Genomic DNA, 57671 nt, shown 5'->3' with positions numbered 1-57671 from the left:
GAGAAGATGATGCTATGAGAGCGATCGCTTGTGCTGTGGCAATGCAGCTAGCAATGGAACCAGTAAATCAGAAAATCCAACAAATGGGATTACCAAAGCTAGAAATGGGTATTGGGATTAATACAGCAGAAGTCGTAGTTGGTAATATTGGTTCGGAAAAACGGACTAAATATGGAATTATTGGTAATCAAGTTAATTTAACCTATCGGATTGAATCTTATACAGTTGGCGGTCAAATTTTTATTTCGGAATCAACTATTAAAGAGGCTGGTTCCATTATTAAACTTATTGGACATAAAGAAGTACAAGCAAAAGGAGTGAAGGAACCGATAAAAATTTATGAAGTGGGTGGGATTGCTGGGGAATACAATTTATATCTGGCTAAAGATGAAGAAGAAGTTTTCTTGGAACTTTTAGAAGCAATTCCCCTAAAATATGCAGTTTTGGATGGAAAAGATGTTAATAGTACTGTAATTGAGGGAAAGCTAGTGAAGCTGTCAGCTAAGGAGGCGCAAGTATGTTATGACTCAAAAGTAAATTCTCTGGTTTTACAGCCCTTTACTAATCTGAAACTGAACTTATTTATGCAGGGTAATGCCAAAATTAGTGAAGATATCTATGCTAAGGTCTTAGACAAAACAGCAGAACCAAATAATTTTTATATTCGCTTTACCAACCTTCCATTAGAAGTGGTAGGACAATTTAATGCTATACGCCTCCACCAAAAAACTATTGTACCTCTAACTCCAGATGAGTGATTCCAAGTTGCTGCTTACAGGTAATCAATCCCTAATCTTAGACAATCCCCAAACAGTTTGGCAAATTGAATCCGGTGCGATCGCTGTGTTTGCTATTCCCATCCAGCAAGGTATTGAAGGCGTTCGCCGTTATCTATTTGGTGTCAATCCGGGAGAAGTATTGTTTGGGGTATCAGCTGATAACCATAAAATTTTGGCGATATCGATAGAAGATACTGTGCTGTTGCAAATATCTGCACAAGAATACGAGGAATGGATAAAACAGGAGAAAGACGAGGCAGAAAGTTTGCTTAAGTTAGTACAGATTTGGGAGAAAAATATTCAAAGTTGTGTGGGCGATCGCTCTTCTATTCCAACAGTTTTTTCCCACCCTGAAAACCTTACCAACTGGAACGCCATCCAAGTTACTCTGAGCGAACTGCACGATAATTTGTGCGAAATTCTGACTCAAATAGAACAGGAAGAGTCGGCAACAAAATGGACTCAATTCCAAGCACGGGAACAACTTAACTCTCAGGCAAAAGTCAATGCTTTAGGAGAATTAGCATCAGTCCTCAAACCCAAGCAAGCTGAACTGATGCAGACAGGTACACCACTGCTGATTGCCGCAGGTGCAGTGGGAAGGGCATTAGGAATTAAGATTTTGCCACCTGTACGTTCCGAAGACATGAATCGGATTAAAGAACCATTAGAAGCGATCGCGCGTGCATCCCGGATTCGCATCCGCCGAGTATTACTCAATGACCGATGGTGGCAAAAAGATAGCGGCCCTTTATTGGCATACACTAATCAAGATAATTTTCCTGTTGCACTGCTACCAGCAGGGGTAGGAAAGTACGAAATCTTTGACCCCCAGAAGCACGTTCGCATCCCTGTCAACAAAAATACTGCCCAGCAATTAGCTCCTTTTGCCCATGTATTTTATCGTCCCGTACCCGAAAATAATGTAACTGCGTTCGACTTACTTCTATTTGCCTTCAAGGGGAAAATTCGAGAACTGGTTGTTATCTTCCTTACTGGTGTTGTTGGTGCATTGCTAGGAATGTTAACCCCCTTAGCAACCGCCATCCTCATCGATTCCGTCATTCCCGATGCAGACAGAGGGTTGTTAGTGCAAATTGGATTGGGTCTGATAGCCGCCACCTTTGGTACGATAATTTTTCAAATCGCCCAAGGTTTTGCCGGTCTGAGATTAGAAAGTAAAGCTAGTTTAGACTCCCAAGCAGCCTTATGGGATAGATTGTTTAATCTGCGGGTATCTTTCTTTCGTGAATATTCAATTGGGGATTTGCAATCTCGTGTTTCTGCGATCACTCAAATCCGTCAGAAACTCAATGACACAGTGCTACGCACTGTTTTTACTAGCTTCTTCTCTCTACTTAATCTGGGATTGTTATTTATCTACAGTTCCAGCCTAGCTTTAGTTGTAGTAGCAGTAGCGCTAGTTGCAATCATCTTCACTACGATCTCAAGTGTACTTAGTCGCCAAAAATTGCGTGCTTTAGAAGAAATAGAGGGGGAAATTTTTGGTTTTACTGTACAGATGGTTGCTGGTGTTTCCAAACTCAGAGTCAGCAATGCAGAAGACCGGGCTTTTGCCTACTGGGCAAAAAAGTATAGTCAGCAGCTAAAACTCAAGTTGAGTACAGAGGTGATTGAAGATGTCTTAGCGATATTTAACACCGCCATGCCAACTGTCAGTTCGATAATTATATTTTGGCTGGCAGTTACGTTAATTACACAAGCCCCATCTCAAAGCGAAACAGGATTATCTACAGGTACATTTCTGGCATTTAATTCCGCCTTTGCCATATTTATTGCTGGGGCAACTCAGCTGAGTAACACCATAGTCAGCATATTAGATATCAGCATTTTCTGGGAACGTGCAAAGCCCATCTTTCAGGCTCAACCAGAAATCGACCTAAGCAAAAGCGATCCGGGGCGGTTAACAGGTAAAGTAAAAGTCGATCGCGTGACGTTCCGTTACCGCGAAGATGGGCCCCTCAATTTAGATGATTTGACGATTGAAGCAGACCCAGGAGAATTGATTGCTTTGGTAGGGCCTTCTGGTAGTGGCAAATCAACGATTATTAGGCTGTTATTGGGATTTGAAACGCCAAAAGATGGCACTATTTACTATGATGGTCAGGACTTATCCGGCTTAGATACATCAGCAGTGCGTCGGCAGATTGGTGTAGTACTGCAAAATGGTCGCATCAATAGCGCCTCGATTTTTGAAAACATTTCTAGTGGCGCATTAGTGACAATGGAAGAAGCTTGGGAAGCAGTACGGATGGCTGGATTTGCCGATGATATTAAGTCAATGCCAATGGAGATGCACACAGTCATTTCGGAGGGGGGTACAAATCTCTCTGGTGGGCAACGTCAAAGGCTACTAATTGCTCGTGCTTTAGTATTAAAACCGAGAATTATAATTTTTGATGAAGCTACCAGCGCTTTAGATAATCGTACTCAAGCCATAGTTAGTACCAGCTTAGACCAGTTAGGAGTAACGCGCATAATTATCGCCCATCGCCTCAGTACCATCCGCAACGCCGACCGAATTTATGTGATTGAAGCCGGTCGAGTTGTCCAGCAAGGTAGGTTTGAAGAATTAGTGAATCAAAAGGGGTTATTTGCTAATCTGATGGCGCGACAAATGGCGTAAGCGTTCAGGGTCGAATAGGACTAAAAACTGCTATAAGCTATGTAGGATAATTGCTACAGCTTTTAAGCTATTGATCGGTAGAGGGATGGGGCAGGCGATTGTCCTTGATGTAGTGCAGCACGCTGTGCCTTCCAGAGATTGTGGAATTAGCCCGGATTTCTCACACAGACTGAGAAAAAAGGGGTCAAAAACTGCTAAAAGCTATAGAAGCTTTACGGAAATATATCGATCTAAATCTAAATAAATCAGTAATTTTCATGAAGCTTCAAAGATAAACTTTAGCTAGAATTGCCTGTAAATACGCTCAAGCTTTTATTAGATTAAGCAACTTTTTAGTTACCGATCAATTGTTTATAATCAATTATTGGTTAACATCACTTTATCTACTGATGAACAAATTGAATAACCAAATACTAAATATTCATCGGTTGCGTCTGGTTCCATATATGGCAATTGGTAGCCTAATTTTTTATTTCAATTCCAACCTAGATTTTAACTACATAATCAAAGGATATTTAGTCTTAATGGAATCTCAGCTATGTATAATCATTATTTATTTTATAACAGCAAAAATCATTAGTAAACCACAGAAATAATTAGAGAAGAAAACAATTGATTGGATTGTACGCCAATAGATATTTATTAGAGTTAATTAAGGAAGGAAATGTCATGAAGACTAAATCTACAGCTATTCTGCTTTGCTTTCTTGGCGGGTGGCTGGGAGTTCACAAATTTTATCTAGGACAAAATCTTGAAGGTGTTTTGTACTTATTGTTTTTCTGGACTTGTATCCCGTCTTTAATAGCCTTTGTTGAGTTCTTTGTACTAGTTCTCATGTCAGATACCGAATTCAATATAAAGTATAATCAAAGTATCGCAAGCGCAAGTGGGCCAATATCTGCTAAAGATGCAACTAGTGCGCTAGCTGATTTGAAAAATCTTTTTGATTCTGGTGTAATTACCGCAGAAGAGTATGAAGAAAAGCGGCAAAATCTTCTGAAATCTTTGTAAATCTAAATCATTGGTTGATTTCCTGTGTCACAATCTAAATCTTGGTTTCAACAAACTCCTGTTTGGGTGTGGTTATCATTAATTCCGACATTTGGGGGATTTGCTATTGCCTATGCAGGTTATAAATCCAAGACTAATACTTGGATTGTATTAGGGATTAGTACCTCTATTTTAGCTTTAGCTTTATCTGCAAATAGTCTAGCCGTTGTGATTTGGATGGCTCAGATTGGCATTGCTTTGTACCTCAAAAAAGCTTTCTTAGTCAAAATTTATCCGAAGAATTTACCAATTCCTGAAGAACAAGGGTTAGCAAACTTAGTTGCCAGTACTCGTGATAAAATAGATATTAATGAATGCTCTAAAAATGAATTAGTTAACTATTTAGGGCTGCCCATAGTTTATGCAAATAACATTGAATCACTGATGAATGAGGGATATGTTTTCACTCATGTTGAAGAATTAATAGAAGTAGCTGGAATTCCAGAAAAGCAGGTAGCTAGGATTACACCGCTAATTACTTTTAGCTATAACTATAAAAAAGAAGCTGAGTATTCTTGGAAACGATTAAACACATATTCAACTCCAGAATTAATTACTTGTGGACTGGATGGAGCGATCGCAGAACAAATCGTTGCAGAAAGGCAACAACGAGGTGAGTATAAATCCTTAATTGATGTCAAACAGCGCACTGGATTACCGTTTGCTACTTATCGTCACATAGCTTAGATATCGTCAGGGCAATAAATTAATAATTAATTATCACTTCCTCCTCTCTAACCTTTTTCCACGGGAGTTTGACTGTAAATCGACTACCTTTGCCTAACTGACTTTCGGCGTGGACAGTCCCACCGTGCAACTCGACAATTTTTTGCACCATCACTAATCCTAAACCAGTGCCTGCGGAACGACGGGTAGAAGCATTTTCAACTTGCACGAAAGGTTGAAATAACTGAAAAAGGTCATCGGAAAGCATACCAATACCTGTATCTACCACGCTAAAAAAGATATACTCATTTGTAGAAGTTGGCTGAACTTCAATCCAAACTTTTCCTCCGTCGTGAGTAAATTTGACAGCATTACTCAACAGGTTGATAAATACTTGACGAATGCGACGCTCATCAACTTCGATAGGTTCGAGTTCTTCAGGGATTTGTACGCTCAGTTGGATATTTTTTTGTAGCGCTAAATTTTTAACAAAACTAAGACTAGAGTCACATAATCCTGGAATCGAAGTAGCAGCTAGTTGTAGTTGTATCTTGCTAGATTCAATGTCGGTAAGCTCAAGGATTTGGTTAATCAATTCTAGTAAATTCTTACCGCTAGATTCGAGGGTATTTATAAACTGGCGTTGTTCTTCGGTGAGAGTCCCGTACACTTCATTTTGGAGTGCTTCTGCAATCTCAAGAATAGAGCTTAAAGGAGTTCTCAATTCATGACTCATATTTCCTAAAAAGGTTTTTTTAGCACGATTTGCGACTTCGGCAGCTTCTTTAGCCTCACGCAGGGCGGATTCTGCACTTTTGCGATCGCACACTTCTAATGTCAACGCGACAAATTCCGCGATTGAGCTAACAAAGTTTTGCTCGCTCAGTTCCCATATCCGAGGAATATCAATCTGTTCGTACAATACCGTTCCCACCACTTCGCCCCCAACCCAAATGGAGGTATTAATTAGGGATACAATATTCTTCGGTTCTAGCTGTTCATCCCATAATTCTTGTATCCGTAAATCGGTGCGAGTATCGGTGACAGCGATGATTCGGGCAGATGTCAGAGATTTAAAATAGATGGGATAATCTGCACGGTTGCGTTCTAAACCTACCGAATGTTTCTGATTGCTACGTTCGTAAAGACTTATACATTGTAGTTTAGTGCGATCGCTATTGAATAACCATACACTTACTTGCTCTACTTCTAAAGCATTCGCGGCTTTCTCGGTGATTATTTTAAATGCCGTTTCCAGCTTTCCTTTTGAAATCGCACTGTGATTTGCCAGTTCCGCCAACGCTTGATTATGCTGAACTAGCTTTTGCTCACTGTTAATATTTTTTTGAATCTCTTGCTGCAATTCTTGAGTTCGCTGCTTAACTTGCAATTCTAACTCTTCATTTTTAGTAATCTGTGCAGTAAAGATTTTACGTAACTGCTGCATCATCTCGTTAAAAGATTCACCTAGCACCTCTACTTCTTTAATGCCTTGGATCGCCATTGAGTCTTCGCTGTTGGTGAAATTGGCTAAATCTTTTGTCGCCATGCTGAAGTAAATAATTGGCTGAGTTATCCAACGGGCGGCGATAATTCCTAGTAAAGTGGCTAATCCTAATGCTCCCAGACAGAGAAAAATTGTAGTTTGAGTGTTGCGATCGATTTGTCCCATAAAGTCTGCTTCTGGGACAGCTACTACAATCAACCAGTTGATATTTGGTTCGCTTTGTAACGGTCTAATTTCTAAAAATTGTCGTTTGCCGTCAAAAGAGAAATCTAGTTGCTGTAAACTCTGAATTTGGTCAAAGTTACTAAATTTAGTTTCTAAATATTTAGCGCTGGCTTGAGTAAAAGCATTCCCGCTTTGGGAAGCTGCCAACCGAATCGGTTTACCATTTTGTAAGCGGAATGGTTCTTCCGTTGTGGAACTTGCGACTAATAGCCCCGATCGCTCGATAATAAAAACTTGCCCAGACTTGCCAACTTTAATATTTTGGAGCAAATCCCCAATTTGTGATACATGAGTTAGAGTGCTGTTGACTCCGAGTAACTCACCTTGAGAGTCATATATAGGTTGAGATGCACTAATTAGCAGCGTTGGTTCGGTGATGGAAGTAAAAATCGGACTAAAGCTGAATTTTTTGGCAGTAACTGCTGCTTGATAACTAGGACGCGATCGCGCATCATAGTTTTTGATTACCTCTGGTAGTTGGGTACGTTGACCAAGAGAGTCAATTTTGTAGGTGTAAAGGTCGGAACCAGTTGACTTATCGGCTTTTCTGAGTAAATATTGGCGATCGTTGAGCTTTTCTACCCCTAAGTGTTCTTGCTGTTCGTTACTTGCCGTTAAAACAACAGCATCAGGAAAAATCTCTAACTGCTTGATTAAATATGACTCCCAAGTTGCCAGATTTTCCATCTTCAGCAACCCGATATCAATGATATTTTGATTACCGCGCAGTACTTGACGCGGGGTTGAGAGATAAGCCTGTAAATTTTGCTCTACTCGATTAGCGACTTCATAACGTAATTCGCTAGCTACCTCATTGACAGCCATTTGCCCATTGCGGATTGATAAGTATGCAGTCAATCCCACAGCTAGGAAGATTTGCAGCACAAACAACGCTACGAGAATGCGACGTAGAGGTACGCCTTTAAACAGAGGAAAAACACCACTTTGCCCAGTATTTTTGTTCATAAGCCCACTCTTCCTTCCTATCCTGTAGTAGTGAGTACAACACCTCGACTTCTCTGGCCTACGGGCTTATGCATAGTTTGTACTCGGTCAGATCAAGTGCCAATATACCACTTCTGGTAAAAGAACAAAACTTTAACCTGTGATTTTCACTGCAATGTGAATTTCATCGAATGAACATTTTCCAGCCTAACCGAGAGGTTGTCTGAAAAGTGTTTCGCTGTGATTTTAGGCATTCATGGATTTCTCCTAATCCCCTTTAAAAGGACTGGCCATTACCCAGATTTTTATAGAGAAACTTGAACTTTTGTTCAAGACAGGGAAAGGTTTTTTTACAGAGAGGCTGCTGCTGCATTGATTTTTTCGCAGATATCTACCCAAGCTTTATCTCGTTTTCCTGCCCCAATGGTGTTTAATGGGCGATCGGGAACGTGTGTTGCTTGATATCGTTCAATTGCTGTTACTTTGTAGTTGCTAGCACGCAAAGGTATCCAGAGAATTTTGACTCCCTCGGCTTTCGCTGCTTCTAACAGAGGTGGTAACTCATTTTGACTAATAAAGCTTGAGGCTAGGAAGTCTGGACTTACCAGCAACACTGCTACTTTTGCAGCTGCCAAAGCCACTTGGATTTCATTTCGCCAGATAGCACCAGGCTTGATTTGGGTATCATCCCACAGTTTGAGATTTTGTTCTCTAATTAATGGTTCTAGATGAATTTTGAGGTCATCAAACCACTTTTTATCTTTGTGACTATAGCTAATGAAAACTAGATTTCTCGTTACGGGTTCAGACATGGGTATTTCCAAATTTGGTGAAGTAGGTAAAACATCGTCAATCAGTCTGCGGACATCTACCATACGAAAAGTTTTCTGACACTGGATTTGGTCATTACGCGCATCCAGGGAGTTATACAATATGTATCGCTCGTAAAAATGAGGAGTTTGACTATCCTTACACTTTTCACAGTTGCAGGGAACAAGTGTTTTATATTTCAGGCGTTCGTAAGACTTATGAATTTTGTCCAGTTCATGAATGATACGTATTAGCAGGTCTTTCTTGCGGTTTCCTGCTACGCGGACTTTAATTTCTCGTTGATTGTAGTTTTCAATCACTTCCGCGCGGGTTTGGTCTTCACTGAGAACAACGCCTGTTTTCCAAACGAGGATTTGTTGTTCAATTAATGAATGCATTTCGACAATAAAACGAGTAAGAATACCTTTCGGCATGAAATCATAGGTGTAGCGCAGAATCAGATTGTTAGATTCATCCCAATTGAAATCAGGCTGATTGGTAGAGAGTAATTGAGGTGCAATATAAGTACCCGGACGACTAGGAATTTCGTAACAAAGTTTAAATTTTATCATTAGCTGCAACAGTTCTGGTCGCATATCTGCATATTTATCTTCAAGCCAAATGTTTTTTAAATCATTACGGTCAAATTTACCGGATTTTTCAATGATTTGTGGATTGTCTAACACTTTGTAAACGGCATCTGTCCCCCAAGTTGGCTTGAGAATGACAGTTTTTCTTAGCAAGTCATCGTCTTGAAAGTGTAGGCATACACCTAAATCATGCAGATAGCCACTAAGTTGAAGTTTATCCTCCTGTTTAGTAAAACCATGTTGCTGACAGATGTTAAAATATTCTTCCAAACTAATACATTCATGCAGGTTATGTTCTAAAGCTTCCCGCACTTTAACCCAGGTTTTAGGGAGTTCTATACCTACATGAGGTAGGCTACTAATAAAGTGCTGAACTTTATCTAATATTTCTGGTATACCGCGATTAGTGGCAAAGTTTGTAGAAAGTGTTTCTTTAAAATTGATGAATTCCTTTCGTAAATCCTTCTCATTTATTTCCCGTTTGCGCTCATGCTTTTCATTTTTGATAATGAGTAAAGGACTATCATCGCTCAACAATTTAACCACATTTAGCCAGTAGTAAAAATCTGTGTCTTCTTTGCGAGTATCAGCAACCACGGCATAAAGAGAGCGTTTGGTGAGAAAAAATTGGTGGGTAGCATGATAAATCTCTTGACCACCAAAGTCCCAAATGTTGACCTGAAATTCTTTGTGATTGTCAAGCAAGAATTTCCATTGAATAACATCAATGCCTTGGGTGGAAATTTCATCGTGCTGTAAAGTATATTTCTGGTCTTGAATTTTTTTGGCTAGTGTAGTTTTGCCTGCACCACCTTCTCCCACAATGAGTAATTTGGCTTCGTAGAGGCGATCGGTTTCTTGTTCTAGCTGTTGCCTGTAGAAGTTCAGAATTTCTGCGACCCTTTTCGTTCGGATTTCTGGTGGAAGTGTTTCTAGGGTATTGCTGGATAATTCAAACACGCTGAGGTTGGTGAGTTGACCAATTTCTGCTGGCAATGTTGTCAGTTGATTATTGCTGAGGTTAAGTTTGTAAAGATTGGTGAGTTGACCAATTTCTGCTGGCAACGTTGTCAGTTGATTCAAGTTTAGGTAAAGCTGATACAGATTAGTGAGTTGACCAATTTCTGCTGGCAGCATGGTCAGTTGATTATTGCTGAGGTTAAGTTTGCAAAGATTGGTGAGTTGACCAATCTCTGCTGGCAATGTTGTCAGTTGATTCGAGTTTAGGTAAAGCTGATACAGATTAGTGAGTTGACCAATTTCTGCTGGCAGCATGGTCAGTTGATTGGAATTGAGGTCAAGCTGATAAAGATTGGTGAGTTGACCAATTCCTTTAGGCAACGTTATCAATTGATTCGAGTTTAGGTAAAGCTCCCTAAGATTAGAGAGTTGACCAATCCCTGTAGGCAAAGTTATCAGTTGATTTGAGTTTAGGTAAAGCTCCCTAAGGTTCGAGAGTTGATCTAACTCTGCTGGCAAAGTTATCAGTTGATTGAACTGAAGGTTAAGCTGGCTGAGATTAGAGAGTTGACCTATCTCTGCTGGCAGCGTTATCAGTTGATTGAATTGGAGGTAAAGCTCCCTAAGGTTGGAGAGTTGACCTATCTCTGCTGGCAGCATTGTCAGTTGATTCGAGTTTAGGTAAAGTTCCCTAAGGTTGGAAAGTTGACCTATCTCTGTTGGTAGCGTTGTCAGTTGATTTGAATTGAGATCGAGCTTCCTAAGATTGCAAAATTGACTAATCTCTACTGGCAGCATTATTCGTGGATTGGAATTGAGGTCAAGCTCCGTAAGGTTGGAGAGTTGACCTATCTCTGCTGGTAGAGTCTTCAGTAGTCGATTCAATCCGAGGTTAAGCACATTAAGGTTTGAGAGTTGACCTATCTGTTGTGGTAGGGTTTCTAGTTGATTGGAGTTGAGGTAAAGCTCCCTAAGATTTGAGAGTTGACCTATCTGTTGTGGTAGGGTCTTCAGTTGATTGGAGTTGAGGTAAAGCTCCCTAAGATTTGAGAGTTGACCTATCTGTTGTGGTAGGGTCTTCAGTTGATTGGAACTGAGGTAAAGCTCTCTAAGATTTGAGAGTTGACCTATCTGTTGTGGTACGATCTTCAGTTGATTGGAACTGAGATCAAGCACAGTGAGGTTGGAAAGTTGACCAATTTCTACTGGCAGCATTGTCAGTTGATTCGACTGAAGGTAAAGCTGACTAAGGTTGGAGAGTTGACCTATCTCTGCTGGCAGCTTTATTAAACCTTTGTCAGAAAGGTCTAATATTGTCGCTTTGTCTCTGGCAGCTTCTTCAAGAATTTGCAGAAGTTCTTCGTTGGTCATAGGTAGAGTTTTCACCAAGGCTATCTATGTCTCTTGACTTGCCATTGTGCGTTTTGGCAGCAGAGAGATTGAGCTGATTAATTACTAATTTAGCGTGTATCAAGACTTGCATTGACGCACTTTGCGCCTCTACGCTCGACCTCAAAACCCCACCATTCCACCTTTGAACACCAATTGTCGAGCAAAAAGAGCGATCGCTCCACCTTTGAACACCAATTGTCGAGCAAAAAGGGCGATCGCTCCACCTCTGAACACCAATTGTCGAGTAAAAAGTGCGATCGCTCCACCTCTGAACACCAACTGTCGAGTAAAAAGTGCGATCGCTCCACCTCTGAACACCAACTGTCGAGCAAAAAGGGCGATCGCTCCACCTCTGAACATGAATTGTCGAGTAAAAAGGGCGTAGGCATAGCCCGTCGTAGACATCGCTCCACCTTTGAACATGAATTGTATAGCCGCGATTTCTAACCACCAGGTATATTTGCTTCAAGATAACAGGTGCGATCGCAGCAAAATATCTAACTTTTTGTATTTGATTTTAATATTGTTGTGCGATCCTATGTAACTTGATGGCTATAGCTTTCCATATTGCCCAGCTTCTATGCCAGATTCCTGTGTATAAATATGCCAGAAACTAAATCAACACCTCATACACATACAAATACATCAACCAAAGCTGATACCTTACCCGCATCTGCGATCGCCTCTTCTAATCCTCAAGAAATCTACGATGTTGTAGTGGTTGGCGCTGGGCCTGTTGGGTTAGCAACTGCCATTGGCTTACGTAAACGTGGAATTGAAAATATCCTTGTCATCGATCAAACTCGCGCCTTTCGTCAAATTGGGCAAACAGTGGATCTTCTCCCCAATGGATTACAAGCTCTTAAATATTTAGATCCTAACGCTTACGAAGAAGTCAAAAAAACTGGACTTGGTTTATTGAATCCCAAGCAGTCTAATGACCAGAAAACTGTCGAACCTACCGAAGATAATCAACCTCCAAAAACTTCACCAAAATGGATTTACAAAAACTTAAAAGGACAAATAATTAGCTCAACTTCGCTTAGTTTCGATGACTGGCTTCAAGATTATGGCGAGGGTCGAGTATCAATTTCTTGGTACAATTTGCAGACAACCCTCAGACAGCTACTTCCAGAAGACCGAGTTAAAGCTAATCACCGTTGTATTAATGTTGTGAATGAGCCGGAAAAAGGTTGTGTCCGCATAGATTGTGTAGGTAATACCCAAATAGAAACCAACCCTTATGCCTATTGGACAGATGGGCAGAAACATAACGATCCGCAGCCCCAAAACTCAGATATTCCTCCCCAAGAATTAGCAACAAAATCCATTAGAGCTAAACTAATTGTTGCCGCAGACGGGATTAATTCTACAGTTCGTAGGCTGCTTTACACAGATACGCAACATCATGATTTTGCCCGACCTGAATACTCTGGGTTTGCAGCTATATTGTGTAGGGAAATAGCTGAAGTACCAAAGGAACTATGGACAAAACTAAAAGAATATTTTTTTCAAGACTCACCACTTGTAACAATTACTAATGATGAGGTATCTGGAAATTCTGTTTGTATAAATAACATCAGAATAATTTTATATTACAGACCAAGTGGTGAGGTAGGGTACATAATACATCTTGCTTTGCCTTTAGACTCGTTGCAAGGAAAGTCAGAAAGTTCTTTAATTGACTTAGCTTTGCATGAGTTGGAAAAAGCAGGTTTTCCCGATCCGCTCAAGCCATTAGTAAGTCTGTCTCCTCCTGCCAAAATGCAGCAGCGTCCATACTATATTCACCACGCCAGCATTTCAGATTCTCTACAAGTTTCTAACCCAACTAACCTCAATATAGAAGCTAATCCTGGCACAATTCCACCAGCCTGGAGTGTAGGGCGAATCGTCTTAGTTGGCGATGCCGCACATGGAATGCCTCCCTTCATGGCTCAAGGAGCTAATCAAGGATTGGAAGATGCATTAGTAGTTACAACACTCATCGCTAAAATTGCTGAGGAGAAGAACTGGGACAATCTGCAAGCTATAGCCAAAGCCTTCGAGAAATACGAACATCTTCGTCGTCCATTGATGGCATACGTCCAAGAAGCAACATTAAAGCGATCGCCCCACTCGTCAGACAAACAGTGCCAGGAGTTCAATCAACAGTTGTATCGCCGCAATTTCGACCAAATAATAGAGGCACTGTAGTTAAACCGTCTGTGAAAATTTTGATTACAATGCAGATGTCCACTAGGCGGCGTGCTGTCTATCCACGTAAATCCAGAAGATAATCGATGAGTAATCAACTACAAGACTACAATCCTAGCGGCGTAGGTGAAATAAATGGCAACTTCTTAGGTTTGCCCTGCGATTATGAATCTGCAAACCTGATTGTCTTTGGTGTGCCGTGGGAAGTCACTGTTTCCTATGGTGCAGGCACTGCTAACGGCCCCCAGCGAATCCTCGATGCTTCGACTCAACTAGATTTATTCGATTTTGATAACCCTAATGGTTGGAAGCAGGGAATTTTCATGGTGGAAATTCCCCAAGATATTTTAGAGAAAAATACATATTATCGCGCCTTGGCAGCAAAAATTATTGAGCGATTAGCCCAAGGTAAAGAACTCTCAGATCCACCAGATTTAACACCTGTCCTTACAGAAATTAATCAGGCTGGGCAACAGGTTAATCAATGGCTGTTTGAAAATTGTCAAGAAGCAATTAACAAGGGTAAGCAAGTCGCAGTCATTGGTGGAGATCACAGTTCGCCTTTAGGTTATTTCCAAGCATTAGCGGCTAACTACGCCAACTATGGCATTTTGCACATTGATGCCCACGCAGATTTACGCGATGCTTATGAGGGATTTGAGTTTTCCCATGCGTCGATTATGTTTAATGCGATGAAAATACCGCAAATTTCCAAGCTAGTGCAAGTGGGTTTGCGCGATATAAGTCATGATGAAGTGCAAATGATAAACCAATCTAGCGATCGCATTATTGCATATTACGACCCAGCCATTAAACAAAAGCTTTACTCTGGAACAACTTGGCTTGATTTATGCCGAGAAATTATCAGTCATTTACCTGAGTTTGTTTATATTAGCTTTGATGTCGATGGTTTAGATCCCAAACTTTGTCCCAGTACAGGTACTCCTGTTCCAGGTGGGCTGGAATTAGAACAAACATTTTGTCTATTTCGGGAATTAGTCAATAGTGGGAGAAAAATTATTGGCTTTGATATTTGTGAAGTCGGTGATGCTGAATGGGATGGTAATGTTGGAGCGCGGGTAGTTTACAAGCTAGCAAATTTGATGGATTTATCTCAGCCAAAAATATAAACGATACAATTTTGGCAGAGTGGCAATAATACTGAATTCAAGCCGATGACAACAGCAACTCCTTGATCTCTCACCCTCGAAGAATTCCTAAAACTACCAGAAACCGGAATCAAAGTCCCCCAATTTATCGGGGGATTTAGGGGGATCTAGAACGTTTTGATACCTATAATATAGCGGTTATCGATTGGATGAGAACACCAAAGTCCTTGCTGTCAAATCATTTCAGCAAAGTTTTTGTATCTCACTGAACTGCACACCGCTATAAGACTTTTCAAACAGCTTCTGAATTGTTCTTCAATCAGATTATATTTTTCTTACAGCACTTTCGGCGGCTATGAGGTACATCATCAAAGCTGAAAGCTATGATAGGAAAGGGGCAAGAGGAAAACTGTATTGCATAATAGCCGGAAGCGCTGTATTCCCCCTGATTCCTACCCCCAGCAAGAACTGCGGTCTTCATGATAAGTCCTTAAACGGACATGATAAGCTGTCGCGCCTACAAGTTGCCTCATCATCTTTTAGGTAAAACCTGTAAACCCTCTCCTCTGCCCCTCTGCTCCCCTGCTGTCTCAATGTGCAAATTAAAAACACAACAGCTTATAACGAGGCGACATCTTCGATTTACATGTCTATCAAACGGATGAGTTAATTTTAATGAAGAGAGATTTTTGCATATTGGGCTGATACCATTTCACGACTCTACACCCGCCCCAAAGTAGCTTGCAAGGGAAAATAATTGCTAGGCGACTTATTGGAGGCGACGATAAACCATTAGCCAGTCAAGTTTTATCGCACTTCCCAATGTTTGTTGCTAAACTAATACTGAGTATTTTTTATAACTTTATATTAAAAAATAATTACTTAACCAAGGAGAGATGCGAAAATCTATGAAAATACAGTGTAATTAGATTGCTAATTCTTTACTTGCTTCCTTTTGCCTGCATTATCTTTTGCTCACATGATTTTGATGCTACCTTTACATTATTCCTTAATTATTAAGTGTGGGATAATACACAATATGCTTCTTCCTTAGATAATCCGTAGACTGTTATTAGTATTAAAGTAACAACTTTATCCAAATTACCCGTCTAACACTTTTGAGTAAAAAATCATAGGGTAGAATAACTGAATATTGCTCAGATATTTTTAAAATTAAAAGCAGGATTTTTTAATGATCGGCTTAAGTAATTCGGAAAACGGCACAGTTAGCAGCATAGCAGCCACCAAAAGGCTGGCAAGGGCGGTGATGGTTTCTGGTGGCGAGTTCTCGCTGATATTAGCTTGTTGTAACTGTGTTGAAAGGCAGCAGCAAGTGCTGAATCTGTTAACAGAATTTTCATCAGCAGATATCCACGAAATCCTGCTCTCACCTGCGTCTGACACTTTGTATACAGCAATTACAACTGCGATTGGTGCTACTCAACCCGAAGCTTTGATGGTACGGGGTTTAGAATCTGTAGTGGAAATTAACCAACTAATCATCAGTACCAATATTATGCGAGATGAGTTTCGGAAACAGTTTCAGTTCCCGTTGGTGTTGTGGGTGAATGATGAAATTCTACGCAAGCTTGTCTGGCTGGCACCAGATTTCAAAGACTGGGCAGCTAGTACCATTAGATTTGATGTACCTCACAATCAGTTAGTTGAAGCCGAACAACAAGCCATCAGCGCCTAATATTGCCTGAGCTTACTTGCAAAATTTTGTATCCGCTAGGTAGAGCCGAGTCAAACCTTAGCTTTAAAATTACTTTTATTGAACCTCTGCTTACCCAGGTGAGGCAAACAGCATTGCCAGGTGTCCTCGCAAGCTATTTTTTAAAAGAGGGGTATGTATATATTCTCTTGGCTAAAAAAATCCTCATTTTATGAAGCCTGAGCTTCTAAGTTATTACTCTATTGCCATAAAACTATAGGGAGTTTTGATTGAGTGCATTTTCATCGATAATTTGTATAAGGAACAAACAATCAGTACATCAGCGTCTGTCTTTATATGTGTTTCAGAAGACATACACTAAATTAATTCCAACTGCTGAAGTTCGGAATTATGTATTTTATTGTCTATTAGTGTCTGGATATTATTTTTGATCTCTATAACTCTTGATTAACACCGCTATATTACTATGAAGCTCATGCTGAAAGACTACTTTAACACTAACCAAGCGCGAATTTTCACTGCTTTGATTTTGACTGGAATTTTGTCTGTTACTAGCGGTTTAACACTTATCAAAGATGCTAAAGGCGCTTCTGTAAACTTATCGCTAGAAACAAGTAGTGAAGTTCTCAAAGACAATATTAAATCAAACCGCTTGCCACGTCCAGTAGCTAACGCTGTACTACAAGATTTAGCCCGCAGACAGGGAATTTCAGCCAGAGAACTGCAAATTATTGATTATAATCAACAGACTTGGCGCAATGGTTGTTTGGAACTGCCTCAAGCTGATGAATTCTGTACCCAAGCGTTAATTCCTGGTTGGCTGATTGTGGTATCTAATGGCGAACAAAACTGGATTTATCATACCAATCAGACAGGTTCCACAGTCAGGCTGAATCAAAAGGCTAGCGAAGTTACACTGTCCCCTGTGCAAATTCCAGCCAGCGAGTTACCACCACCATTAGATAGAGATGTAGTATTTCGGCAAATTTCTAGTGGTGGCTTTGCTGGTAGAACTTACGAGACTGTTTTACTCAAAGATGGGCGATTAATTCGCGTGCGGATTGGTGATGCAAATGATTCTGAACGTAGTGTTCGCCGCGTTTCTATACAACAGGTACAACAATTTCGGAGATTTTTAGAACGTTCTAAATTTAGTAAATTTCAAAATCTGAGTTACCCAGCCCCTAGTGGTGCTGCTGACTATATTACCTTCACTCTTACCAGCCCAGAGGGTACGGTTCAGTACAACGATATTTCTAAAGATAACCTGCCAAAGAATTTACAGACAGTAGTCAAAGCCTGGAATCATCTTGCAACCAGTGCCCAATAATAAAAAGAATTCAGAATTAGGTTGATGGGATTAGATGGCGATTGTTTTAGCGCTTACAATCGAAGCGATCGCTATTCATGCTGATTGTTCGTGATTTAATGATGTCTGTAACCAAATGATGAAAAGGTTTATAAAGTGGTGTGTTGAGTTTTCTTCTTGGTGGAATATTGGCCAAAGCAGAAAGTCCGGGTTGTTTGCCGTTATAGTTATCTTGAGTGTGGTAGCTACGGTGATGCTATCGTTCCCCTTGAACGCTCAAATTAGTCTGCCGCGAACTACATCTGAGTTAAGGGGAGTGTGGTTAACAAATATTGATAGTGATGTGTTATTCGAGCGCGATCGCCTCAAGGGATCTTTGCAACGCCTTGATGAACTCAATTTTAACACTATATATCCGGCGGTTTGGAATTGGGGATATACATTGTATCCTAGCAAAGTTGCCCAAAAAGTTATCGGGCGATCGCTCGATCCCACGCCTGGATTGCAAGAACGAGATATCCTCAAAGAAATTGTCGATGTGGGACATCAAAAAGGGTTAACAGTGATTCCCTGGTTTGAATTTGGCTTTATGGCACCAGCCGATTCTCTATTAGCTAAAAATCGTCCCCAATGGCTCACTAGCCGCAGCGATGGAACTCGCATTGTCAAAGAAGGAAAGGATAATCGCGTTTGGCTAAATCCCTTTCGCCCTGAAGTCCAAGAATTTATTCAAGATTTAATCGTTGAAATTGTCAGAAACTACAATATTGACGGCATTCAATTTGATGACCATTTTGGCTTACCATCAGAATTAGGATACGATGCTTATACAGTTGCACTTTACAAAAAAGAACATCAGGGAAAAGCTCCTTCTAAAAACTTTAAAGATCCAGAATGGGTGCGCTGGAGAGCTAACAAAATTACCGACTTTATGAAACGGGTATTTACAAGCATCAAAGCGACTAAAAAAAATTGCCTAGTTTCGGTTGCTCCTAATCCTCAACGTTTTTCTTATGATTTCTTTTTAGCAGACTGGCAGAAGTGGGAACGGCTGGGAATTGTTGAAGACTTAGTTTTGCAGATATATCGGGATGACTTGAATGTTTTTATCAGCGAATTAGAGTACCCAGAAGTGAAAGCGGCAAAGAGCCATATTCCAGTGAGTGTAGGCATTTTGGCTGGGTTGAAAAACCGATCTTTGCCAATGCAGCAGATTCAGACACAAGTGCAAAAAGTACGCGATCGCAATTTTGCTGGAGTCTCTTTCTTTTTCTATGAATCCCTCTGGAATATGGGCAAAGAAAAGCCTCAAGAGCGTCAGAATAGTTTCCAGAGAATTTTCCCCACACGCGTAGCTTACCCGAATTTGCTAGCCGGTTGGAAACCGTTCAGTTGACTTTCTTAACAAGCTGTCGGTGAACACATCACTTAATTATAGTGAAGATTCACCGACAATCACTTAAGAATCTGTCTTGGAAGGTACTAAACTTTTTTACTAAAAAAGCAACTAGTTGGAGAATACCTGTGTTTTTTCATTTGCAGAGTTAGTTAAATTGGTAATACTTGCGTTGTGTTGGGAGGGCATTTTACTACACTGTTTATATATTCTGGTTTAGAGGGTACACGCCCATAACGTTCTTTGTTTTGACAGACAATACTTATCATTTTAAGTTGCTTGTCCCCATTCATGCGAACAGCAAAAACCGCTCCAACATACCACCTAATTTCAAAGCCAAACATACCACCACAGTCGCCTTGAACGGCATAGCTATAAACAGCATCAATAGTTGTCTGAGAGAAAACTTTAGTATCTGTCTCAGTATAGTAACGATAACATCTTTGTGTTCCAAAAATTGGTGGATATGAGCCATACCTAGTTGCTAGTTCGTCAGGAGGTTTAAAAAAACTTTTGTGCTTTAAGAAGTAGTTATTTTGAGTCTTAACTTTAGATATAACATTTTTTTCTGCTTCTTTCTCCAGTCTTGATAGTAGTTTTTCCTGCACCTTGTTTTCATCTTCCTTCTCACACCCACCAATAAGTAAATTTAGAGAAATAATACTAAAAAATAATAATTTTAGAGAAAGATAAATAAATTGATTACTAGAATTACAAATCAGGTTTAATTTTTCTAAGTATCGCATGTCCTTCACTCCTAACTCCTGCACAGACGCGATTAATCGCGTCTGTATTCCTAATTCAGCACTATCCTATTCCCAAACGCCCAGCCAAGCCGGGAGTTAGGGGTAGAAGTGTGGTAATCATCAAGAATAGAGCCAAAAGCCCCAAAGCGGCTCTAGCATCATCAGGTTCAGTAATTTCATTCAAGCTGGGACGTTCTTGATCCCGTTGCAAAAAGAAAATCACGATCGCCCAGTACATAGCAATCATATTACCGAGAGACACTAGCGCCAGTAAAATTAAAGTTGCGATCGTTGCCCGTCCTGCGGTTTTGCGTCCATAAATCGCCTGAACAATCCGCCCACCATCTAGTTGTCCTGCGGGCATTAAGTTCAAAGCGGTAATTACTAACCCCAGCCAACCAATCACGACTAGGGGATGAACGCTTACTAGGGGTGACTGCAACGCCGAACCAAGGACAACTCGCGCCAAACTTCCCACCAAAATCGACCCTTGGAAAAACTGATTGGGCAATTGAAATAAACTACCTGGATGAGAAAGCAGCAAGCCCGTCACCAGCATTACCAAAGAGACAATACCACCTGCGGCTGGCCCGGCTAAGGCGATATCAAATAATACCTTGCGATTGGGCAACAAAGATTCAAAGCGGGTAATTGCACCAAAAGAGCCAATTTGCACTGCGGGTAGAAAGAAGGGCCAGCTAAGGCGAATTTGGTGACGCTGGGCAAGTAACCAATGACCAATTTCGTGAGCTACTAAAATCGCAAATATCCCAGCGCCTATGGGCAAAGCTTCTTGAAACCGCCCTGGATTACCAAAAAAATCAAAATTCAGCAGTAATCCCGCAGCTTCTAAATTAGTAGCAATAGTTGCTATCAACAGAATACCTGCAAAAGCTTTTTGCGATAACAACATCGGCCGGGGATCGTTGCGGCTGGGCAGGACAATAACCACAGGTCTACCGTCTGTGTTTTCCACTAAAAACAGACGATAGCGATCGCCTAGACGTTGCTGTAAACTTGCAGTTAGACGGTTGTGAGTCTCTTCTGGTTCTCCCCGCAAATTGCCTTTGAAAATGGCTCCATCTTGGTAAGCAATGGTTTCTGTGGCAAAAAACGTATCGATACCAAAGATACCTTTAATTGCATTCAAGTCCTCTTCCGGTATTGGTGGAATTTCCGCTTTCAGTTCTGCGACTGCTAACTGTGGGGAATTTGCTTCCAGTGAAGAAGCAGCAGCGAGTCTTTCGGTTGCACGTTGCTTGAGGATGGCATCTTGCCCAGCTGCGCGTAACTGTCTGCCCAAGTAGACGTATAATCCGGCGGAAGTCACTACTAAGAACAATATACCCGCTATATTGATGTAAATCCCTGCGGCAAACAATCCAAAAAACAGGAGCCAGGGAGTCATCAACACCACCGACTGTAACCAGGCTAAGATTCCCAGCTTACCAAAAGGTCTAGCACGATAAAAGCCCCAGCCCAAAATGCCTAAAGCTACCAGTAGGATTGCCGCCAGGATAGAAGTTTCTGATAAAGTAAACATCTCCAAACCTTTGCTATTGAGACTAAGCCAGAACAAGTCCGGTATTGCAGATACACTTATTAATGTATAACGCCGCCTGTAATCTGCTCAAATTATCCAGCTTTGCGTGGGCGTAATCCAACCCAGATATTGCACTTTTGGTAGAGTACAAAATTCTAACAGTCATCTTTGTGCGAATTTGTCTGATTTAATCTGCCTCCGATTCAATGTCCTCATCTGCGATCGCAAAATCACTGATATAGTCCCGTACAACACGCTCAAAAAATAGGGGAGCAGGCAAACCTGTCCAATCGCTATAGTCACCAAAGCCTTGAAGAAGAATTCAGAAGCCAGAATTCAGGAGTCAGAATCAATGAGTGGGAGATTCAGACTCATGGTACTGGGAACTTGTTCACAATAGGACAAAATCAAATAAATGATGCGCCATTTCCAATTTAGAACAAGGTGCGATCGCTATCTGATTTCCCTTGCTATCTAAAAATATCGCTTGATTGCGATCGCTCCCAAAACCACTATCAGGCTGATCGATGGGATTGGCAACAATAGCATCTAGTTTTTTACTCTGCAACTTTTCTAATGCAGGCTTGATAATATCTCCAGATTGTGCTGCAAAACCAATTAATATCTGATGCGGCTGTTTGAGTTGTGCTAATTGGGCGACTATATCCGGTACTGGTTCCAAGGGTAAGGCTTGGGGAAGCGATCGCTTGGGCAATTTTTCTGTACTATAATATTTTGGCTTCACATCTGCCACGGCTGCTGACATGACGATTACATCAGCGTTGGGTAAACATTCTACCATGACGTGCTGCATTTGCTCGGCACTAACAACAGAAATCGCTTGTACTCCTAATGGTACATCCCAATTAGCTGGGCCATGCACGAGAGTGACGTTTGCACCTCGGTGAAGTGCTGCTTGCGCTAAAGCTAATCCCATTTTACCTGTAGAAGGATTGCCAAGAAATCTAACTCGGTCAAGATACTCTCGCGTTCCCCCAGCACTAATTAACACTCGTTTACCTGCTAAATCTCGTTTACCTTGAGTGTTTAACAACGATTGGATGTGAGCCAAAATTTCTGGAGGTTCTGCTAATCTACCAGCACCAATGCGATCGCACGCTAATAAACCCGATGCTGTATTTATTCCATGATATCGGCGATCGACTAATAGCTGTTGCCAATTTCGTTGCACCGATAGCTGTTCCCACATATCCGTATTCATTGCGGGTGCTAACAGCACCGGACAAGTAGAAGCCAGCACGGTATTTGTAAGTAAATTATCAGCCATGCCGTATGCTAACTTGGCTAATGTATTAGCTGTCAAGGGGGCAATTACCATAACATCTGCCCATTCACCCAACTCAATATGCAAAGGACGAGAGTGAGTTGGTTGCCAAAAATCATCATCTGTGTAGGCGGGATGACGAGATAGGGTGGCTATTGTCAGAGGTGTAATAAATTCTTGTGCCGAACGGGTGAGGATGACTCGCACTTCCACCCCAGTTTTAAACAGCGTCGAAACCAGCTCACAAATTTTGTAGGCGGCGATACCGCCGCCTACACCTATTAGAACCCTGTTTAATGTTGGATTAGTCATGGTAAAAAGTTAGGAGTAAGTAGTAATTTAGGAGCAAGTAGTTACTAATATTAATTTCCAACTCCTAACTCTTGTACAGACGCGATTAATCGCGTCTCTCCTAACTCTCAACTACGCTTCATCGTAAGGTTCCAAGTCTAAGAGGTAGATATAGGGTTCAACTAACTCTGGACGCTGAAATGCGATCGCTCGCAATAGATGCCAATCATTTAAACCATCAAAAGCATTATTGTAATTATCCAGATCCAGACGTGTAGCCAGTTCTTCTACTTCTGCCGCAGTTATGGCAGCAATTTCTTTTCTGGAAATGCTTAGAGTTGTCATAATGCTAGCCCCTCCCTTATGCAGCACTCGCCTTCAGCATGGGTTAAGTTGCGCTGAACGCAGCCACCCTATATATATTACTCATTAGAAGACATAGATTTCGTGAAAATTTTCAGCATTTATACCAGAATTTATAAAAAATTCGTAATTCTGACTAGCCAATTACATTTACAACGAATTTCCGTAGCACATCTAACGTTTGTGGATTTATTTCATGTCCCATATCAAATTCGTGGTATTCTACCGCCACTCCTAGAGATTTTAAAGTTTCTCGTGCCTTCAAAGCAGCTTGCAGTGGCACAACTTCATCATATTTACCGTGACTGATTAAAGTCGGCGGAATCCCTTTTTGATCTGCCCTTAATGCATCAGGATGTAAATACCCACTCATGACAGCTAAACCTGCTAGGGGCAATTTTGAGCCGACATCTAAAGTCATTGCTCCGCCTTGAGAAAATCCACTTAAGATGGTGCGTGACAAAGGTACACCAGTGCTACTTTCTAAAGATTGTAAAAAATCTATTAGCAGTTGCCGACTTTCGGCCAATCCTTCATACATATTCTCCACCCGCAAGTCATACCATGCCCTCCCTATAGGGGAATAGGGATAAGGATAAGGTGCATTGGGTAATATAAACTGGTAATCAGGTAAGTTGAGCAAGGGTAACAAAGATGCTACATCCTCAGCATTAGCACCCCAACCATGCAAAGTAACAATTAAGCCTGCGGCGGGTTGAGAAGTTCCGGGGGGAACGGTAATAAATTGTAAAGACAGAGGTTTACTCCTAAAATTTAACTTTTCTAATAGATCCTATCTCTTCAGGCAGACTTAGTACGATCGCTCCCGGTTCGCCTATTTTTTCAGGAGTTAGAACAATTACAGACAAAGACCCAAGGTTAGGGCAAATAGGGACAGTCATTCAGTACTCAGCACACGGAATGGTTTGTGTTCATTTCTCAGATATAACTAGCGATCGCACTGTGCCAGTTGCGTAAGTCCTGGGGGTAATGAAGTTAGGAGGTAGTGAGCGATCGCCAGCCTTTTTAGTCTGGTATATACTGTTCTAGAGAAGCCCTGAAGTTTTATCTTTTTTTTGATAAATTTATACTAGTATATTTTATCAAGGATAGTAGTCTTAATTAAGACAAACTAATTACTAATCTAGTCTGTAAAAACATATTTATGATGGCAAAGGCACTTTTTAGAAGTAAATAGCTAAAAACTAATGCCAAAAACTGTTTCTCCTATACCCTTACACCCATTTTCAAGAGAGATGAGCAATTTTCATCAACATAGAAAAGGAGATTCAACTCATAGCAGCGAGAATCAGCAATATGCCTCCTTAGTAGAGCAACTTGATTTGATGATTCGGGCACGGTATCCCTTACTGTATGTGATTTCTGTAGAAGAAGAACCTGTGGAAGAAGTGCTGTTGCAAGTTGCATCACGTTCTGAGCCAAAACGACAAGTTTTATTTTGGGATATTGTCCGCGGTTGGAGTGATAACGGTGCGGATAAAGGTTCGGTGATGGCTGCATTAGGGCGTATTGGTAAAGCTGATGTCCAAATACCTGCAATGTTTGTACTGCGGGATTTGCATCCTTTTGTGAAAAATCCGACTACCGATAAGAATGCCCCAATTGTGCGGGAGTTACGAAACTTGACGCGGGAGTTAAAGCGATCGCGTAAAACGATCGTCACCACCACTCATACTTTAGAACTTCCCGATGAGTTACTGCAAGAAGTGACAGTAGTGGATTTCCCGTTACCTAGCGTTGGCGAAATAGATAATTTAATCCAACAGTTAGTAGTACCAGATAAGTTAAATGTTTCTGGCTTGGCGCGGGAACAGTTAGTTAAAGCCTGTCAAGGTTTAAGCCGCACCCGAATTTCGAGAGTTTTAGCAAAAGCTTTAGCTGCTAAACAGCAGGTAAATGAGTCTGACATTGACGGCGTGTTAGAAGAGAAAAAGCAAGCAATCCGCCAAACTGGAATTCTAGAATTTTTCACACCCCAAGAATCACTCAAACGAGTTGGTGGATTAGATCAACTCAAACAATGGGTACTCATGCGCCAAGATGCTTTTACTGAAGAAGCCAAACGCTACGGTATTCCTAACCCCAAAGGGATGTTACTTGTGGGCATTCAGGGAACAGGTAAATCTCTTTCAGCCAAGACAATTGCCCATGAATGGCGCTTACCGTTATTAAGATTAGATTCTGGGCGTTTATTTGGTGGGATTGTCGGCGAAAGCGAAAGCCGCGTGCGCCAAATGATTCAGTTAACTGAAGCAATGGCACCGTGCGTTTTGTGGATTGATGAAATCGATAAAGCCTTTGGCAATATTACCAGTAGCATTGATGGAGATTCGGGGACATCGCGGCGGGTGTTTGGCAGTTTGATTACCTGGATGCAGGAGAAAACCGCGAGTGTGTTTATTGTCGCCACAGCAAATAATGTCAAAATATTACCAGCCGAATTGTTGCGAAAAGGAAGATTTGATGAAATTTTCTTTTTGAATCTACCTACAGAAGCCGAACGCCAAGAGATTTTTAAGGTTCATTTGCAACGGTTACGCCCCAATCGGCTGCGAGAATTTAACTTAGCTTTGTTAGCTAAACAAAGTCTCAACTTTAGCGGTGCGGAAATTGAGCAGGTAATCGTTGATGCCATGCACCAAGCATTTTCCACAAGAGTTGACGGACAGCGCCGAGACTTTAATACAGAGGATATTTTACAGGCTGTGGCGCAAACAGTACCTTTGGCTGCGATCGCACATGAACAAATTGAAGCATTAAAGCAATGGGCAGCACAAGCCGGTGCCAGAACCGCCTCCAACGATGTGCTGTTGGTAGAGGAATTAAAGCAATATTCAACTGAACAAGGAATAGGCCCTTTAGAAGTCGATTAAAATAGAAAAAATACGTGTTTACTACGCCTCGTTTTTTAATCCAAAATCCCAAATCTAAAATCCAAAATTGTTATTATGTCTCATTTCACAACTATCAAAGTCCAAATCAAACACGGTGAAATTCTGCATGAAGTGTTGCAAGAATTAAACTATCAAGTTGAATGCAACACGAATGTACGCGGATATCAAGGCGATACGACTCAAGCCGAGTATGTGATTCGCCAGAAGAATGGTTATGATTTAGGTTTTCGCCGCAGTGGTGAAAATTACGAAATAGTTGCAGACTTTTGGGGAGCAAAAATTAATCAACAGCAGTTTGTTAACTCCATCAGCCAAAAATATGCTCATAAAACCTTGATGGCAACGGTGCAAGAACAAGGCTTTAATGTGGAGGACGAAGAAGTTTTAGAAGATGGAACTGTGCGAGTAGTTGTAGGACGTTGGGTGTAGGATGATTAAGGAATCGGGTGGCAATTGCATCGCCTTGTTTATTGCCACTCAATTCTGTTCAATTTATCTTTCAGACTTACTTTATCCAACTCCCCAGACTTTAATCTCGTTCGGGCTGCTACTGACAACTATTTGTTTATTTAGGTCAAAAGCTAGTCCATCAATATAGGATGAATGCCTTTCTATACTGCGTTGAAGTTCGCCCGTCTGCAAATTCCACACTTTTAATGTTCCTGTTCTACTGCCAGAAACAAGAATGCATCCATCTGAACTGATAGCTAGACAACGAATATGTTTTGGATGCTCATTGAGGGTGAGTTTAAGGCGTCCTGTCTGCAAATCACGCAATTTAATTTTATCATAATTACTACTGATAACAGTTTCTTTTTGAAAACTGATAGCTAGATAATTAACTCCTTGTGGTTCTTCTAAGGTACGCAAAAGTTCACCTGTTTGCCAATTCCACATTTTTATGGTGTTATCGCCACCACTAACAAGAGTTTTACCATCCGGGCTAAGGGCAACTGTAACCGACCCTGAATGACCTTCGAGAACCCGTTGAAGTTGATTTCTCCGCCAATTCCATACTTTAATCAATCCTCTACCGCAACCAACAATAATTGTCTCTCCATCTGAACAAATAGCTATAGAATTAATGCCCAATGAATACTCTTTTATCGGAGAACTTAAAATCTCTCCTGTCTGCCAATCCCAAGCTTTGATTCGAGCATCGTTCCAACTACCACCTATGATTGTTTGTCCATCTAAAGTGAAACCAAAAAAATTGACTTCATCTGAATGTCCTTGTAGACTTCGTGTTTGAACCGTTCCTGTCTGCCAATCCCAAATGTGAATCACTCCATAACCGCCAACAAAAATTCTTTGTCCATCGGGGCTAATGGGAAGAGAAATAACTCTTCCAGAATATCTTTCAAGAGTACTAAGACACTTTATTAGTTGCCAGTGATTAAAACCTTGTAAAGCCTGCTTTACTTTTGGATCTGTCCTATGTCGTAGTAGGAGATAAGCGGCTATCTTTATTGATTCCGATTCATCCATTAAACCTTTAATCACTAAGTCTAAACCTGATTCTCCATAATTTATCGCCTCTTTTAATGCTGCAACTTGCACTTCCACAAATGGATTCGCCAAGCGGCTTTTTACTCCTTCTATTCCCCCTAATATAACACTGCCAATAGGGGCAAAATTTTGACTACCTAGAACAACATCATCTTTTCTAGGTTGATTGGGATTTTCTGGCATCACTATTTCTCTCCACACTAATACCCAATTCAGGAAATGCGATCGCACTTATTTGGAATCGCACCTATCCTTGATTCTATGGAACTCGCCATACTTGAATTAATTTCCCAACGTAACTGACAATAGTCTGTCCATCTGGGCTAATAGCAACACTTGTAGCATCAGGAAGTTTAGCAAGTAATTCTTGTGTCTGCAAATTCCAGATATTAATATCACCGCCACAACTAACAAAGATTTTTCCATCTGCACTGAAAGTTAAACATCTCAATGGATCGGTATTACTAAATAATTTATGAATTTCTTTACCAGTTATCAAGTCCCATATTCTGATGAGTTTTGGCATATGATGGTCGCTAGTTATTAAAGTCTTTCCATTCGGACTAATTGCCAACAATACACGATTAGAATTATAGTCAAAAGTATCCTCTCCTACCAATGTGTAAATTTCACTTCCAGTTCTAAAATCCCAGATTTTTATAGGTTTATCATAACTAGCGCTTGCGAGGATGTTTGTATCTGCATTAATAGCGACAGAAGTTATACGTTGTAAATGTCCTTTAGTAATGTCAATATTTTGTTTATTTTCTAAATCCCAGACGATAATCTGACCAGCTTCATTACCGCTAGCTAATATTTTGCCATCAGAACTAAGAGTAGTAGCGGTAATAGTATTACGCGTTCTAATTCTAGAGTCCCCCAACGGTTGTCCGCTAATAAGATGACTTAATTGCTCAGTATTGAGATTCCAAATTTCAGTTATAATGGTCTTGTCATGCTGATAACCAACTATCGCCAACGTTTGAGCATCGGAACTGAAAGTTAAATGTTCTGGGTAGTCCTTCATTCTCGTAGCAAAGGTTTTATTGATGGTGTGAAGACTTTTTCCTGTCTTCAAATCCCACTTTTTAAAATCTAGATAAGTCCCATCAACAATACTGCCATCTCTTTGAGATTCTTCATAAGAACTATCGCTAGCATCGCAACACACTAGGGTTTTGCCATCGGGATGAATGGCGATCGCTGCATCATAATACTTATTAAGCTCAATTGTATAAACACACTCAAAAAACCGATAGGGATTAAATTCTAAGATTGCCTGTTTTACTTTTAATTCTGAGATATCCCCCAATAATTTATATGCTGCTAGCTGTACTCTTTTTGATGGGTCTTTTAAAGCCTGAATTACTAAATCCCAGCCTTCCTGTCTATAGTTAATGAGTTGCGAAAGCGCTAAAACGCGGTAATTTTCATCACTGTTAGCGAAACTTCGTTTTGCGCCTTCCAATCCGCCTAAAACTACACCATCGACTGGCGGAGGATTTTTTCCACCAAGTACTGCATCATATTCTCTGGGTTGTTTGGTATTATCTGGCATCGCTCTTAACCCCTTCATCTAGAAAAGAGGGAAAAACCCTAACTATCTAGCCTCAAACCAAGCTTCTAAATCAGTAGCAGTTGTAAAATCTAGTAAAGCCTCTCCCAAAGTTTCTAACTCATTTGTTGACAAAGTTTGAATGCGTTCTTGTAATTGCGGATTCACTTCACCTATACGGCGGTTTAGTTGGCGTAAAATCAGCGTCAATTCGCCTTGCTGTATACCTTGTTGTATACCTTGTCTCATCCAACTGGTGACGATTTGCATAACTCTTACCTTGGGTACTTATCTAGCCTCAAACCAAGCTTCTAAATCAGCAGCAGTTGTAAAATCTAGTAAAGCCTCTCCCAAAGTTTCTAACTCATTTGTTGACAAAGTTTGAATACGTTCTTGTAATTGCGGATTCACCTCACCTATACGGCGGTTAAGTAGGCGTAAAATCAGCGTCAATTCGCCTTGCTGTATACCTTGCTGTATGCCTTGTCTCATCCAACTGGTGACGATTTGCATAACTCTTTCCTCCTGCTTTGGTTCAATACTAGCAAGTTGTTCTTGAAACATGATTTCTTCTTGAGCATTCAAATCGAGATATGTATCAATAAACCCAGAAATTAACTGGATTTGTGCGGGGTTGAGTCCCAAATTCGCTAGCAATTGTAGCGACATTAGCTTTACTGTTGGGCGTTCTTGAACATCAATATGCATTTTCGCCATCAAAGCGCTAGCTACAGGATTTCTCTGATTGACGAAATCCTGCCATTTTAATTGATTTAGCTGGACAACTTCATAATTAAATTCCAGCACCCGCTTGTTGGGAAAATCGATGCGATAAGAGTTCGGTTCTGGTGTTTGGGGAGAGTCATGAGAATAAATGACTATTGGGTACACTGGGAGGGCATATTTTTCGTGCAGTCGAGCGAAATATGTAAACATTCGCTGATTGAAGTTAGTTTGGGAATAAGATTGATGTTCAGTGTGGATGATAAATAAAGTATCTTGGTTTCTCACTGAGGCTTGCAGGACTATATCGAGTATTTTCCGTTCTCCCTCAGTCACATCTGTGAATACCTCTTGTGGCAAAAACTCTATTGAATCTCTCTCCCAATAAGCGCTTATATCTGGGAAAAATAGCTCGATAAACTCTGGGAAGAAGTTGGAAAGAAGTTCTTTAAATAGGCGATCGTGGTCAATCATTTGATGGTTTTTTGAGTAAAATTGCAGTTCTTGTGATAATTTGATACTTGTTACTAAATATCTAGGCATAAATAAATTAAAGTTTGTAGTAAGGACTTTAGTCCTGATAATCCTTGGTCTGAGCGATAAATCGCTCACTACAAACTAAGAGTTTATTTTATATTTAATTATGTCTACCTACTTCCAACGGGATTGTTCAGTGCGATCGCCATAATCACCTAATTTCATAAATGCAGTTCCTAAACTTTGATAGTGTTATCTAAAGTCCGATTAATAATATTCTGACAATCCGGGATAATCCCTACAATCCGAATCATTTTTTCTGAATTTACTGCACACCCCATATATTAATATTACCCCCATCCTTACTAACAAGAATTTGCCCATTTTGACTGATAGCTAGTACACTACCGCTATACGTAAATGGATGCCTTATTAATGAGCGAAATAATTCTCCTGTATTCAAATTAAAGATTTTCATGCCTTGGTCTTTACTAGCAACAAATAGTGCTTCTCCATCTGGACTAATAGTAAGACCATTTATTTTTCCAGTAAAAGTACGAATTTCTTTTCCCGTCTGTAAATCACGGATTTCAATAATGTTTTGTTTATAGACTTCACAATCTGCACTAATTAAATATTGTCCATTAGGACTAATCTTTATATGTCCAACACGAACTTTTTCTAATGCATAAAGTTCTTGTCCTATTTCTAAATTCCATACTTGCAAAAGCTGCTCACTACAACTAGCCAATTTTTTGCCATCTGGACTGATGGCTAGGCTGTAAACTCCACGTCTAACATAATTGGAGTATGCCTTCTGTTGTAAAGTATAAATTTCTTCGCCTGTTTCTAAATTCCATACTTTAATATTGCCATCTAAATCTCCACTAGCTAAAATTTTCCCATCACAGTTAATATCAAGAGAAAAAATTTTGTTGGAATGACCAACGAGAGTACTTATTTCTTGCCTATCTTTTACATCCCAAATTTTGATAGTTTTATCGCTACTAGCACTCACAAAAATACTGCCATCCTGGCTAGCAACTAGACAATTTACTGAAGATGAATGTCCATAAAGAGTAGAAATTTTTTCCCCTGTTCTAGAATCCCATAATTTGATGGTTGGATCGCTGCCTCCGCAACTGTAAATAGTTAATCCATCAGGGCTGAGAGCTAGAGAACTAATTGAACCTAAATGTGCTGCTACTGAGAATGTATCTACGATTTGTCCTGTACCTAACTCCCATGTATTCACTATATGATCGCTGATAGTAATAAAATTTTGCCCATCCTCAGTTATTAATAAAGAGAAATCTGTCTCACAAGTCTCTTGAAATGTACCTAATTTTTGACCTGTATTTAAGTTCCATTTAACAATGAATTTGTCTGTACTGTAACTAATAATTGTTTGCCAATCATAACTAATAGCAGCAGAAACTATGCGGCGTTTATGACCTATAAAAGTATTAATTAATTTCCCTGTTTCTAAATCCCATATTTTTATAGTTTTATCTCCACAGCTAACAATGGTTTTATGATCGGGACTAATAGCAAGAAAAGAAACACTTTGTACATGACCTTCAAGTGTATTAATTTCTTTTCCTGTATTCAGATCCCATACTCGGATACGATTGTCAAAACTTCCTCCTGCTAAAACTTTCCCATTTGAACTAAGAGCTATACAACTCAGCTTTCCACAATAAATTTTGAGAGTTCGGATTAGCTGTTTTGTCTTCAAATCCCATATATCAATACTTTTGTTTTTGACACCTACAGCAGTCTGCCAGTCTGAACTAACGATTATAGAAGTAGTAGGATGACGTGAATCTTCTGGTTTAAGACTTTGAATAAGTTGACCTGTTTTTAAATCCCAAAGTTGCATTTTACCATAATCATAAAAGGCACTCAAAAGAGTTTCTCCATCAGGGCTAATACTCACATATCTAGGATCAGAATGTGATAGGTAATAAAGTTGTTTTGCTGTTTTTAAATTCCAAACTTTAATCCCATCATCTGCGCCAGTCACTAAAATTTGGCTATCTGAACTAACTGCACTGCAACATACTTTACATGAATGTCCAGTTGTGGTGCGTAAATATTCAAAAAATTGCCAAGGCTTGTATTGACGTAGTGCCTCTTTGACATTTTCTTCCTCTCTTAAAAATAAAAGAGAGTATGCTTTATTTTGAATCTGTTCTGATTGATCTTTTAAAGCCTGAATCAACAAATTTAAACCAGATTCTCCATAATTCAACACTTCAGAAAGTGCAGCGATGCGTTCTTCTAAAATATTACTTGACAAACGGTGTTTGGCTCCTTCTAATCCTCCTAACACCAAACCACCTAATGGTGAAGGATTATCACCACCAACTACAACATCAAATTCTCTGGGTTGATTTTCTGCCATTTTACTTTTACCACTTCACTGTTATTAGTGTTCCCAATTCACGGTTATAAAATTACTTTAATTTGAAAAATGTTTGCTACATATATAATGCGATCGCGCTAATCACCTAATTTCATAAATGTACTTACCAAACGAGGTAGTGCGATCGCAGTTTTTATTGAAGTGTGCGATCGCAACTTTTTCTAGGACTTAATACCCCATATTTTGATAGTTTTATCTCTACTACAACTAACAAGAGTGTTACCATCTGGACTGATAGCTATACAATAAACCCAATCAGTATGAACTTTGAGAATGCGTTGACATTCCCCAGTTTGCAAGTCCCAAATTCTGATAGTTTTGTCTCTACTACAACTAACAAGAGTATTTCCGTCTGGACTGATAGCTACACAATAAACCCACCCTGAATGCCCTTCAAGTGTGAACTGAAGCTGTTTTGTCTGTAAATTCCATACTTTAATTGTTTTGTCTTTACTACCACTAACAATTGTCTGCCCGTCTGGGCTAATAGCTACAGACTCAACACCATTTGAATGTTTTTTAAAAGTGTGTATCAGCTTACCAGTTTCAAAATTCCACACTTTGATGGTTGCGTCATTAGCACCACTAAGCAGAGTTTTTCCATCGGAACTGATAGCTAACGCTTGAACTAAGTAGTGTGAATGACCACTCATAGTACGTGTAATTTGTTCTGTCTGCAAATCCCAGACATTAATTCCATTATTCTCACTGCCGCAGGCTAGTGTCTTTCCATCTGGACTAATAATTAGGGAAAAAACTCTGTAGGTAGATTCTTCTAAAGTTTGTTTACGCTCTCCACTCTGTAAATCCCACACTTTGATTTTGTGATCGCCGTCATAAGTTCCTCCTCTACTAACTAAAGTTTTTCCATCTTGGCTAATAACCAAGGAATTAACGTTGAAATCGGCCATAGAAATAGGTTGAAGTTCTCCCGTATGCAAATCCCAAAGATTAATGTCTCTTCCGGCACTGACAAGAGTCCTACCATCTGGGCTAATGGTAACAACTGTGATGAGTGTATTTTGCTGTAAAGTATGGAGGCAAGTGATATTTAGCCAGGGGTTATATTCTTGTAACGCTTGTTTAACTCTTGCTTCTTCCCTGTGGCGAAGTAACGAATAGGCACCCCACTTGAACTTTCCTGATTCATATTGCCAAGCCTGAATTACTAAGTCTAAACCTGCTTCTCCGTAATTGAGTGCCTCTTTTAATGCGGCAATTCGCGCTTCTATATCTACACTTCTCAATCGGCTTTTAACACCTTCGAGTCCGCCTAAAATAACACTGCCAATTGGGGCAGAATTTTGAGTACCTAAAACGGCATCATATTCTTTAGGTTGATTCTGATTCTCTATCATCGCATTTTTACCAATTTACTATAAGGGTTCTCACTTGGGTGCATTACAGTTTTGACCTCTCTCCAAACCTCTCTCCTGCAAGGAGAGAGGCTTTGAATCTTACTCCCCAACGCTAGTAGGGAAGGGGTTGGGGGTTAGGTCTGTATTGGATTCAACTGCAAACCGCTATATTAAAGGATGTCTGAAAAGTTTTTTTGTATACGCCTAACCCTTGGAGATCCCCCTAAATCCCCCGATAAGTTGGGGGACTTTAAGACTCTTATTCCCCCCTTTTTTAAGGGGGGTTAGGGGGGATCAACAAATATTTGATACTTTTTAGACATCCTCTTAGTAGTATTCCCATTTTTGATTACGGTTCTTTTTTAAACGAACCGCTAAGGACGCAAAGAGCGCAAAGATAAGATTATTTTAGTTTAGCGATCGCTCCCCTCTCAACTAACGTTTTCCCTGTCAATAAATCCTTTACCGTCACTACTAATACCCGTTGTTCGTTCACTTCAAATTGTGCCTGTATTCGGTCTATTCCTGTTTGTCCAGGCGGTTCGATATGAGCGACACATACTTGTTGATGATGAGTTTCCAAAGAGCGATAACTATCTTGTTTGACTAACTGGCTACTCGTCATCCTGCCTTGAGAATCGTAATAAACTTCCGCTTGGGAAACTTCTGCTACTTCCCCAATATCAAGGCGAATTTCTCGCTGTCCTTCTGTGGCGACTTGCAGAGTTAAAGCTTCAGAACGCGCCCCTGGATACTTTGCCCCTTTTTCAATCAAAGTTAAATAAGAATAACTTTTGCTGTGGGGTTCCCAAAGACGAATAGCATAACTGTGGCGCAGGTAATCATCAACTGCTGCCATTTCACTTAAAGCTAATGCGCCATGTGCGACAGCTTCAAAGGGTTTGTCTAATTTTACCTTTTGTCGTCCAAAATAGGAAATTACTAGTTGTTGTACGGCGGGAATTTGACAAGTACCACCCACTAATAAAACCTGTTCAATAGTTGTTTTGCTGATCCCTTTAGCAAGTGCGATCGCTAATACTTCATCTATCGCCTGTCTTAGCTGTTCTAATAATTGTTGATTTTCTAATATTTCGCCTAATTCGTCCCGATGCAATTGCAATTCATGGGACATAAAATTTTCATCATCAAACCAACTTTCCTTCGCCTCATCTGTTGTCGAAATTTGAATTTTTACCCTTTCTGCTACTTCCAGCAAATTCATAAAGCCGATTTCTCCAACTTCAGCACGGGAGGAACCGATTTTTTGCAGGTAATGTTCAACAATCCATGTATCAATATCTACGCCGCCAATAAAAGCATCGGATTTGGCGATAACTTCCGCACGCACTACTTGCTGTTCAGATTCAGCGCTGACAGTTCGTACTAAACTTAAATCTAGAGTACCGCCGCCAAAATCAACCACCAAAACCACAGCACCAGGACGTTTGACGGCATAACCAAGGGCGGCGGCGGTAGATTCATCCACAATTTGTACAGAGGGAATATTGAGTTTATCCCCCAAGTTGCGGAACCAGTCAAGATATCGCTCAAATGCACCTACGGGAACTGTAAAAATAACGTGACTAGGTTGCAGTTGTTGTTCAACCTGTTGCCAAATTTGCTTGAGAAACAGTTCCGAAACCACCTCAGCACTGTAACTATTACCATCCAACTGTCGCGGAGGTGGGACAAAATCTGCTGCCAAATCGCGTTTGAAAGCTCTAAAACAGCGTTCCGGCTGGGCAAACCCCAAGCGTTTGGCGCGTACAGATTCACCAAAAGAAATGCGATCGCGCCCTTCCACAAATACTAAACTGGGTATAACGCTAACTTGTTCAGCCCCGATTTCAAAGCGGCGCGACATCGATTCAAATCTCAATGTCCGTGGTTTTTGCGTAATCAAATCAGTAGTACAAACAACGGTATTGCTTGTACCAAAATCAATTATTACTGTAGTCATTAGTTATTTGTCATTTGTCATTTGTCATTTGGCATTTATCATTTGGCATTTGTCATTGGACATGTGTTCTTAGTTATTTCTCCCTTGTCTCCCTTGTCCCCCTTGTCCCCCTTGTCCCTCTTCCAAGCGTCGAAACATCCGCATGGAAACTTGCGTATATCCTTGCGATAATAATAGCGATCGCCCTTCTCGATAACAAGCTAAACGAATATCGTCCCATTCTCGATCTGTGCGTCCCAAACCTGTGAGCGATCGCACATACAATGGATATAGATAAATTTCTTCTGGTTGAAAACGCAAGGTAGCTTGTATTGATTGCAACCAAGTATTTACCGTTTGTCCGGGTAAACCGTAAATCAGATCAATGTTCAGAGTGGGAAATCCAATCTCTTTTATCCTTGTCAGCGTTGCTTCTACTTGGGTAGTAGATTGACGGCGCTGGGTGGCTAAAACTTCCGAATCGATGAAACTTTGGACACCAATGCTAACACGATCGACGGCGTGCGATCGCAACAGCTTTAACTTATCCTCAGTTGCGGTTTCTGGCGAAACTTCCACAGAAATGGGAATTTCCTGTAACTTTGCACCCATCGTACTTTCAGCAATATTGAGAATAGTTTCGAGGTGCTGAATGGGTAATTGGGTGGGAGTTCCGCCACCAATAGCGAACCTAGCAAATGACGCATCACCCAACACCGCCTTCATCCGTTGCGCTTGTCGCTGTAACGTGCGGACATATTGACTCATAAAATCTTCATTTTGGCTGACTGTAGTAAACAGATTGCAGAACCCACAACGCATTTCACAAAACGGTATGTGTATGTAGAGAAATAGCGCTTGTCTATCTTGCTGCGCCCAAAGTTCCGGGAGATACACAGGTGGGGAGATGGGACGGTAAGCTGTTTTGTGGGGATAAGAATAAACGTATGCTTGATAAGGAGACTGGGCAATTTTGGATTTAAGATTTTGAATTGTCAGCATAGGATTTAAAATAATTTAGAGCATTGCATAAATGCGGGATGATTTTAGAGATTTTCCTTTGCGTCTTTGCGCCTTTGCGTGAGGTTTTCATAAAACAAACTCAGCATAAGGAACAGTCCAAACCACAGGATGGCTAAGTCGATGTCCAGTGTAACCATCTTCCCCATAAGTTGTCCCGTGATCGGAACAGAGAATGCAAAAAGTAGAATGCCTTTGTCGTATAATATTCCAGAGTTTGGCTAATTGGCGATCGACATATTCCAAAGCTGCGGCGTGAGATTCAATAGTATCGATTTTATCTTTTGCATCGGGAAGATAGAAATAATTTGGTTGATGTAGAGCAGAAATATTTATAAATAAAAATATGCGTTGATTGTTTGGCATTTGTTCTAAAACTTTTCGCGCCAGATTTACCTGATTTTCTGTAGATTCGGGGTTAGTAACTCCTAATTCTGGACTCCAATAACTTTCAGCAAACATTGAGGGAATTACATTACCTAAAGGGTTGCGTTTGTTGAAAAAACCAACTCCACCAATGCAAACTGTATGATATCCTTTTGCAGCTAATCCACTAACAATATTTGAGCTATCTAACACACAACTTGTATCAGTTGTCGTGGTACTTCCTTCAAATCCCAAAGCAAAAAGACGGGGGTGAATTCCAGGTGTTACAGGTGTAGGTAAAAAGCCTGCAAAAAACGCATGATGAGAAGCATAGGTGAAGTTTCCAGGTGAATGGCGTTCTTCCCAACCTGTTTTAGGAATTACTTTTGCTAAGTTTGGAGTGCGTTTTTGTGCGAGTAAATCTTTAGCTACGTCGTAACGTAGTGTGTCTAGGGTAATAAATAAGATATCGTGGGTTCCGACGATTTGATTCATGTTGAACATAATCAGCGAAGAGGGAAAGGGGAGACAAGGGAGACAAGGGTGACAAGGAAGACAAGGGGGACAAGGGTGAAATTAAGAAGAAAACGGGGAAATACAGCACTTCCGGCGGCTATGAGGTACATCCTCAAAGCTGAAAGCTATGATAGGAGAGGGGTAAGAGGAAAACTGTATTGCATAATAGCCGGAAGCGCTGTATAGGAGGAGACAGTAAAGGATCTTTGATTTGTGAATAAAAAGTCATTTTATAGTCATGAAGATTTGGTGGTATTTCAGTTGGCGTTTGAAACAGCAATGAAAATTTTTGAGATGTCAAAAAAATTTCCTCAAGAAGAAAAATATTCGTTAACAGATCAGATTCGTCGCTCATCTCGTTCTGTTTGCGCTAATTTAGCAGAAGCTTGGAGAAAAAGAAGATATAAAGCCGCTTTTATAGCAAAGTTGAGTGATTGTGAAGCGGAAGCCGCTGAAACTCAAGTATGGATTAAATTTGCTGTTAAATGCTCTTACATAGATATTGAGCAAGGTAGAGAACTATATAAAACCTACAATCAAGTCCTTAAAGGCTTAGTCAATATGATTAACAATCCAAATCAATGGATTATCGGTGAATAATCTCCCTTGTCCCCCTCTCACGTCTACTGCTGTCAAGCCGACGGTATGCTTGGTTTAGGTTGTGGCGCACGTTCCTACACTAATACTTTGCACTACTCCAACGAATATGCAGTGGGGGCAAAGGGAATCAGCGAGATTTTACAAGCATATATTCAAACAGCAGATGAGTCATTTGACTACGCGCACTATGGTTTTCAACTAAATGCTGAAGAACAACGTCGGCGGTATATTTTATTATCTTTGCTTTCCGATGAAGGATTGAATTGTGCTAGTTATCGTCAGCAATTTGGTAGTGAAGTATACGCTGATTTTCCAGAATTTTCAGAACTGCTTGCTTTAAATTTGGCGATAAAAGATGAGGATATTTTGCAGTTAACTAAATTTGGAATTGAGCGTTCTGACACTATTGGCGCGTGGTTATTTTCTGAGAAAGTTCAGGAATTAATGCAGGATTACGAGTTGAAATAGTGGGGTTTCAAAAAGATTTGTAGAGAAGCGATTAATCACGTTTATACGGATATTTACATTACATCTACCGTTGGAGAAAATATGACAAACAATCAAAATCAGCCCGGAGAATTTGATGCAGTACTCGGAGGAGAAGCACCACCACCAGTACAAGGTGTTGTTTTAGGTGGAATTGAAGGTGTTAAAAGACGTTTATCGAGTTCAAACATTGAAGCTGGAATTGCATCTGTAAGTGAAGCATTAAACTATGGCGATGCAGGGTTATATTTGCTAATTGAAGCTTTGAAAAATAAATCTAGGAAAGTTCAAAGAGCAGCATTGAAAATTTTAAAAGATATAGAAGATCCTCAAGTAGAATTAGCTTTAAAAAATTACAAGTTCTGGAAGAGTTTTGAGAAAGTCTATAGTATTCCTTGTGGTTATTCAACTACATTCGCTAACCGGAAAGTGATTGAATTTGACCCTACCACTAAGATTAATGACACAGTTGATATAGCTTACGCTTTAAGGATTATCCCAGCAGAACGCTATGGGAAACCCGTTATGAGTAGTGTAGACAAGCTGCAAATATTGTTGCAAAGTCCTCTTGCTAATCAGATTGAAGCTTTGGTATTCGGATTGTGGTACACAAGTTCTTTAGAAGATTACACTTTCCGTCCTGTTATGGATGCATTACTTAATGCTAATGAAAAACTTAGTAACATTAAAGCTTTATTTATAGGAGATGTTAATGATTATGAATTGGATTACTTGCCACTTGTATACAGTAATTTCAGTTATATTTTGTTAGCTTATCCACAATTAGAAGTATTAAAGATTCGCTGCAATAGTTGTTCCAGGTATTACAAATACTTCACCGGGATGCAATTCATTCCAGTTAGACATGAAAATTTAAAAGCAATTATTATCGAGTCACATGTATTTTACCATTATGATGTGCTTGATGAAATTTGCCAACTAGAATTACCAGCCTTGGAATACCTTGAATTATGGTTTAGCTCAAGTAATTGGGCGTATGACTTTGTTATTAAATTCATCACAGATTGTCATCATATATTTCCAAATCTTAAATATTTAGGATTACGTGATTGTAACTTTTCAGATGAATTTGCTTGTGCTATAGTAGATTCTCCAATTCTTGAAAATTTACTAGAACTAGATATTTCAATTGGAAATTTAGGATATAAGGGTGCAGAATGTTTACTTAATTCTCTATCTGTTCGTCAACTAGATACTCTTGATATTAGTGATAACTGTTTAACTGCTGATCTCATTGAAAAATTTAATCAATTAAATATTAAAGTTATTGCTGACAGACAAAAAACACCATATAGATATTATTCTGCCGCCGAATAATCAAATCTAACTAATATTCAATAATAACTATTACTATGCACCTCACTATCCTCTATCGCGGCTCTTTAATCAGTTGCAACTACGGCTGTGAATATTGCCCCTTTGCCAAACGCCAACAAACAGCCGCAGAATTAGCAATAGATAAACAATCTTTAGAACGTTTTGTCAATTGGATTTCCCAACATCCCCAACATCAATTTTCAATTCTGTTTACCCCTTGGGGAGAAGCCCTAATCCATTCTTGGTATCAGCAAGCACTGATAAAATTAACGCAGTTACCCAATGTTAATAAAGCAGCAATTCAAACTAATCTATCTTGTAATTTAGATTGGGTAGAGGAATGTAACAAAGATAAATTGGCGCTTTGGGCAACTTTTCATTCAGAATGGGTGTCACGCGATCGCTTTTTACAAAAATGCCTCAATCTAGACAACAAAAATATCAAATTTAGCGTTGGAGTTGTCGGTTTTCCCAAGTTTCAAGCGGAAATAGCAGCTTTACGTCAGGAGTTACCAAATCACGTTTATTTGTGGATTAATGCTGTCAAGGCTGAACTTCCTAATTTATCACCAGCAGACCGAGAATTTTTCCAATCTATCGACCCATTATATGAATTAAATACTAATCATTATCCTAGCTTTGGGTATTCTTGTCGGGCTGGGAAATCAGCGATTTCTGTTGATGGTGATGGGACAATGCGCCGATGTCATTTTATTAAAGAACCAATTGGTAATATTTATGATTCTGACTGGGAAGCAGCTTTGGTTAATCAACCTTGTAGCAATCAAAGTTGTCACTGTCATATTGGTTACGTTCATCTGGAATATTTAAAAATGAATCAGGTATTTGGTTCTGGTATTTTAGAAAGAATTCCTGATAATTGGGTTTATCAAGAATGCCTAGTGTAGATATTCTTGATAACCTGCATTAGCACTAGCCCTTAAGAGAGTAGTTGCAATCCCTTATTCTGTAATTTCTGCTCAATAGACTGCATTTGTTCGATAGTTTCTCCAGTAGCGATCGCATAAAGTTCTGTATAGATTTTTCCGTATTTGACTTTCTCCAAAGCCGATAGAATAATCAAGTCTTTGCGATCTAATTCTGGTTTGAGGGTTATGAGAATTGATTCTAATGTCCCTTCCATTCGGTAGCTACCGGAATATTTAGCTACTCCTTTTCCCAGTCGCAGTAGAGTATGGCGCTGCAAACACAACGAAGTCGAGCCATTAACTCGGAAATTGGCATCAATTGCAAAAAGCTGTCCGTCTTGATTTTCCAGCACATCAAAGCCAATCACGCCGAAATACCCGTGTTTGTGAGCATACTGACCAACGTTGGCAATCATCTCAAAAAACTTGCTCATGTCAGTTTTGCGGTAGTCAATCAGTCCCCCTAAATAGTTGCCTTCTGGAGTAACGAGTTGTCCAGTAGTGCCGATGAGGGTTATCTCCCCCGCTTTGTTGACATAGAACTGCACGCAGTAATTTTGCACCTCATTCTTGACGAACTCCGAAACAATAATCGTATCAAGCAATTTAATAGCAAGATATTTTCTAATTTCTTCAAGGCAGTAGTTTAGATCGCTGGGACTTTTGATGATACAAGTGCCTTCTCCTGAGAGTCCGTGCGATGTTTTGATTAAATAGGGGAATTGGGGTAACTGGATGTCTTGGAGATTGACTTGGTGCAGATTGTAGGTTTTGTATTTTGGACATTGCACGCCCAGTTCGTCTAGCGTTACTTTACTAAGTAAGCGGTAATGGGTGTCTGAATCAACAGCGTGTTTTTCGGGTTTTAAACAATCGAAGGGAAATAGAGTAATGAGTTTATCAAAGCGTTCGTTGCGACCCAGATCGTCCAGATAAGTTGAGCAGTCCATCATCTCAATATTGGAGTGATTAAATCCGAAATGCTCTTGCCAGTATTCCAGCAGCAACTTTGGTGGCGGAATAATCACAATTCCAGGAATGCCCTCGCCTAACACAGCCAAATTTTTCCAAGGTTCCTTTTGGCAAATCTTATCAAAGGAGGTTTTGGTGGCTTCACTACTGCCATCTTGAATAAAATATTTTTTCCGGTTGGGATAAGCAGCCCAACTCGCAGTTGCAGGGTAATTTGGGGTTTTTTGCATTAACCCCCGAAAAGGGGGATTCTAGAATTTGTTGTTGAATGGTACTTCACTCTTTTGATTAGTACGCGAACGGTGAAAGCTAGTCAGGGTGAAGAGTATCACTATTTCTTAGACGATCTAAGAATGGTATTTTGAGACATGTAAAAAGACATAATTCAGACTTGTCTCAAATTGTACACTTTCTGAGACGGGGTTTAGCCAAGAATCTTATCTGGCAAGAGTTATAGGGTGATAGCGTCAAAACTCACTTTTCATAATCCCCCTTTTCGAGGGTTTATCCCAAAAACCCCAATTTAAGATAAACCCATAAGATGCATCTGTGATATCTTGAGCAAACAAATCAGAAAGAGAGCTTCCTTGGAAGTATTGAAAGTTATATTTTGAGTTCATTAATTTCTCTGATAAATCGGACTGACACCGAATCATACACAGTATTTTGAGCGTTAAGACAGATAGTTCATCCCAATAGAGCCACTATCCTACAAATTCCAATATCTTTTCCAAATGGGCGAACCTATCGGTTAAATTAAGCCTTGGTGTAATTGAAAATATTGTAGAGTCAAGAAAAGTCCTAAGTATTGGCCTACGCAATTCACCCTATGACTACCGCACCCTTAAGCTGGCAAGAACTAGAAACCCTCACGGACTATCAAATAGATACCGTTAATGGTCTCACCAACGCTAAAGCCAGGTTGCGCTTGTTTGGTCAGCGCGAATCTGATGTGCGGGTAACACTGTACCGCGATAACCACGCCTGGTGTCCTTACTGTCAAAAAGTTTGGTTATGGCTAGAGGAAAAACAGATCCCCTATCGCATTGAAAAAGTGACAATGTTCTGTTATGGGGAGAAAGAAAGTTGGTACAAACGTAAGGTACCATCAGGAATGCTCCCCGCGATCGAGCTAGATGGACAGATTATTAAGGAAAGCGATGACATTTTGATCGCTTTGTCAAAGGTTTTTGAGCCGTTGAGCCAAGGGATGGAAGACCGCACAGTGCTTCCTCTACGTCAATTAGAACGACTTTTATTTCGAGCTTGGTGTGCTTGGCTGTGCTACAGAGCAGAGAACTCTCAACAAGAACAACGCAACCGAGAACAATTCATCGCAGTAGTGGCTAGGGTGGAGGAGGCTCTGGGTTGCACCCCAAGTCCTTACTTTCTAGATAGCTTCGGTATCGTCGATGTCATTTTTACGCCATATCTCGAACGGATGAATGCGAGCCTTTACTACTACAAGGGCTACTCCCTGCGTGAGGAAAACCCTCGCTTGAGGGCATGGTTTGCGGCAATGGAAAGCCGACCGACCTACTGCGGTACCCAGAGCGACTTTCACACCCACGCACATGATTTGCCGCCCCAGATGGGGGGCTGTTGGGAAAACCGCGAAACCCAGATGCTTCTCAATAAAGCGCGGGTGGATAACGGGCCCTGGTTCGGGCTACCAGATGTTACTTATCCAGAACCCGAAAACTCCCGCATGGAAGCTCTTCAACGAACTATCGAGCATCGCGTCAATATTATCCGAGTCAACCCTTTAGATGATAAATTGTTTGACCAAGCCCTACGTTGTGCTTTAACACACATGATGACCAATGAAGACTGTGTACCTCCATCGGGATCTGATGTTGCTCTCCGATATTTGCGCGATCGCATTAATGTACCGCGAGACATGTCTATCTACGCAGCCAAGCGATTGAGGGAATCTCTGGAAAAAACCGCAGCCCTTGCGGGTGATGGACAGCCAACCCCAATTCCCACTAAGCATCGACGAGATCAAGACCCGTCTAACTTTGTCAGAAAGTAGGATTCAGGCACCCATCCTGGCAGATCGCGCTCCTTTAACAGTTGCCAGCGAACAATTATCTTGGTTTCAAGCTTTGACTCCCACTCTGATAACTGATAATTGATAAATGCGATCGCCTACATCAGTACTGCATTGTATCCAAAAATGCTTCTTAGCTTTATGCAGTTGGGTTGCACAGCTTGCTTTTTATCATAACTATTACGTAACCATCCATTGCTTCTCTACCAAACCCGATTAAAATAAATACGCAACTTGGGCTTCCATAGGAGTTATCCAGCCGTGCAGCCGGACTTAATAGGTTTGGAAATTAGTAAGGGGGAACTGAGACGTTTGACTGGATTCGATTCAGAAGACGTTTTCCGTCCCTCTGTTTTGCGAGATAGCAAGAAGCGATTAGGGTTTTTGCTCAATGAATCGCTGGTGACGCTGGCGCTAACGCCCATAATTGTGGGCTTTATTTACGCATTTATTATTCTGCCAACAATTGGTTCTTCAATTAAATTCGGAATTCTTTTACTAATTTTAGTGCCAATGCCGATATTAGTGGGGCGATGGCTATGGCGACAATTGACCTGTCCCGAAGCACTGACAATACTTTTAGATGAAGTAGATAAATATCATGACCTGGTTAACGCTATAGATATTAATGACCAATTGGCAGCATCAGGAAACATAGAAAGCAGTATCCATGACCGAGATAAAGTAACCGCCGCCCTGCAACTTATTAGAGAAGATTTAGTCCGCGCTCTGAAAACAGAACGAATTTTGCGAGATAATAAAAAATTGCTTGCTAATAACCAAGAGTTATTTGTGAATAATTTAGCCAGTCTGCAAGCTTTACAAGTCAGTAGTCAAGCAGGCGAATATGCTCAACTGCTAAATCAATCATTGCAAATTGCGATCGATGTGCAAGCAGAAATCAGAAAATTGCACAAAGGCTGAGTAAAGTTTTTCATTACTGATGAATTTCCTAAAAAACAATCGCCCCGTTGACTTAAATGAGCAACAAACCAAAAATAATTGTCCTAGATGATGACCCCACAGGTTCTCAAACAGTCCACAGCTGCTTGCTATTAATGCACTGGGATGTGGACACTTTACGCAGTGGGTTACAGGATGATTCGCCGATTTTCTTTGTGTTGACTAATACTAGATCGCTAACGCCAGAGTCAGCTGCATCTGTCACCAAAGAAGTTTGCCAAAACCTGAAAATCGCCTTGAATGCGGAAGGAATTGACGATTTTCTGATCGTCAGCCGTTCTGATTCTACTTTGCGGGGGCATTATCCTGTTGAAACTGATGCGATCGCCCAAGAACTCGGCCCTTTCGATGCTCATTTCCTTGTCCCGGCATTTTTTGAGGGCGGACGCATCACCCGTGACAGCGTGCATTACTTAATTATTGCTGGTGTCCCCACCCCAGTCGATGAAACCGAATTTGCCCGTGATTCCGTCTTCAGTTACCATCACAGTTACTTACCCAAGTATGTTGAAGAAAAGACTCAAGGACGAATTAATGCCGAAGCTGTAGAAAGGTTTCTCCTAGCCGATATTCGCGCTGGTAGTTTGGAACGCTTGTTACAACTGAGTGGTAATCAGTGCGCTGTCGTCGATGGTGAAACTCAAGCCGATCTCAACCGCTTTGCAGTAGACATATTAGCAGCAGCAAGTCAAGGAAAACGCTTTCTGTTTCGCAGTGCCGCAAGTATTTTAACGGCTTTAGCCGCTTTACCACCCCAACCGATTGCTGCCGAAAACATGGCGCAATACGTGCGTCAAGGTAAACCAGGGGCGGTAATTGTTGGTTCCCATGTGAAAAAGACTACTCAGCAGCTAGAGGCGCTATTGCAAGTACAGGGAACCGTGGGAATCGAAGTCAATGTAGCGCGATTGCTTGATGATGCAAATCAGTTTGCGGCACTGCTAACGGAAATTCAGGAAAGTACACAGGCGGCACACGAAGCGGGCAAAACACCAGTGGTTTATACTAGCCGTCAGGAACTGAGTTTTAAAGATATCAATACCCGATTGGAGTTTGGGGCAAAAGTTTCAAGTTTATTGATGGATATTGTGCGGGGTTTACCATCTGATATAGGATTCTTAATCAGTAAGGGTGGCATTACCTCAAACGATGTCTTGAGTACTGGACTAGCCTTAACTTCAGCCCGGTTAATCGGTCAAATTTTAGCTGGTTGTTCAATGGTGTTAACCCCATCAGATCATCCCCAGTTTCCTGATTTGCCTGTGGTGCTATTTCCAGGTAACGTTGGCGATGCTGATGCTTTGGGGACAATTTATCAAAGGTTGACTAAACAATCTTGAGTGTTGAGTGAAGATGATGATAATTCTGAACTACTCCCTTCCTGCTAGAAGATAATTTTTTTTAACGAACTGCCAAGGACGCATTCGCGTAGCGTCTCGTAGAGAAGGACGCAAAGGAAAATACAAGTAATCTTAGGGAACTCCAAAAAATAAATTATTCAATTTGTCTACTCAACTAGACTTCTTTCTTCCTTGTCTCCCTTGTCTTCCTTGTCCCCCTTGTCCCTCTGCGACGGAATATTTTTTTACTTGGAAATCCCTTATGGCGGGAAAGGAGTAATCTAGCCTCTGTACTTTTTTACCTGGCGATGTTGTTGGATTTTCCAACTGATCTAATATTGGTAATGATTCGGAGTGTCCCTTGTCTTTTGGCTAGTACTGCATGACTTCTGATCCTACGATTCCCAATCTAAAGTCAAATTCTGCACTTCCTAATGCAGAATCAAACTCTATTATTTCGGGGGTAGAGGTGAATCCTACTGTTTCTGATGTAGAGTCAGATCCTATTCCCCCTGATGCGGAGTTAAAATCTGTCCTCCTTTATTTAAAATCGAATACTGTCTTTGAGGATGTAGAGTCAAATCCTGCTAACCCAGAGATTGAGTCAAGTACTGATGCAGCATCAGATGATTTTATCCTTACTGATTCAAATCCCAATGAGTCAGCAGTATCTGGGTATCGCGTAAATGACAATACCCAAGTCCAGTTAAAAAGTAAGGAGGGACGACTTTTATTAATTTTGCCCCCGGAATCTCAAGTATCTGCCTCAGAACTCAGTTGGTCTGATATTTGGCAACAAATCAGGCAACGTTTGAATGCTGGCGATCGCTTTCGGATCGCTAATACTCCCGTACATCTGATGGCACAAGATCGCCTAGTAGATGCCAGACAACTCCAAGAACTCGCCGAGGCTTTAAGTGAAGTCCAACTGCGGCTAATATCTGTCTCAACAAGTCGCCGACAAACTGCGATCGCAGCCGTCACATCGGGGTATTCTGTAGAACAATTGCAGCCCATAACTTCCCTGAATACAGAGCCAGAAGCTACAGCTACACCCCAGGCAGATGCCCTCTATCTAGAAACAACAGTCCGCTCTGGAGTAGAAATTCGTCATCCTGGTACAGTAATTATTTTGGGAGATGTAAACCCAGGTGGTATTGTAATTGCAGATGGAGATATTATCATCTGGGGTCGTTTACGTGGAATTGCTCATGCTGGGGCTGGAGGCAATCGTGAGTGTCTGATTATGGCTTTGCAAATGGAACCTACCCAATTACGGATCGCAGATGCTGTAGCTAGGGCACCAGAAAAATTACCGATGCAATTTTCTCCAGAAGTGGCACATATTATGCCCCAAGGGATTCGCATCGCTAGAGCTAGTGATTTTTCTAGAAACCAATTTACTAAGAGCAATTAGTAGCCCTGAATATTTACCTAAAATATGAAGAATATGAAGGATGAAATATAGCGGTTTTCATGTAGATGGAATACACTACTCTAATCCCTATCCCTAGCGTTGTGTATTTCACACGACCGAGCGTAGACGCATTAGCGAAGCGGTAGCGACGTTCGCGTAGCGTCTCGCAGAGAAGGAGCGTCAGCAACTTGTCGCTAGACATCGCAATCAAAAAATATTTATCCCTCGCCCGAATCAGGGAGATCAGATATTTCTTCATACTTGATACGATACTTCATACTTTATACTGCAATTTACAGTTTTATATTTCCTGAACCCTCATTGACCGCATTTCTATCATGACTCGCATTATAGTGATTACCTCCGGTAAAGGAGGAGTGGGTAAAACCACAGTTTCAGCAAATCTGGGCATGGCTTTAGCCAAAATGGGTCGTCAAGTTGCCTTGGTTGATGCGGATTTTGGTTTGAGAAATTTGGATTTGCTGCTAGGGCTGGAAAACCGCATCGTCTATACTGCGGTAGAAGTCTTGGCCAGAGAGTGCCGCTTAGAACAAGCCTTGGTGAAAGATAAGCGCCAACCCAATCTCGTACTCCTGCCGGCAGCCCAAAATCGCTCCAAAGATGCAGTCACACCGGAACAGATGAAGTTACTGGTGAATGCCCTAGCGCAAAAATATCAGTACGTGATCATCGATAGCCCCGCCGGGATTGAAAATGGGTTTAAAAATGCGATCGGCCCGGCAAAAGAAGCGCTAGTTGTCAGCACACCAGAAATTTCTTCAGTTCGTGATGCCGATCGGGTAGTTGGTTTGCTAGAAGCACAAGGTATCAAGCGTGTTCATTTAATAATTAACCGCATCAGACCCGCAATGGTGCAGGCAAATGATATGATGTCAGTGCAAGATGTTCAGGAACTTCTCGCCATTCCCCTGATCGGGGTAATCCCTGACGACGAGCGTGTTATTGTATCTACCAATCGCGGTGAACCCTTAGTGTTAGCAGAAAATCCCTCTTTAGCTGCCACAGCCTTTGAGAACATTGCTCGTAGATTAGAAGGAGAAAGTGTCGAATTTCTGGAGATCGACTCGTCCCAAGACAGCATCTTCGCCCGTCTACGAAGGTTGTTGTGGACTAAGATTGTTTAACTTACTTTTCCAGTCTTCGCGCCAGACCTATTCGTAATGATTGAACTTCTAGAAAAACTTTTTTCTCGCGGCCCTGATAGCAGTCGAACTCAAGTTAAACGTCGCCTGCAATTGGTGATTGCTCACGATCGCGCTGACTTAGATCCTCAAACGTTGGAAAAAATGCGGAAAGAAATCCTAGATGTAGTCTGTCGCTATGTCGAAATTGAGACAGAGGGCTTGGAGTTCTCCTTAGAAAGCAACCAACGAACTACAGCTTTAATTGCTAATTTGCCCATCCGCAGGGTAAAAGGAGCCATCCCTGAATGGGAAAGGGGTGATAAATAAGTCTTTATAGTTTTAGTTTTAATTCTGTATGACTTGATATCAGAAAGTAGGATGTGTAATTAGGAAATGTTTTATTTTTTGCAATACCTTCGCCAATTTATGAGGCTTGGGAAAATAGTCTAGCAGGTATATAAAGTGCGATCGCTGTTGTCATATCTGCGCTTTTACACTTATTCTTAGGCTATCTAAACTCAGGAACGCCAAAAATATTTACCACATAATAAAAAATCCCGTTGTCAGTAGTGAAGACAACGGGAGTATATAAATTTTTCTATAAACTATCGGTAGGCGACTTGTGGGCCTGCCCAAACTTCCGTAACCTTTTTACCAAAAGTAATCGGCTGATCGTCGTTTGTTGTAGTGATAGTCTTACCATCATTAGCAACTTGCATTAGCGGCCAGTTTTCTTCGCCCAATTCACCTGCACGGAACAGCACACGATCTGGTTGGCTTTTACTCCAACCTAACAATACGGCAATTTTTTCATGTTCTTCCTGACTAACAGGAGCAACTGTATTGGCGTGATTTTTTTCTCGATCCCAAATCACTGCACTATCTGTAGAATCGCCTGTGTTAAATATACCCTCAAACTTGCGTGCTAAGAAGCGATCGCCTTTTTCTGACCAGCTTACTGGAACTAATACCCCAATTTTGCCACTTGTGTCAGTTTCTTCTGACAATGCGGCCTTTACAGCCTTTACCTTTAATAAAGGATCGCTAACAGGAGTCGTTGAAGCCATTACCCACAACTTCTTAGTTTGCATATCTTGAACAAACAGAACGCTGGTAACACGGCTGTTGTACATTTCGGGTTTTACTTCTAATTGTACCCGGCTATAAACAGCATATTTACCATCAGGAGAAACCACCGGTACGCTGCGGTAGTGGCGGACTCCAGAACCACCCTTGGAACCAATAGCCTCTTGAGTCGCTGTAATCCATTTCCAAGGAATAGGATGAGGACTGCCTAAGGGATCTATTTGTTCCGCCTGGGACTCATCAACTGGTTCAGCAGTAGGTGTTTCCGTCGTTGTGCTTGGTTGTGATTCCCTAAGAGTTGGGGCTATTTGAGTTGCTATCAATGATTTTGTCAAAGATTTATCTCTAGAGAGAGAATTTTCTTTTCCTTTCAAAGACTTGATATTAGCAGCTTTGAGTTTTTGTATTAGATTAAGCTGACTAACAGGAACATCTGTTAATGGTGCAAGTTCGACTGCTGCCAAAGTATTAGGAAAAGTTAAATCGCTATTTGATACATAAGTATCTGCTTGAGCCAAAGACTCAATTTTATTCGATGGTAATACTTGCGGTTCCTGAACAGCAGTACTTTGAGTTGGTACAGGATCGGATTCTTCTGTTGATGAGTTGATTTGATCTGTTTTTGATATTTCAGCTATCTCAGGTTCCTCAACTACAGCTATTTCCTTTGATACAGAGTCAGAATCTCCAGTTATCGAAGTTAGTTTAGCTACTTCTGATTTTACAGGGAACGAGTGAGCCGATGCCCCTAGCAAGGGTGCAATCAGTATCACAACGACAACGTAATTTAGAAATGGTTGTGCGCGGAACCATCCTGACAGCAAAAGGGGTTTAAGCATTTGTAGACTCTCTAGAGGGGCGGTTGCTATGTGAGAAGCAATACCTATGCAGCAATGGGGCAAGCAGTAATTATATGTATAACAAGAAACTAAAAACTTTGACGATATATTTCCTTCAAAGTTTGCAGAGTTTTACAAAAATTAAGTATCATTGTCCACACCTTTTCTTACTCAGGTACTGAATGTTTTTTTGCAAAAATATGCGAGTATAGTAAAAACGCTGATAACTCAGTAATTACTACACGATATATAATCCTGCTGTTGTTATACCTAACCAAACCAAAAATAGGTATTAGTCAAGGGATATTACAAGTTATATGTGAGGCAATGACGCTGGCAATTAGAAGTGAGATAACTTAGTTCTTGGGGATCGTACTAGCGATCGCTAGTACACAGCAAACAAGCTAGGTTACACACTAAATATAACAGCGCAAACCCTCATGATGGTAAACGTGAGGCGTTACATGGAAAGCTGGGAAAGCAGACGCATAATAAATCATACTCAGAAAATATAGCTATCAGCAACCCAAAGTCATAAATTGCAATCTCAACTACAGAAATAGCTAGAAGATGCAATAGTTTTTTGGAAACCCAACTGTATTTAATGCCAATTTGGGTAAACGATCGGGAACACAACAAAATTGACTTGGTAGATGCTCTAGTGGCTCGTGACGAGACACCACTAAACGATTAGATTAACTAAAGGCAGATGCAGTTTATGCTACCTGTTACACTTATAAACTTAACTATTAAGTCAATCAAGTAGGCTTTTAGTTTCACTAATACGAAAATATTGTACCACCAAACAGCCGATATTATTTACCATTAACTAATAACTAACGATTAACAACTAAATCATTAATGAAAATTGTATTCTTTGGTACACCGCAGTTTGCTGTACCCACCTTGGAAAAATTATTGAATCATTCAGAATTTGAGGTGCTGGCGGTTGTCACCCAACCAGATAAACGGCGGGAACGCGGAAATAAACTTACACCAACACCAGTAAAAGCGATCGCTACTGCTCATAACTTACCAGTATGGCAGCCGGAACGGGTGAAAAAAGACACTGAAACTTTAACCAAACTCAAACAATTAGACGCAGATGTGTTTGTTGTTGTCGCTTATGGACAGATTTTATCGGCAAAAATCTTAAAGATGCCAAAATTGGGCTGCATTAATGTACATGGCTCGATTTTGCCTAAATATCGCGGTGCAGCACCGATTCAGTGGTGTTTGTATAACGGTGAGAGTGAAACGGGGATCGCAACCATGTTAATGGATGTGGGGATGGATACCGGGCCAATCCTACAAATAGCCACTACACCTATCGGATTACTGGATAATACTCAAGATTTAGCCTTCATACTAGCTGCGATCGGTGGGGATTTGTTGGTGGAAACTCTGTTGAAGTTGGAACGTCAGGAAATTCAGCCAATTCCCCAAGATAATTTAGCAGCTACTTATGCACCTCTGATTCAAAAAGAAGATTATGGTTTGGATTGGTCAAAAAGCGCGATCCAACTACACAATCAAATTAGAGGCTTTTACCCTAACTGCACCGCTACCTTTCGTAACAACTTGTTGAAAATCACCGCTTCGGCTCCCCTTGCTTCTGTAAGCGATGTCTGGCGACAAGCCGCTCCGCGTCTACGCAATCTACCACCAGAATTACAAGAATTAATTCATAAATTGCCTGATTTGTCAAATGTCTCAGACAAACCGGGAGTTGTAGTCAGCATTATCAAAGGAATTGGCGCGATTGTTCAAACTGGGGAAGGTTTGTTACTCTTGCGAGAGGTTCAGCTAGCTGGGAAACGTCCCCAGTCGGGATGGGATTTTGTTAATGGTAGCCGCTTAACTGTGGGAGAAGTTTTTGGTGCGGGTAGTTGAGGGAAAATAACTCCTAACTCCTGTACAGACGCGATTAATCGTGTCTCTCCTAACTCTTAACTTCTAACTTTTCATAAAAGCGGCAAGATTCGCAAGGGCCATCTGGGTTCACTGCACAGCGAATGAGTTCTGAATGAGCATTGTAGCAACAGGTGGCATCGCCAACTACCCAACGTCCACCTACCAAACTTTTCTCAGATGGTCGTTTGGCAGACTGTACATAAATGGCAATATTATGTAAGCGGTAATGCCCAGCTTTAAGTTGGTATCGATGGCGGCGTTCTAAAACCGCGTAGGTTTTACCCTCAAAATCGAGATAATTGCCGGGTTGGGGTGTCCAATCAAGTTGCACTTTACCGAGTGACTGACGCGGATGCGTCAGAATCACCTCAGTTTGTAAAGAGTCTGGCTCCATAAGCTTATGTGATTTGATTTACATTAGAAGAATGGTATGGCATAGCTTTCTTTAGCTTACCGAATTTAGATTACAATTAATGATTCCCTCCTTGCGTCCCTACGGATTATGGCAGCCAAAAGTTAGGTAGGATAGATTTGCTCAAGTCACGTAGAGTTTGGTTGAGCGATCGCGCCACTTGGATATGCGCTTCATCCTCCTCTACTCCTAAAATCTCAGCTGGCTGACCTTCTCCCAAATAAGACACCACCAAATTCGCCGCCTCCAAACCAGTAACATAAGCCTTTTCTTGTGACCAGGAACCATGACGGTTCACAATCCAATCCCCACTCATAAACACATTTTCAAAACTTGTCTTCGCGGGCAACATATAACGATAGCTACCTGGTGCAAAGTGAGTCACCGCTTGAGGTAGCCGAATTACACTGCTATCAACGATTTTTGCCTCCCGAAAGGCCGGTACGCAAGTTGCTAAATAACCCTGAACTATTGCTAAAATCTCCTCATCACTCAAACTCAGAAATTGATTCGCGTGATAGAAATCAGCTTCAATCACCGTTCCTGGCTCATCCCGATATTCATCATGTAGGGCATTCAAATCAAAAAACGTCCAACCTGTACTTGCGTCAAATCCAAAGCAAGCATTTGAAGGACGCGGAATATCAATTTTGCGGTCAAACCATAGTCGCGTTGCTAAAACATCAATTGCTCCTAAATTGCTCAAATTACGGAATTCTTCACGGCTTTGTAAACTAGGGCTAGTTGAGACAATTTTCTTCATTCCCGTGACTCCAACTGCGAAAATCACGGCATCTGCTTCAATTACTTCATCACCACAAACTACAGCCTTAACTTGATTACTATCAACAATTAAATCTGTAACTCGGCGCTTGGATAACACTCGCGCACCAGTCTTTTCGATACGTTCCACCCAAGGACGAAATATCTTTTCTCCAACAGTTCCCCGACACCAAACTACATCAAAATCTGGTTGATGAGCCAGAATAAAAAAGTAAAGCATCCCTAAAGTTGCGGCGGCTGAACATTGTTCGCCAGGGGCAAACAAGCCCACCAATAACATTGGTTCAAAAGCCTCGCGGTAAAGTCGAAAAGAAACGTTAAAGTCTTTGAACAATTCACGGGCAGTTACAAAGTCATAGCGCCGCCAAGCATCATCAGAATTGTCAAAATCAACAACAGCATACAGTAAAGGCAGGGCGCTCAGACGGTCAATTAGTGGTAGCCGTTTAAACTGAGTGTAGAGAAAAGTTCCTAGTGGCGAGGGAAGTCGCGGTAAGTCTTGAAAAATTGGTGATTCAACTTCTAAACCTGCTGGCGAATATTGCGAAGAACGAGTCCAAGTAGTAAAAGGATTAATTTCTAATTGATTGATTAGGGAAAAAATATTTTTGTAAGGATACCAAAAGCCATGAATGCCAGCTTCAACAGATTTTCCTCTGGCTGTTTGCCAACCTGCCACCAATCCACCGGGATAAGGGCCTGCTTCTAGAAGGGTCACATCATAGCCTTGTTTTGCCAAATGGTAGGTTGCTCCTAAACCAGCCCAACCAGCACCTACAACTACCACCCGTTTTTGTTGCGATCCTTTTACCATCCCAGCCTCCGATTGTTGCTGTCCATCAACTAATGTATACGAACTTGCCGCTCTCATCAGATGACGGGTTGCTATTACAGCAGTTTTCGTTTGGATGCAATACGCACTTTAATAGCACAGCTATATGCCTCTGCGAACTATAGCAGTTCTCGTTTACATGATATGAAGTTTGGCTAATGGTAGGCTAACATACCTACAAAACTAGGCTTTTAGGACTTGTGTGTACACTTTAGCCTTAGTAAGGAGAGGTGAGTATTTGCTGAAGCAAATACGGGGCGAGGTTCAGACTGTATTGCAGCGAAGTGACAAGCGCTATATATTCCACCAAATTGAAAACAGTTATAGACTTTAAGGAAAGGCTAAGGTGGAGCAATTCAGTAAAAATCCCTTGCGGTTAATGCTGAGTTGAGAGTATAACAGAAAACAGACTTAACTATTGATGAGGAATAATCATAATGACTCAATTAGCAAATACAAAATTCAGTCTAAATGACTTTGAATTACGAGATGGCATTTATTTTCCTAGTGACTATGAACAATTGAATAATACTCAACATAAAAAAACATGGGACGCAATTGGTAAAACATATTATGGTTCCCAAAAAATTGAAAAAATTGCAGATACATCGCCCATCAAACAAGATTACACTCTGCTAACTGGCACACCTGGAGGGACTTGGAACAAATTTCCCTCAAATAAATCTGTTGGCTCTATTCTAGAAATTGGTTCTGGTTATGGCCGCGCACCTTTGCATCTCTCGAAAGCGAAAAATCTCAGATGCGAAAAATATTACGGTATTGATATTTCTGAACCTTTATTGCGGCGGTTAATCAAGGTTAAACAAGAATATAATTTTTTCCCAGAAGCTGAATTTAACTTGATTTGCACTTCTGCTGAAATATTACCTTTGGAAGATAATTCTATAGATTTGGTAATTTCTAACTGCGTCTTTATGCATATACCAGATGTCCAATTAAGAAGCTTGTTGGCTGATATATCTCGCGTCCTAAAACCTGGTGGAATTTTTGTTTTTAATCATTCATTTCACAATAAGTCCTGCCCTTCTCATATTATCCACAATTTTATTAGAAGGCTGAACCCATTTGTAAGAAATCCAGTTTATCTCAAGCAATATTCTTCTGCTGAAATCAATGAAATGTTAGCGACTGCTGGCATCCAAACTAAGTGCCCGCAATATATTGTGGAACCTACACAAGAATATGCAATTTTGCCGGAAACTATTAAGGGAATTCCAGTGCCCTTTGCTAATGCTATTAACAGAAGTCTTAAACCATCAGATGCTTTAAAAGAAACCTTGGCTTATGGTTTTAGTGCCTACAGCACTAAACTGGACTAATTAAGTAAGTAGGCGTGAATAATTAAAGCTCTTGAGTAAGCGGCTCCAGCTTTTGAGATAGGCTGGAGCCGCTTTGATTTGTGAGAATTGTAAGCCGCAGATCCCCGACTTCGTAAAAATATGTCGGGGATCTTGTTTCTGTACGTTTGATTCAAGATTTTATTAGGTAATTTACCAACTTTTACCAACGGATCGGAACTAAAGTTGGTAAATTAGGGATTAGTTAAGCTAATTTTTCCCTACGCAACTATGCCATTGGATTTATCGCCTCTTTGGATATCACTCAAAACTTCATTGCTTGCCACATTTATCACCTTCTTTTTGGGTATTGCTGCTGCCTACTGGATGCTGGGATATCGTGGCAAAGGTAAATCGTTGATTGAGGGTATCTTTATTGCGCCCCTGATTTTACCGCCTACAGTTGTCGGTTTCTTGTTGCTGCTATTTTTTGGCAAAAATGGCCCTGTAGGGAAACTCATGCAGACTTTTGATTTCAGCATCGTCTTTACTTGGTATGGTGCTGCGATCGCAGCCACAGTAGTTTCTTTCCCTTTAATGTATAAAACTGCACTGGGAGCCTTTGAACAAATAGATAGTAATCTACTGCGAGTGGCTAGAACCCTTGGTGCAACTGAAACTACAATCTTTTGGCGCATCAGTTTACCCCTAGCACTACCTGGCATTGTCGCCGCCACAATGTTAGCTTTTGCCCGTGCTTTGGGAGAATTCGGGGCGACGTTGATGCTAGCTGGTAACATTCCAGGAGTTACGCAGACAATCCCAATGGCAATTTATTTTGCTGTGGAAGCGGGAGCAATGAACGAGGCGTGGTTTTGGGCGATCGCAATTATGGCGATTTCTCTATCTGGAATTATTGGGGTTAACTTCTGGCAAGAATTGAGGGAAAAGAAGCGGGGAGCGGGAAGCGG

Annotated in this window: 45 protein-coding genes (1 of these 45 running past the window's edge); 24 read left to right on the top strand and 21 right to left on the bottom strand. The window is 40.8% G+C overall.

The genetic code is table 11. The features are described 5' to 3' along the window. The 4 genes from CDG79_RS15780 to CDG79_RS15765 all read left to right on the top strand — a co-directional run. Positions 1-758, top strand: the 3' end of a protein-coding gene (locus CDG79_RS15780) for a CHASE2 domain-containing protein (RefSeq protein WP_094342934.1). The gene continues 1519 nt to the left of window position 1, outside the view; the window shows 758 of its 2277 coding nt (coding positions 1520-2277); the start codon falls outside the window, past its left edge; its stop codon occupies positions 756-758. Beyond that, complete coding sequence (locus CDG79_RS15775; RefSeq protein ID WP_094342933.1) at positions 751-3426, top strand: NHLP bacteriocin export ABC transporter permease/ATPase subunit; 2676 nt, start codon at positions 751-753, stop codon at positions 3424-3426. The genes CDG79_RS15780 and CDG79_RS15775 overlap by 8 nt, the downstream gene beginning before the upstream one ends. Before the next feature lie 669 nt (positions 3427-4095). Further along, positions 4096-4437 carry an NINE protein gene (locus tag CDG79_RS15770; RefSeq protein WP_094342932.1) on the top strand — a complete coding sequence of 114 codons (342 nt, stop codon included), beginning with the start codon at positions 4096-4098 and terminating at the stop codon, positions 4435-4437. A gap of 24 nt (positions 4438-4461) precedes the next feature. Next, a complete protein-coding gene (locus tag CDG79_RS15765) occupies positions 4462-5163 on the top strand; it encodes a helix-hairpin-helix domain-containing protein (RefSeq protein WP_094342931.1) in 702 nt (233 codons plus the stop codon). Positions 5164-5182: 19 nt separating this feature from the next. Here CDG79_RS15765 and CDG79_RS15760 read toward each other — a convergent pair whose 3' ends face one another. The 3 genes from CDG79_RS15760 to CDG79_RS15750 all read right to left on the bottom strand — a co-directional run bounded on the left by CDG79_RS15760 (position 5183) and on the right by CDG79_RS15750 (position 11976). Beyond that, positions 5183-7840, bottom strand: coding sequence for an ATP-binding protein (locus CDG79_RS15760; RefSeq protein WP_094342930.1), 2658 nt, complete (start codon positions 7838-7840; stop codon positions 5183-5185). 329 nt (positions 7841-8169) lie between these two features. Continuing rightward, complete coding sequence (locus CDG79_RS15755; RefSeq protein WP_094342929.1) at positions 8170-11550, bottom strand: leucine-rich repeat domain-containing protein; 3381 nt, start codon at positions 11548-11550, stop codon at positions 8170-8172. 141 nt (positions 11551-11691) lie between these two features. Further along, the gene (locus tag CDG79_RS15750; protein ID WP_143855493.1) at positions 11692-11976 is read right to left on the bottom strand and encodes a hypothetical protein; all 285 of its coding nucleotides are present in this window, start codon (positions 11974-11976) and stop codon (positions 11692-11694) included. Positions 11977-12174: 198 nt separating this feature from the next. Here CDG79_RS15750 and CDG79_RS15745 point away from each other — a divergent pair, with 198 nt between their 5' ends. The 5 genes from CDG79_RS15745 (at position 12175) to CDG79_RS15720 (ending at position 19256) form a co-directional block, all read left to right on the top strand. Further along, the gene (locus CDG79_RS15745; protein WP_094342927.1) at positions 12175-13767 is read left to right on the top strand and encodes an FAD-dependent oxidoreductase; all 1593 of its coding nucleotides are present in this window, start codon (positions 12175-12177) and stop codon (positions 13765-13767) included. Between the two features lie 86 nt (positions 13768-13853). After that, entirely contained in the window at positions 13854-14897 is a 1044-nt protein-coding gene (gene speB / locus CDG79_RS15740) for an agmatinase SpeB (RefSeq protein WP_094342926.1), read from the top strand. A 1171-nt stretch (positions 14898-16068) separates the two neighbouring features. Continuing rightward, positions 16069-16572, top strand: coding sequence for a hypothetical protein (locus CDG79_RS15735; protein ID WP_094342925.1), 504 nt, complete (start codon positions 16069-16071; stop codon positions 16570-16572). Positions 16573-17017: 445 nt separating this feature from the next. Further along, positions 17018-17881, top strand: a complete 864-nt coding sequence (locus tag CDG79_RS15725; RefSeq protein WP_094342923.1) for a hypothetical protein — start codon at positions 17018-17020, stop codon at positions 17879-17881. A gap of 118 nt (positions 17882-17999) precedes the next feature. Then, positions 18000-19256, top strand: a complete 1257-nt coding sequence (locus CDG79_RS15720; RefSeq protein WP_094342922.1) for a glycoside hydrolase family 10 protein — start codon at positions 18000-18002, stop codon at positions 19254-19256. Positions 19257-19408: 152 nt separating this feature from the next. On the opposite strand, the gene CDG79_RS15715 is transcribed toward CDG79_RS15720, so the two are convergent. From CDG79_RS15715 to CDG79_RS15695, 5 genes are all read right to left on the bottom strand, one after another. Further along, positions 19409-20002, bottom strand: coding sequence for a type IV pilin-like G/H family protein (locus CDG79_RS15715; RefSeq protein WP_094342921.1), 594 nt, complete (start codon positions 20000-20002; stop codon positions 19409-19411). A gap of 61 nt (positions 20003-20063) precedes the next feature. Then, on the bottom strand, positions 20064-21545 hold the full coding sequence (locus CDG79_RS15710; RefSeq protein WP_094342920.1) for a site-2 protease family protein: 1482 nt from the start codon (positions 21543-21545) through the stop codon (positions 20064-20066). Positions 21546-21936: 391 nt separating this feature from the next. After that, positions 21937-23142: a bifunctional phosphopantothenoylcysteine decarboxylase/phosphopantothenate--cysteine ligase CoaBC gene (coaBC, locus tag CDG79_RS15705; RefSeq protein WP_094342919.1), complete on the bottom strand. Its 1206-nt coding sequence runs from the start codon at positions 23140-23142 to the stop codon at positions 21937-21939. A gap of 111 nt (positions 23143-23253) precedes the next feature. Then, entirely contained in the window at positions 23254-23466 is a 213-nt protein-coding gene (gene isiD / locus CDG79_RS15700) for a protein IsiD (protein WP_094330458.1), read from the bottom strand. Positions 23467-23620: 154 nt separating this feature from the next. Further along, the gene (locus CDG79_RS15695; protein WP_189525017.1) at positions 23621-24241 is read right to left on the bottom strand and encodes an alpha/beta hydrolase; all 621 of its coding nucleotides are present in this window, start codon (positions 24239-24241) and stop codon (positions 23621-23623) included. A 499-nt stretch (positions 24242-24740) separates the two neighbouring features. On the opposite strand from CDG79_RS15695, the gene CDG79_RS15690 reads away from it, so the two are divergent. Both CDG79_RS15690 and CDG79_RS15685 read left to right on the top strand, forming a co-directional pair. Further along, positions 24741-26378: an AAA family ATPase gene (locus CDG79_RS15690; RefSeq protein ID WP_094342917.1), complete on the top strand. Its 1638-nt coding sequence runs from the start codon at positions 24741-24743 to the stop codon at positions 26376-26378. A 75-nt stretch (positions 26379-26453) separates the two neighbouring features. Next, positions 26454-26828: a DUF1257 domain-containing protein gene (locus CDG79_RS15685; RefSeq protein WP_094342916.1), complete on the top strand. Its 375-nt coding sequence runs from the start codon at positions 26454-26456 to the stop codon at positions 26826-26828. Between the two features lie 81 nt (positions 26829-26909). On the opposite strand, the gene CDG79_RS15680 is transcribed toward CDG79_RS15685, so the two are convergent. From CDG79_RS15680 to CDG79_RS15640, 9 genes are all read right to left on the bottom strand, one after another. Beyond that, entirely contained in the window at positions 26910-28091 is a 1182-nt protein-coding gene (locus CDG79_RS15680) for a WD40 repeat domain-containing protein (protein WP_094342915.1), read from the bottom strand. Positions 28092-28167: 76 nt separating this feature from the next. Then, positions 28168-29466, bottom strand: a complete 1299-nt coding sequence (locus CDG79_RS15675; protein WP_189525015.1) for a WD40 repeat domain-containing protein — start codon at positions 29464-29466, stop codon at positions 28168-28170. A 42-nt stretch (positions 29467-29508) separates the two neighbouring features. Continuing rightward, the gene (locus tag CDG79_RS15670; protein WP_094342913.1) at positions 29509-29733 is read right to left on the bottom strand and encodes a DUF4351 domain-containing protein; all 225 of its coding nucleotides are present in this window, start codon (positions 29731-29733) and stop codon (positions 29509-29511) included. A gap of 18 nt (positions 29734-29751) precedes the next feature. Beyond that, entirely contained in the window at positions 29752-30660 is a 909-nt protein-coding gene (locus CDG79_RS15665) for a DUF4351 domain-containing protein (protein WP_094342941.1), read from the bottom strand. A 328-nt stretch (positions 30661-30988) separates the two neighbouring features. Continuing rightward, positions 30989-33070 carry a WD40 repeat domain-containing protein gene (locus tag CDG79_RS15660; protein WP_094342912.1) on the bottom strand — a complete coding sequence of 694 codons (2082 nt, stop codon included), beginning with the start codon at positions 33068-33070 and terminating at the stop codon, positions 30989-30991. Between the two features lie 182 nt (positions 33071-33252). Then, on the bottom strand, positions 33253-34449 hold the full coding sequence (locus CDG79_RS15655; RefSeq protein WP_094342911.1) for a WD40 repeat domain-containing protein: 1197 nt from the start codon (positions 34447-34449) through the stop codon (positions 33253-33255). Between the two features lie 403 nt (positions 34450-34852). Further along, complete coding sequence (locus CDG79_RS15650; protein WP_094342910.1) at positions 34853-36412, bottom strand: Hsp70 family protein; 1560 nt, start codon at positions 36410-36412, stop codon at positions 34853-34855. A 69-nt stretch (positions 36413-36481) separates the two neighbouring features. Further along, positions 36482-37393, bottom strand: coding sequence for an STM4012 family radical SAM protein (locus CDG79_RS15645; protein ID WP_223278165.1), 912 nt, complete (start codon positions 37391-37393; stop codon positions 36482-36484). Positions 37394-37480: 87 nt separating this feature from the next. Next, on the bottom strand, positions 37481-38272 hold the full coding sequence (locus CDG79_RS15640; protein WP_223278164.1) for an STM4013/SEN3800 family hydrolase: 792 nt from the start codon (positions 38270-38272) through the stop codon (positions 37481-37483). Between the two features lie 234 nt (positions 38273-38506). On the opposite strand from CDG79_RS15640, the gene CDG79_RS15635 reads away from it, so the two are divergent. From CDG79_RS15635 to CDG79_RS15620, 4 genes are all read left to right on the top strand, one after another. Further along, the gene (locus CDG79_RS15635) at positions 38507-38893 is read left to right on the top strand and encodes a four helix bundle protein (protein WP_094342908.1); all 387 of its coding nucleotides are present in this window, start codon (positions 38507-38509) and stop codon (positions 38891-38893) included. 45 nt (positions 38894-38938) lie between these two features. After that, positions 38939-39361, top strand: coding sequence for a hypothetical protein (locus tag CDG79_RS15630; protein WP_223278163.1), 423 nt, complete (start codon positions 38939-38941; stop codon positions 39359-39361). Positions 39362-39442: 81 nt separating this feature from the next. Then, positions 39443-40717, top strand: coding sequence for a hypothetical protein (locus tag CDG79_RS15625; protein WP_094342907.1), 1275 nt, complete (start codon positions 39443-39445; stop codon positions 40715-40717). A 35-nt stretch (positions 40718-40752) separates the two neighbouring features. Beyond that, positions 40753-41625, top strand: coding sequence for an STM4011 family radical SAM protein (locus tag CDG79_RS15620; RefSeq protein ID WP_094342906.1), 873 nt, complete (start codon positions 40753-40755; stop codon positions 41623-41625). Between the two features lie 32 nt (positions 41626-41657). Here the strand turns inward: CDG79_RS15620 and CDG79_RS15615 are convergent, their stop codons facing one another. Then, positions 41658-42848, bottom strand: a complete 1191-nt coding sequence (locus CDG79_RS15615) for an ATP-grasp domain-containing protein (protein ID WP_223278162.1) — start codon at positions 42846-42848, stop codon at positions 41658-41660. A gap of 599 nt (positions 42849-43447) precedes the next feature. Here CDG79_RS15615 and CDG79_RS15605 point away from each other — a divergent pair. From CDG79_RS15605 to minE, 6 genes are all read left to right on the top strand, one after another. Then, positions 43448-44653: a glutathione S-transferase family protein gene (locus CDG79_RS15605; protein ID WP_094342904.1), complete on the top strand. Its 1206-nt coding sequence runs from the start codon at positions 43448-43450 to the stop codon at positions 44651-44653. Between the two features lie 279 nt (positions 44654-44932). Next, on the top strand, positions 44933-45595 hold the full coding sequence (locus CDG79_RS15600; protein ID WP_094342903.1) for a hypothetical protein: 663 nt from the start codon (positions 44933-44935) through the stop codon (positions 45593-45595). 56 nt (positions 45596-45651) lie between these two features. Next, positions 45652-46974 (top strand): four-carbon acid sugar kinase family protein, encoded by a 1323-nt coding sequence (locus CDG79_RS15595; protein ID WP_094342902.1) that lies wholly within the window; start codon positions 45652-45654, stop codon positions 46972-46974. Between the two features lie 382 nt (positions 46975-47356). Further along, on the top strand, positions 47357-48391 hold the full coding sequence (gene minC / locus CDG79_RS15590; protein ID WP_094342901.1) for a septum site-determining protein MinC: 1035 nt from the start codon (positions 47357-47359) through the stop codon (positions 48389-48391). A 338-nt stretch (positions 48392-48729) separates the two neighbouring features. Continuing rightward, positions 48730-49536: a septum site-determining protein MinD gene (gene minD / locus CDG79_RS15585; protein ID WP_012410009.1), complete on the top strand. Its 807-nt coding sequence runs from the start codon at positions 48730-48732 to the stop codon at positions 49534-49536. A gap of 36 nt (positions 49537-49572) precedes the next feature. Next, on the top strand, positions 49573-49863 hold the full coding sequence (gene minE / locus CDG79_RS15580) for a cell division topological specificity factor MinE (RefSeq protein WP_012410010.1): 291 nt from the start codon (positions 49573-49575) through the stop codon (positions 49861-49863). A 278-nt stretch (positions 49864-50141) separates the two neighbouring features. Here minE and CDG79_RS15575 read toward each other — a convergent pair whose 3' ends face one another. Next, entirely contained in the window at positions 50142-51461 is a 1320-nt protein-coding gene (locus CDG79_RS15575; RefSeq protein WP_094342900.1) for a hypothetical protein, read from the bottom strand. Positions 51462-52322: 861 nt separating this feature from the next. Between CDG79_RS15575 and fmt the strand changes: the two genes are divergently transcribed. Beyond that, positions 52323-53354 (top strand): methionyl-tRNA formyltransferase, encoded by a 1032-nt coding sequence (gene fmt / locus CDG79_RS15570; RefSeq protein ID WP_094342899.1) that lies wholly within the window; start codon positions 52323-52325, stop codon positions 53352-53354. Between the two features lie 49 nt (positions 53355-53403). Here the strand turns inward: fmt and CDG79_RS15565 are convergent, their stop codons facing one another. Together CDG79_RS15565 and CDG79_RS15560 are read right to left on the bottom strand one after the other, a co-directional pair. Continuing rightward, complete coding sequence (locus CDG79_RS15565; protein ID WP_094342898.1) at positions 53404-53769, bottom strand: DUF6464 family protein; 366 nt, start codon at positions 53767-53769, stop codon at positions 53404-53406. 106 nt (positions 53770-53875) lie between these two features. Continuing rightward, positions 53876-55384 carry a hydroxysqualene dehydroxylase gene (locus CDG79_RS15560; RefSeq protein WP_094342940.1) on the bottom strand — a complete coding sequence of 503 codons (1509 nt, stop codon included), beginning with the start codon at positions 55382-55384 and terminating at the stop codon, positions 53876-53878. A gap of 455 nt (positions 55385-55839) precedes the next feature. On the opposite strand from CDG79_RS15560, the gene CDG79_RS15555 reads away from it, so the two are divergent. Both CDG79_RS15555 and modB read left to right on the top strand, forming a co-directional pair. Then, a complete protein-coding gene (locus CDG79_RS15555; RefSeq protein ID WP_094342897.1) occupies positions 55840-56742 on the top strand; it encodes a class I SAM-dependent methyltransferase in 903 nt (300 codons plus the stop codon). A gap of 249 nt (positions 56743-56991) precedes the next feature. Further along, positions 56992-57671: molybdate ABC transporter permease subunit (gene modB, locus CDG79_RS15550; RefSeq protein ID WP_143855491.1), on the top strand; the 680-nt coding region annotated here is incomplete at its 3' end.

The organism is Nostoc sp. 'Peltigera membranacea cyanobiont' 232, from assembly GCF_002245985.1.
In the GTDB taxonomy this organism is placed as follows: Bacteria; Cyanobacteriota; Cyanobacteriia; order Cyanobacteriales; family Nostocaceae; genus Nostoc.
This window is presented reverse-complemented; position numbering and strand designations above follow the sequence as displayed.

Excerpts from the sequence above, each read along its gene's own strand:
- CDG79_RS15775 (WP_094342933.1), top strand. The coding sequence starts at position 751 with ATGAGTGATTCCAAGTTGCTGCTTACAGGTAATCAATCCCTAATCTTA.
- CDG79_RS15770 (WP_094342932.1), top strand. The coding sequence starts at position 4,096 with ATGAAGACTAAATCTACAGCTATTCTGCTTTGCTTTCTTGGCGGGTGG.
- CDG79_RS15760 (WP_094342930.1), bottom strand. The coding sequence starts at position 7,840 with ATGAACAAAAATACTGGGCAAAGTGGTGTTTTTCCTCTGTTTAAAGGC.
- CDG79_RS15755 (WP_094342929.1), bottom strand. The coding sequence starts at position 11,550 with ATGACCAACGAAGAACTTCTGCAAATTCTTGAAGAAGCTGCCAGAGAC.
- CDG79_RS15750 (WP_143855493.1), bottom strand. The coding sequence starts at position 11,976 with ATGTCTACGACGGGCTATGCCTACGCCCTTTTTACTCGACAATTCATG.
- CDG79_RS15745 (WP_094342927.1), top strand. The coding sequence starts at position 12,175 with ATGCCAGAAACTAAATCAACACCTCATACACATACAAATACATCAACC.
- speB (WP_094342926.1), top strand. The coding sequence starts at position 13,854 with ATGAGTAATCAACTACAAGACTACAATCCTAGCGGCGTAGGTGAAATA.
- CDG79_RS15735 (WP_094342925.1), top strand. The coding sequence starts at position 16,069 with ATGATCGGCTTAAGTAATTCGGAAAACGGCACAGTTAGCAGCATAGCA.
- CDG79_RS15725 (WP_094342923.1), top strand. The coding sequence starts at position 17,018 with ATGAAGCTCATGCTGAAAGACTACTTTAACACTAACCAAGCGCGAATT.
- CDG79_RS15720 (WP_094342922.1), top strand. The coding sequence starts at position 18,000 with ATGAAAAGGTTTATAAAGTGGTGTGTTGAGTTTTCTTCTTGGTGGAAT.
- CDG79_RS15715 (WP_094342921.1), bottom strand. The coding sequence starts at position 20,002 with ATGCGATACTTAGAAAAATTAAACCTGATTTGTAATTCTAGTAATCAA.
- CDG79_RS15710 (WP_094342920.1), bottom strand. The coding sequence starts at position 21,545 with ATGTTTACTTTATCAGAAACTTCTATCCTGGCGGCAATCCTACTGGTA.
- coaBC (WP_094342919.1), bottom strand. The coding sequence starts at position 23,142 with ATGACTAATCCAACATTAAACAGGGTTCTAATAGGTGTAGGCGGCGGT.
- isiD (WP_094330458.1), bottom strand. The coding sequence starts at position 23,466 with ATGACAACTCTAAGCATTTCCAGAAAAGAAATTGCTGCCATAACTGCG.
- CDG79_RS15690 (WP_094342917.1), top strand. The coding sequence starts at position 24,741 with ATGAGCAATTTTCATCAACATAGAAAAGGAGATTCAACTCATAGCAGC.
- CDG79_RS15685 (WP_094342916.1), top strand. The coding sequence starts at position 26,454 with ATGTCTCATTTCACAACTATCAAAGTCCAAATCAAACACGGTGAAATT.
- CDG79_RS15680 (WP_094342915.1), bottom strand. The coding sequence starts at position 28,091 with ATGCCAGAAAATCCCAATCAACCTAGAAAAGATGATGTTGTTCTAGGT.
- CDG79_RS15675 (WP_189525015.1), bottom strand. The coding sequence starts at position 29,466 with ATGCCAGATAATACCAAACAACCCAGAGAATATGATGCAGTACTTGGT.
- CDG79_RS15670 (WP_094342913.1), bottom strand. The coding sequence starts at position 29,733 with ATGCAAATCGTCACCAGTTGGATGAGACAAGGTATACAACAAGGTATA.
- CDG79_RS15665 (WP_094342941.1), bottom strand. The coding sequence starts at position 30,660 with ATGATTGACCACGATCGCCTATTTAAAGAACTTCTTTCCAACTTCTTC.
- CDG79_RS15660 (WP_094342912.1), bottom strand. The coding sequence starts at position 33,070 with ATGGCAGAAAATCAACCCAGAGAATTTGATGTTGTAGTTGGTGGTGAT.
- CDG79_RS15655 (WP_094342911.1), bottom strand. The coding sequence starts at position 34,449 with ATGATAGAGAATCAGAATCAACCTAAAGAATATGATGCCGTTTTAGGT.
- CDG79_RS15650 (WP_094342910.1), bottom strand. The coding sequence starts at position 36,412 with ATGACTACAGTAATAATTGATTTTGGTACAAGCAATACCGTTGTTTGT.
- CDG79_RS15645 (WP_223278165.1), bottom strand. The coding sequence starts at position 37,393 with ATGCTGACAATTCAAAATCTTAAATCCAAAATTGCCCAGTCTCCTTAT.
- CDG79_RS15640 (WP_223278164.1), bottom strand. The coding sequence starts at position 38,272 with ATGAATCAAATCGTCGGAACCCACGATATCTTATTTATTACCCTAGAC.
- CDG79_RS15630 (WP_223278163.1), top strand. The coding sequence starts at position 38,939 with ATGCTTGGTTTAGGTTGTGGCGCACGTTCCTACACTAATACTTTGCAC.
- CDG79_RS15625 (WP_094342907.1), top strand. The coding sequence starts at position 39,443 with ATGACAAACAATCAAAATCAGCCCGGAGAATTTGATGCAGTACTCGGA.
- CDG79_RS15620 (WP_094342906.1), top strand. The coding sequence starts at position 40,753 with ATGCACCTCACTATCCTCTATCGCGGCTCTTTAATCAGTTGCAACTAC.
- CDG79_RS15615 (WP_223278162.1), bottom strand. The coding sequence starts at position 42,848 with ATGCAAAAAACCCCAAATTACCCTGCAACTGCGAGTTGGGCTGCTTAT.
- CDG79_RS15605 (WP_094342904.1), top strand. The coding sequence starts at position 43,448 with ATGACTACCGCACCCTTAAGCTGGCAAGAACTAGAAACCCTCACGGAC.
- CDG79_RS15595 (WP_094342902.1), top strand. The coding sequence starts at position 45,652 with ATGAGCAACAAACCAAAAATAATTGTCCTAGATGATGACCCCACAGGT.
- minC (WP_094342901.1), top strand. The coding sequence starts at position 47,357 with ATGACTTCTGATCCTACGATTCCCAATCTAAAGTCAAATTCTGCACTT.
- minD (WP_012410009.1), top strand. The coding sequence starts at position 48,730 with ATGACTCGCATTATAGTGATTACCTCCGGTAAAGGAGGAGTGGGTAAA.
- minE (WP_012410010.1), top strand. The coding sequence starts at position 49,573 with ATGATTGAACTTCTAGAAAAACTTTTTTCTCGCGGCCCTGATAGCAGT.
- CDG79_RS15575 (WP_094342900.1), bottom strand. The coding sequence starts at position 51,461 with ATGCTTAAACCCCTTTTGCTGTCAGGATGGTTCCGCGCACAACCATTT.
- fmt (WP_094342899.1), top strand. The coding sequence starts at position 52,323 with ATGAAAATTGTATTCTTTGGTACACCGCAGTTTGCTGTACCCACCTTG.
- CDG79_RS15565 (WP_094342898.1), bottom strand. The coding sequence starts at position 53,769 with ATGGAGCCAGACTCTTTACAAACTGAGGTGATTCTGACGCATCCGCGT.
- CDG79_RS15560 (WP_094342940.1), bottom strand. The coding sequence starts at position 55,384 with ATGGTAAAAGGATCGCAACAAAAACGGGTGGTAGTTGTAGGTGCTGGT.
- CDG79_RS15555 (WP_094342897.1), top strand. The coding sequence starts at position 55,840 with ATGACTCAATTAGCAAATACAAAATTCAGTCTAAATGACTTTGAATTA.